A 56,027-nucleotide genomic window follows, 5' to 3' on the forward strand; every position below is an offset into this window, starting at 1 on the left:
GTTCGTCGAATGTGATCGCCGGCAAGCCGGCTCCTACAGGAGAGCGTGTTGGCGCGGGCGCTTGTGCGGGCGCGGGCTTGCTCGCGATTGGCGTGCACGGGGTCCGGTGGAAAACGCTGCGCGGTTTTCCACCCTACGCGGGTGTTGCGTCCGTCGAATGCGATCGCCGGCAAGCCGGCTCCACAGGGGCGCGTGTTGGCGCGGGCGCTTGTGTAGGATCGGGCTTGCTCGCGATTGGCGTGCATGGGGTCCGGTGGAAAACGCTGCGCGGTTTTCCACCCTACGCGGGTGTTGCGTTCGTCGAATGCGATCGCCGGCAAGCCGGCTCCACAGGGGCGCGTGTCGGCGCATGCGCTTGTGTAGGAGCGGGCTTGCCCGCGATTGGCGTGCATGCGGCGTTCTGTTACAGGAGCCACTCGATCGGCAGCCAGGACAGCAGCATTACCGTCGCGCGTTTCCAGAAGCTGACCTCAGGCTCGCTGTCGTAGCGAACTGTAGTGCCGTCCCGCTGCTCCAGCCAGTAGAGCCGGCCCTGTTCGGACAGGCGAACCTCGTAGGAGGCGGCGGGTATCTGCTCGTCGAACATCGATTCGATCCGGGCGGCGAGCTGCGGGCTGTCGATGATGAAGCCCAGTTCGGTGTTCAGGTTCGCCGAGCGCGGGTCGAAGTTGAACGAGCCGACGAAGACCCGCTCGCGGTCCACCGCGAAGGTCTTGGCGTGCAGGCTGGAGCCGGAGCTGCCGAACGGCCCGGCCTTGTCCTTCGGGCCGCTTTCGGCCAGTCGGCGCAACTCGTAGAGCACGATGCCCGCCCGCAGCAGGTCCTTGCGCCGCTTGGCGTAGCCGGCGTGCACCGCGGCGACGTCGGTGGCGTCCAGCGAATTGGTCAGGATGCGGACCGTTACGCCGCTGCCCGCCAGCGCGGCGAACGCGGCGGTGCCGGTGGCGGTGGGTACGAAGTAGGGCGAAACCAGTTCGACGTCGGTGCTCGGCTCGCCGAGGATCTTGCCCAGCTGATGGGTCAGCAGGCCGTCGCCATCGGCAAGACCGAGCCCCTTGGCCGGGTCGTCGCTGACCATTTGCGTGGTCGCCCACTCGAACCTCAGCTCGCCCGCGAGCAGGGCACGGATAAAGGCGGATTCGCGCAGCGCCGCGACGTAGCGGCTGGCGGCCGGGTTGCTCTCGATGATCGATGCCTCGGCCGACAGCTCGTCCAACGCCGCCGGGCTCGCGTCGGGCAGGATTCCGGCCAGCGGGTAGGCGGAGTCGCTGGCCCAGTAGCGATCGAAATCGCGCGAGACATCCTCCACCACCGGGCCCACGGCCAGCACGTCCAGGTCGGCGAAGAGAATGCCCTCGCTGGCGGCGAAATATTCGTCGCCGACGTTGCGCCCACCGATGATGGTGGCCTGGTTGTCGGCGGTGAAGGACTTGTTGTGCATGCGCCGGTTGGCGCGGGAGAAGTCGCTGAGATAGCCGATGGCCTTCGGCCGACGCACCACGAAGGGGTTGAACAGGCGCACTTCGATCAGCGGGTGTGCGTCGAGCGTCGCCAGCTTGCGGTCGAGGCCGGCGGTGCCGTTGTCGTCCAGCAGCAGGCGGACCCTGACGCCGCGATCGGCCGCGTCGTGCAGCGCTTCGAGCAGCAGGGTGCCGGTCAAGTCGTTGCGCCAGATGTAGTACTGCACGTCCAGGCTGCGCTCCGCGGCCTGGGCCAGCAGGGCCCGGGCGGCGAAGGCATCGTGCGGGTCGTCCAGCGGATGGATGCCGCTGTGGCCGGGGTGGGCGGCGACCTGTGGGGCGAGCGCCTGGCCCAGGGCCGTGGCGGCGGTTTCGGCAGGGCTGATGGCGCTGGAGAGGCTGCGCCCGTCCAGCGAGGGTAGGCTGCAGCCGGACAGCAACGCGGCGCAGAGCGCGACGAGCCAGCATGTGATGAAACGATCAGGATTCATCGAGGGCAGATGCACTCAATCGGCTCAGGCCTCCGGGCGTTGCCAGGACCGGGTCACTTCCTGACCCAGTTGCCGTTCAATTGGATGATCTGCCCGGACGGCGTTCTTTCGATGGCCTTCTTGCCGGCGATGGCTTCGACGTCGCCGACGCTGACGCCGTTCTGCTTGGCCACGCGATGGTATTCGGCGCGGCGCGCCTGGTTGATCTGGCTGGCGATTTCCTCGGCGTTGCCGCTGGATCTGACCACGCCGAGATAACCGTCGGGCTTCTCGCCGAGCAGGCCGCTGGCCTTGGCGGCGCCCAGGGCGGACATGGCTTCGTTGAGCGTCATGGCGGCGGCCGGCAGGCTCAGGCACAGCGCCAGCAGCAGGCTTCCCAGTTTCAGGTAGGTTTTCATGGCTTTCCTCAGAACAGTCCGCTGTCTTCGTTGATGATCGAGTCGAGCTGCTTGTCCACCCGGATGTAGATTTCGTGCTCGATCTTCACGTTCAGGTTGATGTTGATCGGCTCGTTCGGCACGGCCAGTTCCACCCGTGGCGTGCATGCGCCGGCGAACAGGGCCAGCAGCGGAATGGTCAGCGATTGGCGCAACCGCATGGCGGTCTCTCCTATGTCAAGTTCTTACTGGAGGCGTTCCTGCACCCGCCGTTGAATGGTCTCGCTCACCCGGTCGCTCAACTGCAGGCTGGTCAGCAGCGCCGGGATGTCCTCTTCGAGGTTGATCGAGAAGTTGATCGGGCGCCCGCCTTCCAGTGCCGGATTGCGGCCGTTCAGGCGCAGGCCGAGGTTCAGCTTGCCGTTCTCATCATAGCGGACGTCGCTGGTCAGCAGGTCGTAGTGAAAATCGTGCAGGGCCTCGGCGACGATTCTCATCGCCGGGTTGGCCTGCCCCAGGGCCTCGATCTTCGGCGAACGGAAGCGCAGCACCCCGCCGGGCGCCCGGGCGCCGAGGTTACCCTGGTCCACGCTCAGCCCCTGTGCGCTGCGGCGTAGTTCGAACTGGCCGTCGAGGATACCGCTGCCGCTCAGGCCTTCGGCTGGGTAGGCGGCGAGCAACTGCGGCAATTGCACGCCTCGCAGGCGAACGTCGAGCCGCTGTTGCGCGGCGGCCAGGTCGAGGCTCGCCGCATCCAGCCAGAGCCTGCCGCCGAGGATGCCGGTTTCGGCGGTCTGCCAGCTCAGTTGGCCTTGCGCGGGGCGGCCGAGATCGGCGCGGTACCGGCCGCGCAACACGAGCGGGCCGAAGGCGAAGCCCGGGTTGAGCTGCGCCAGCCGCAGCTCGGTCATGTCGATTTGCAGGCGGTTGCGTTGCAGGCTGGCGGCCAGGCGCGCATCGAGGCCGGACAGTTCGCTGCGGTCGAAGATGCCGGCCAGGCCCCTGGCCTCCAGGGCCAGGTTCGCCGACGGAGCACCGTTGCCGCTCGGCAGGCTCAGTTGCCCGCTGCCCTGCAGGCGCCCGCTGTCGAGTTCGAGCAGCGCTGGCCAGGCGGTGAACGTGCGGGCGAGCGGGTTGCCGGCGCGCAGGAAGATTTCCTCCAGCCTGCCGCTGACCTGCAGCGGGCCGTCCCATGGCTTGACGAGGTTCGTGGCCAGGGCCAGGCCGGCATCGTTGCGCAAGGGTCCGGCTCCGCTCAATCGGGTGGGCTCGGCCTGCAACTGGCCACTCCAGCGCCAGCCCTGGGGCAGCAGCTGCGGATGTTGCAGGCGTCCGATATGCAGCTCGGCCGGTCCCTGCACGGCCCAGACGGCCGGCTGCCTCTGGCTCGGCTCGGCCTGCAGGCGCAATTGCGCCAGCTCGGCGCGTAGCTGGCTGGCCGAGAAGTCTGCGCTCGTCAGGCTGGCGGCGACGATGTGCGATCCGGGCTGCAGTTGCAGCTGGGCACGATCCAGGTTGGCCTGGCCGGAGACATTCAGGATAGCGTCGAGATCGCGCAGGGTCAGGGCGTCCAGCTGCAGACGGGCGCTGCGCACGCGCAGGCGTGCCTGTTCGATATCCAGGGCATAGGGGGGCGCGGCGGCCAGTTGCAGGCGGGCCTGCAGCTCGCTCGTGCCGACGCCCTGGCTGCTCAGATGGAGCTGCAGGGGCAGGCGTCCGTTGCCCGCGTCGCCGTCGCCGGGCTCGATCTTCAGGTTCAACTGCTCGGGTCGCAGCTGTGGCGGCAGGTCGGCGAGCAGCGCCGGTTCCGGCCGCAACTGGAGATCGGCCTGCAGTTCGGTCGGCAGCCACAGGCCGTCCTGCCCCCGTGCCGCGAGGTCGAGCTGGCCCTGCAACTGGCCGATGCCGACGAGCGGCCAGAACCCCGGCAGGGAGGCGGACAGGCGCAGATCCCCGGTGATGTCGCGCCAGTCGAGGGCGGCATCGAGGCGTTCCGGCAAGGTCAATGCCCAGCCGGCGCCGAGGCGCATCTCTTCCGGCATGTCCGGCAGCGGGCTCGGCGCGTAGCTCAGCCACGCGCCGAGCCAGTCCAGCAGCCAGGGTGCTTCGGGCAGGCTGCCCATGGCCAGGGTGCCGTTCCACTGCTGCGTTTCGCCCGAGCGGAGCAACTGGCTGCGCGATTCCAGGCGCTGCTGCTCGTCGATCATCACGTCCAGCTCGAGCAGGGTGGCCGGGCCGTCGCGTTCGGCGCCAGCGAGAAGGGAAAGCCGATGCTCGTCTCGCTGCAGGTCCAGGCGCACATTCAGCGGCAACAGCGCCTCGCCGGCATGCTGCAGCCGCAACGCGCCCCGTTCGTCGCAACGTCCCCTGGGGCAGGGCAGGCTCAGCTGCAGCGCGGCGATTTCCAGCCGTTGCGGCAGCCAGGCTGCCCAGCGTTGGTATTGCTGCCAGTCTGGCGGTGGGGCAGAGGCGTCTTCAAGCTGCTGCGACGGTGAATGCCAGGTGAGTGAAAATCGATCGATCTGCAGCGATCGTGCGGGCAATGGTTGCAGCAGGCTGTTGAGTTGCAAGGTCAGGCCGCTGACCTGGAGCGCCAGGCGGGCCCCTTCGCCATCTTCCTGGGCATAGTTCAACCGCTGCAGCGATAGGCCGCGCGTGGACAGCCGCAGCCCCTGCCAGTCGAGCAGCACGATGCCCTGTTCACGCTTGAAGGTCTCCCAGCGATACCAGGTGTAACCGCCGGCCGCCATGACCAATGCCAGCAGTACCAGTAGCAGTCGGAGCACGATGCTCGGCCGTTTCGTCATAGCCGCTTCCACAGGGACGAGCCCAACAGCATAACCGCACAGGCGACCTGGGTGATGCGCTCCAGACTGGGGCGACGGGCGACCATGAGGTTGGGCCGAAGTTCCGATTCCGCGGCCCGGAGAAGCGCTGCAGCCCTTGATTCAAGCCGCTTCGAGGGTTGTGCGCCGAACTTGTGCACATTTTCGCAAAGGCCCTGTCAAGGGCTTATGACAAACAGTCGCAAACCCCTTTATTTCATAGATCGTTATTAAGCATTTGAAAAATAAGTATTTTTTTCATTGGTGAAAAAACCGCCAGTTTAAGCGCAGCCCCCATGACATCTGGGATAGGGGGACTTGTATGCAGATTGTCCACTGAGTTATCCACAGGTTCTGTGGATGAATGTTCGCCGCATCCGGATCCAGTTTTTTCGGCTTTGGCAAGACTTTAACTCTCGGAAAAAAGGAGTAGAGTGCGCGACCTTATTCATCCAGCCCCCTGATGTGCATGAGAACGCGTACCCCGGCTTCCGCTTCATTCGTTACCTCCGTTCCCGCTTCGCGGCTGCCGCTGCGCATGGCGCTGTGGCTGCTCGACAGTCAGCACCTGGGCCGCAGCCAGGGCGTCAAGCGGATCGCCGGGCGCATGCTCAAGCAACCGGCGCGCGAAGGTGTAGTCGAGGCGCAGAGCCGGCTGGGACGCCTGCTCTGCAGCGAGTGCGACAGCCAGCGGGACCGCCGCATCGGCCTCGAGCTGCTGCGCCAGGCGGCGCGTGCCGGCGATTGCCAGGCACAGCTGGAGCTCGGCCGGCTGTATTGCCAGCCGCAGCACCACGAGCCGGCCAAGGCGCGCCTGTGGCTGGAGCAGGCCGCCGCGCAGGGCTCCCAGGAGGCCGTCCGCGTCCTGCAGCGGGTCAAGGACTGACCGCCTGACCGTCCCCGCGCCGCTCGCTATACTGCCCGGCAATTTCGCCGGAGCCCCTCATGTCCCTCGATCCTCTTTATCTGCTGGCCGGGCTGGCGATCGCCTGTACCGCCCTGGCTGCGCTGAGCCTTTACCTGCAGCGACGCCTTGCCGCTCGCGAGGCCGAACACTGCCTGCTCGATGAGCGGCTCAGGCAGGCCGGGCTGGCGCAGGAAGGACTGGGTGCGCAGTTGGACGGTTGCCAGGCCGAACTCGCGCAGGTGAACGGCCTGAAGTTCGCGCAGCAGGCCGAGCTTGCGGCGCTGCGCCGCGAGACGGAACTGCTGCGCGTGCAGCGTACGGAAACCCAGGAAACCATCGCCGATCTGCAGGCCGAGCGGGATGCTCAGCAGGCCGAACTGCGCCGTCTGAGTGCCGCCCACGCGGCCATCGATGCCGAGCTGCGTGAGCAGCACAACACGCATCAGCAGCGCCTGGAGGATCTGCAGGCGGCGCGCGACGAGCTGCGCGCGCAGTTCGCCGAACTCGCCGGCAGGATATTCGACGAGCGAGAGCAGCGCTTCAGCGAGTCCAGCCATGAGCGCCTGGGTCAATTGCTCGAGCCCCTGAAGGAGCGCATCCAGTCGTTCGAGAAGCGCGTCGAGGAGAGCTACCAGAGCGAGGCGCGCGAGCGCTTTTCCCTGGCACGCGAGCTGGAACGGCTGCAGCAACTGAACCAGCGCCTCGGCGACGAGGCCACCAACCTCACGCGAGCGCTGCAGGGGCAGAAGACCCAAGGCAACTGGGGCGAGCTGGTGCTCGAACGGGTGCTGGAGCATGCCGGGCTGGAGAAGGGACGCGAGTACCACACCCAGGTCAGCCTGAAGAGTGCCGACGGCGAGCGTTTCCAGCCGGACGTGCTGATCCGCCTGCCCGGTGACAAGCAGGTGGTGGTGGATGCCAAGGTCAGCCTGACCGCCTATCAGGCGTTCACCTGCGCCGAGGACGAAGGCAGCCGCGCGCTGGCGCTCAAGCAGCACGTGCAGTCGCTGCGCGGCCACCTGAAGGGGCTGTCGCTCAAGGACTACCAGCGCCTGGAAGGGCTGCAGAGCCTGGATTTCGTGCTGCTGTTCGTGCCCATCGAGGCCGCGTTCGCGGCGGCGCTGCAGGCCGATCCCGAGTTGTTCCAGGAGGCCTATGGCCGGCATATCGTGATCGTCAGCCCGACCACGCTGCTGGCTACGCTGCGGGTGATCGACAGCCTCTGGCGCCAGGAGCGGCAAAGCCAGAATGCCCGCGAGATCGCCGAGAAGGCCGGGGCGCTGTACGACAAGTTCGTGGCGTTCATCCAGGATCTCGACGAGATCGGCAGTCGCCTGCAGCAGCTGGATCGCGCCTATCTGTCGGCTCGCAACAAGCTCAGCGATGGCCGCGGCAACCTGGTCGGGCGTGCCGAACAACTCAAATCGCTGGGCGCGCGGGCGAGCAAGCGCCTGCCCGGAGACTGGCTGGAGCGGGCAGGCGCGGAGGTGGTGGACGAGGCGGGCGAGTGAGGGTGGCGAAAGCGCTGCCCGGCAAGAGAAACGGGCCAGCGGTGTAGCGTAGGGTGGGCTTCAGCCCACCGGCGTGCCGGTCGCTGGGCAGAACCCACCCCTACGATGATTTACGACGGCCCAACGTAGGGTGCGCTCCGCGCACCGCATGCGGCACCGAGTCGGGTGTGCGCGTAACATCGTAGGGCGGGTGCAACCCGCCGATAGGGCGTTGGCGTCTGATCCGCTCGGCGGGTTGCAACCCGCCCTACGTCTGAGGCCTGAAAATACAATGATTTACGGCGGCCCAACGTAGGGTGCGCTCCGCGCACTGCATGCGGCACCGAGACGGGTGGTGCGCTCGCAGCGCAGCCTACGCCTTGATGATTCCCTTCAGCGCAGCAGTAGAACCGCGAGGCCGGCGAGCAACCCGGCGGCCATGATCGGCAGCGTGCGCAGGACCAGCTCGCGTCCGCCGATCAAGGCGATCAGCCCTCCCTTGACCAGGCTGTTGCTGAATGCGGCGAGGAAAATGCCGCGTACGGCTACCTCGTGACTCAGTTCGCCCTTGGCATTGTTGGCCAGCGATAGCGTGATGGCATCCACGTCAGTCAGCCCCGACAGCAGCGAAACCAGGTAGATACCGACATCGCCGAGCCAGCGCCGTGCGCCCTCCACCAGCAGTAGGATGACTACCAGCAGCGCGGCGAAGCGCAGCGCCGGGACCAGCTCGAAGGGGTTCTTCAGCGGCGGCTCCGCCTGTTCTTCGGGCTCGCGGGCGGCACGCAGATAAAAGAAGAGGGCGCCGGCCGCGTAAATGGCGCCCGCGCACGCGAGCGGCAGCGAGAGGCTGGGCAGCAGCGCCGGGTTGACCAGCCCGACCTCCAGCAGCACCCGCGGGAACATCAGCGCCGAAGTCGCCAACAGACCCGCGGCCAGCGCCGCGCGCAGTTTCGCCGAGTCCAGACGGGCGAGGGTCATGGTCATGGCGGTGGAGGACACGATACCGCCGAGCAGGGCGGTGACCATCAATCCGTGGCGCGTGCCGAGGATGCGGATCGCCACGTAGGCGGCGAAACCGATACCGGCGATCAGCACCACCATCATCCAGGTGGTGTAGGGATTGAGCACTTGCCAGGGGCCGTAGCCCTGGTCCGGCAGCGCCGGCAGCAGAACCACCGAGATGAACAGCATCTTCAGCGCGCCGCCCAGCTCGGCCTCGCTGAGCCGTTGCAGAGCCTGGTGCAGGCGCGCCTTCAGGCTCAGCAGCAGCGCCACGACGATGGCGCAGGCCGCCGCCAGTTGGCGGCTTTCGGCCACCGCCAGGCTGCCGAGGAGGAAGGTCAGCAACAGCGCGACCTCGGTGGTCATGCCGTGGTCGCCGCTGCTGCGGGCATCGATCACGTAGCCGGCGATCACCAGCAGGGCCAGCATGCAGAACATCGCGGCCCAGGCGAAGCCGCCGAGAGGCGCGACGCTGAGGGCGGCGAGGCCGCCGAAGAGCCCGGCGAGGCCGAAGGTGCGGATACCGGCCACCAGTTCCTGGCCGGCACTGTCGCGACCGCTCCAGCTGCGCTCGCTGCCGATCAGCAGGCCGACGCCGAGGGCCGTGGCGAGGTTGAGAAGGAGGTCCAGGGTCATTGGTTACCATGCCGGAGGGTGCAGATGGCCATCAGTGTAACCGGCGCCTGAAACGTATGGTTGTTCGGAGGCAGGAATGGAGCCCGCACGGATATCCGTGCATCTGGCAGTCAGGTATGGGCAGCCGCCACCAACGGCCATTGTCCCGATCAGCCCGACGCCTCTTACCTCAACGTCAGATGACGACTCATCAACGCCCGCAACGCCGCGGGCTTGACCGGCTTGGCGAGGAAATCCAGCCCGCTGGCGTGGATCGCCGCGACCAGCTCCGGCCGCGCATCGGCACTGATCACTACCCCCGGTACCGGCTCGCCCAGACGTGCGCGCAGCCAGGCCATCAGGTCGGTCCCGGTCTGGCCGCCATCGAGGTGATAGTCGACCAGCACCAGCTGCGGCCGAATGTCCTCGGCCAGCAGATTTTCGCAATCCTGGCGGTTGCGCGCCGTCCAGACCTGGCAGCCCCAGCGTGTGAGCAGGCTGTTCATGCCGATCAGGATGCTGTCCTCGTTGTCGATGCACAGCACCTGGGTGCCGGTCAGCGCGGTGTGCTGTGCCTCGCCCGGGCCGCTCGGCTTGCGCGGGAGGCTGGTCTGCCGTGCGATCGGCACGGTCACGCTGAACACGCTGCCCTTGCCGAGCCAGGAGCGGACCTCCAGCGGGTGATCGAGCACGTGGCAGAGGCCGTCGGCGATCGCCAGACCGAGTCCCAGGCCCTTTTCGGCACGGGTCTGGTGGCTGTCCAGGCGCTTGAATTCCTCGAAAATCACTTTCAGCTTGTCCTGCGGGATGCCCGGGCCACGGTCCCAGACTTCCAGGCGCAGGGATTTGCCCTGCCTGCGCACGCCCAGCACGACTCGGCCCTTGGCATAGCGGAAGGCATTGGTGAGGAAGTTCTGCAACACGCGACGCAGCAGACGGATGTCGCTGTCGACCCGCAGCCTGCTGCCGTGCACGCGGAAGTCGACGCCCTGTTCGCGGGCCAGGGCGGTAAATTCCGTACCCAGGGTGTCGAACAGCGTGGCCAGCGGGAAGGCGTTGCGATCCGGCGTGATCCGCCCGCCTTCCAGGCGCGAGATGTCCAGCAGGTCGGTGATCAGGTCTTCGGCCGAGCGCAGCGAGCTGTCCAGGTGCTGCACCAGTTCCCGGGCTTCCCTGGGCAGGGCGTTCTGCTGGTGGGAGAGCGCGGCGGAGAACAGCCGGGCGGCGTTCAGCGGCTGCATCAGGTCGTGGCTGACCGCGGCGAGGAAACGGGTCTTCGACTGGTTGGCGGTTTCGGCGGTGCTCTTGGCCTCGATCAGCGCCTGGTTGAGCTGCGACAGCTCCTGGGTGCGCTCGCTGACGCGCTGCTCCAGGCCTTCGTTGGCATCCTTGAGGGCGCGCTCGGCCTCGCGGTAGGCGGTGATGTCGCTGAAGCTCATGACGAAGCCGCCGCCGGGCATCGGGTTGCCGATCAGTTCGACCACCCGGCCGTTGGGGAACAGTCGCTCGGAGGTGTGCGCGCGGCCCTGGCGCATCCAGTACAGGCGCTTGGCCACGTGGGTATCCGGATCGCCCGGGCCGCACAGCCCGCGCTCGGCGTTGTAGCGGATGATGTCGGCGATCGGCCGGCCGATGTAGACCAGGCCGTCCGGGTACTCGAACAGCTCGAGATAGCGATGGTTCCAGGCCACCAGGCGCAGCGACTGGTCGACCACGCTGATGCCTTGGGTGATGTTCTCGATGGCGCCCTGCAGCAGCGCGCGGTTGAACTGCAGCACCTCCGAGGCTTCGCCGACGATGCGCACCACGTCGTCGACCTGCATGTCGCGGCCTTCCAGCGCGGCCTTGACCACTGCGCGGGTGGAGGAGGCGCCGAGCACGCCGGCGAGCAGCCGCTCGGTATGCGCGATCCATTGGCCGTCGGCCTGGTGCTTGGGCGAGAAGTCCTGGCCGTGACGGCGGGCGAAGCGCTGGAAGCTGAGTTCCGCGCGTTCGGCGCCGACGAAGCGCGAGGCCAGCGTCAGCAGGTCTTCCACCCGCACGGCGAGCAGGCGTCGGCTGTTGCTCTGCGAGGTGATTTCCTGGCCGATGAAACGGCTGGCCTGCCAATGTTCGGCGACCCGGGTCTGGGTCAGGATCGAGACCCAGAAGAACAGCGTGAAGTTGCCGGCCAGCGACAGCGTCACCCCGACGGTCAGGGCGCTGATGCCGAAACCCAGGTTGTTGCCATAGAGCCATTCCAGTCCCGGGAACATTTCCAGGGGCCAGCCGAGCAGCGGCAGGATCAGGGTGTAGAACCAGATGGCGGAGCCTGCGGCCAGGCCGGCGAATACGCCGCGGCGATTGGCCTGTTTCCAGTACAGCGCGCCGACCATCGCCGGTGCCAGCTGGGTGATGGCGGCGAAGGCGATCTGGCCGATGGTCGCCAGGGAAGCGGTGGAGCCGAGCAGCCGGTAGCTGACATAGGCCAGCAGCAGGATCAGCACGATGCTGATGCGGCGTACCGACAGCATCCAGTGACGGAAGGCCTCGAATGGGCGCTCGGTTTCCTGGCGGCGCAGCAGCCAGGGCAGCAGCATGTCGTTGGACACCATGGTCGACAGCGCCACGCTGGCGACGATCACCATGCCGGTCGCCGCCGAAGCGCCACCGATGAAGGCGAGCATCGCCAGCCACGGGTTCTGTTCGGCCAGCGGCAGGCTGATGACGAAGGAGTCCGGGGCCACGCCTTCGGGCAGCAGCATCTGCCCGGCGAGGGCGATTGGCACCACGAACACCGCGGCCAGCACCAGGTAGAGCGGGAACACCCAGCGCGCCAGGCGGAAGTCGCGCGGCTCGATGTTCTCCACCACCGTGACGTGGAATTGCCGCGGCAGGCAGACGATCGCCATCATCGCCACGGTGGTCTGCACCAGCATCGACGACCAGTTGACGGTTTCGCTCCAGTACTCGCCGAGTTCGGCGGAGTCGTGCGCCTGGTTGAACAGATCGCCGAAGCCGTCGTAGAGGCCGTAGGTGATGAAGGCGCCGACGGCGAGAAAGGCCAGCAGCTTGATCAGCGATTCGAAGGCGATGGCCAGCACCATGCCGCGGTGGTGTTCGGTGACGTCCAGGTTGCGGGTGCCGAAGAGGATGGTGAACAGCGCCAGCGCGATGGAGACGATCAGCGCGGTGTCGCGCGTACCGGTGCCCGTGGCTTCGATGTTGGTGCCGATCAGCACGTTCACGCCGAGCACGATGCCCTTGAGTTGCAGGGCGATGTACGGCACCACCGCGACCAGGCAGATCAGCGCCACCACCACGGCCAGTGGCTGCGACTTGCCGTAGCGGGCGGCGATGAAGTCGGCGATGGAGGTGATGTTCTCCTGCTTGCTGATCATGATCATCTTCTGCAGCACGTGCGGCGCGAACAGCAGCAGCAGGATCGGGCCGAGATAGATCGGCAGGAACGCCCAGAGTTGCTCGGCAGCCTGTCCCACCGCACCGAAGAAGGTCCAGCTCGTACACCAGACCGCCAGCGACAGGCTGTAGACCCAGGGGCGCAAGCGCGGCGACATCGAATCGCGATTGCGGTCGCCATAGAAGGCGATGGCGAACAGTATGGCCATGTAGACGAGGGCGATCACAGCGATCAGCCCGCCGGACAGCGTCATGCAAACTCCAGGCAGCAAGGGGAAACGGCAGGTTGGCCTCGGCAAGCTCGTGGCGCAGTGCGCGAATGAAACCAGACCCGGCGACTCGTTAGTATGATGAATTCGCGAAGTTTCGCAGTATTGGTGCGTGCCGTGTTGAGGGCTGCGACCAAGGTCGCATGTGTCTAGCACGGGCCCGCCGGCAGGATCGTCAACCGGCTGCGGAGAGGCTGGGGCACTTCCCGCAGCGCCGCTGATCTGAACACAGTCGCACCCATCGCTCGTCCCACAGTAGGAGGATTTCAATGTTCACGCCGCGACCGGTCACCCTGCAGCGTGGCGCTCTGCGCCTGGACCCGCTGGTGGAGGCCGATATTCCGGAACTGGTCGCCCTGGCCGAGCGGAACCGCGACGAGTTGGTCTACCTGAACGGCCCGCTGCGGCCGGACTGGTATCGCCATGCCCTGGCCGAGCAGCGCGAGGGCCGGGCGGTGGTGTTCAGCCTGCGCGTCGCCGACCGTCTGATCGGCACCACGCGCTTCGCCGACTTCATGCCCAGCCTGCCGGCCGCCGAGCTTGGCTGGACCTGGCTCGATCGCGCCGAACATGGCAGCGGGCTGAACGCCTCGATCAAGTTCCTGCTGCTGCGCCACGCGTTCGAGGATTGGCAACTGGTACGTCTGCAATTGAAGACCGCGGCGAGCAACCGGCGCTCGCAACGAGCGATCGAGAAGCTCGGCGCCCAGCGTGAAGGACTGCTGCGCAATCATCGGCGCCTGGCCGACGGCCGTCTCGACGACACCGTGCTCTACAGCATCACCGACCGGGACTGGCCGGCGATCAAGCAACAACTGGCGGCGGGCTGAGGCAGGGTCTGGAGCTTGAAACCTGAGGCTCGAAGCTCAAACGCATCGCGAGGTCGGGCAATCCACAGGGATGTGGTGAATGCCGCAAGCCCGCCGGGAACGCGCGGCCCCCACAAGAGCAGCGAGCAGCCTGCGGGCCCCGTGGGCGCGCCCTCGTGGCGATAGGGGATTCCGCCTTGTAGGGTGGGCTTTAGCCCACGCTTGGCGCCGTTGGTGGGCTGAAGCCCACCCTACGGGATGCCGAGAGTTGGCAGGGTTTCGCCGGAGTGTCGGATCGAGCGATTGAAAAGCAGAAATGACGAGTTTCCCGCAGAAGCGGCAACCCGCGCTGAATCCTTGTGGGTGCGCCCTCGCGGCGATGCAGGCCGAAGGACTGCCAGAGACCCGAAGTTTGCAGCTTGAAAAGCATCACCCGTCCGCATCGCCTGGCGGGCCGACTTCGGTTAAGGTTCATGGTTTTCGCGGCGGTGGCTCGCCCCGGTTCATCTGCCTGTCCTATCCATCCGTTACGCTCGGGCCATCCGTTACGCCCGGGCATCGTGATGGCGGCGCATGCTCCGTCGCGGTGATGGATCGAGGAGTTTCGATGTCCCGCTCGCAAGAGTTCTTTCATGGTTGTCGCGACATCTTGCCGCTGGTGCTCGGTGCGATTCCGTTCGGCATCATTTTCGGCACCCTGGCGATCGGTGCCGGCCTTTCCAGCTGGCAGGCGATGGGCATGTCGGCCCTGGTGTTCGCCGGTTCGGCGCAGTTCATCGCGATTACGCTGCTCACGGGCGGCGTGGGCGCGCTGGTGGTGCTGTTGACCACCTTCGTGGTGAACCTGCGCCACGCGCTGTACAGCGCGGCGCTGCAGCCTTTCGTCCGTCACCTGCCGGGCGGCTGGCGCGGGCCGCTGGCCTTCTGGCTGACCGACGAGGCGTTCGCGGTGGTGCAGCATCGCTACGCCCGCGAGGATGATTCGCCGAACAAGCACTGGTTCTTCCTCGGCGCGGCGTTGACCATGTACCTCAACTGGCAACTGTCGACGCTGGTCGGCATCGCCTTCGGCCAGGCCGTGCCGGATATCGCCAGCTGGGGCCTGGATTTCGCCATGATCGCGACCTTCATCGGCATCGCCGTGCCGATGATGCGCACCCGCCCGCAGGTGGCTTCGGCCGTGGTGGCCGGCGCCGTGGCGTTGCTGACCTGGGAGCTGCCGTACAAGCTCGGGCTGATCGCCGCGGCGCTGGCCGGTATCGTCGTCGGGGTCTGGCTCGAACGGCGGGCCGAGATCGCCGCCCGAACGCAGGGGGATGCATGAACACCTGGTTGCTCATACTCGGCATGCTGGCGATCACCTTCCTGATTCGCTACAGCTTCTTCGCCTGGCCGGACCTGCGCTTTCCTCGGCTGGTGGAGCAGGGCCTGCATTACGTGCCGGTGGCCGTGCTCACGGCCATCGTGGTGCCGGGCATGTTGATGCCCGGCGGCGAATGGACGCTGCGCTGGGACAACGCCTATCTCCTGGCGGGGATTCTGGCCATCGTCGTCGCCGCGTTCAGCCGCAACCTGCTGGCGACCATCGCCGGCGGCCTGCTGAGTTTCTTTCTGCTGCGCTGGGCGTTCGGGCAGTTGCCGGTGTGAGCGGCCGTCGCTCGCCCAAAATCAGTCACGAACCACGGGGCGTGTTCATCCGATGAGCCAGCACTCGCAATTCCGCCTGCTCGCCAGGCGTCGTTTCCTGCCGTTCTTCTGCACCCAGATGCTGGGCGCCTTCAACGACAACGTGTTCAAGCAGGCGCTGATCCTGGCGATTCTCTTCAAACTCGGCAGCAGTGCCGACACGAGCCTGCTGATCAACCTCTGCGCCTTGCTGTTCATCCTGCCGTTCTTCCTCTTCTCGGCCCTTGGCGGGCAGTTCGGCGAGAAGTTCGAGAAGGCCTGGCTGATCCGCCGGGTCAAGTTCGCCGAAATCCTGATCATGCTCGCCGGAGCGGCGGGGATGCTGCTGGGCAATCTGCCGATGCTGCTGGCGGTGCTCTTCTGCATGGGCACGCAGTCGGCGCTGTTCGGGCCGGTGAAGTACTCGATCCTGCCGCAGCAGCTCGCCGAGGACGAGTTGGTCGGCGGCAATGCCCTGGTGGAGATGGGGACCTTCCTGGCGATCCTCGGCGGCACCATCGGCGCCGGCGTGCTGATGGCCAGCAGCAGCTACGCCGGTCTGGTGGCGATCGGCGTGGTGCTGATCGCGCTGATGGGGTATCTGGCCAGCCTTGCCATCCCGGCAGCGACCGCCGCCTTGCCGACCCTGCGTCTGGATTGGCACGTGCTGCGCCAGTCCTGGCGGATCATGAAGCTCGGTCTCGGCCAGCAGAAGGCGGTTTCCCGGGCGATGCTGGGCAATTCCTGGTTCTGGTTTCTCGGGGCGACCTACCTGACGCAGATCCCGGCATTCTCCCGGGACCTGCTCAATGGCGACGAGAGTGTGGTGACGCTGATCCTCACGCTGTTCTCCGTCGGGATCGCGCTGGGCTCGCTGCTCTGCGAGCGGATGTCGCGGCATCACGTGGAGATTGGTCTGGTGCCCTTCGGTGCCATCGGGCTGAGTCTGTTCGGCGTGCTGTTGTGGTGGCACGCCGGCGGTTTCCCGGCGGCTGCGCTGCCGCTGGACTGGCTGGCATTGCTGGCCGAGCCGCAGGCCTGGTGGATTCTCGCCGACATTCTCGGGCTCGGGGTATTCGGCGGGCTCTATATCGTGCCGCTGTACGCGCTGATCCAGTCGCGCAGCGTGGTGCACGAACGCTCGCGGGTGGTGGCGGCGAACAACATCCTCAACGCGCTGTTCATGGTCGTATCGGCGGTGGTCGCCATCGTGCTGCTGGTGCTGCTGAAACTGACGATCCCGCAGCTGTTCCTGGTCGTTTCGCTGATGACCGTGCTGGTCTGCGGCGCGCTGTTTCTCGACGTGCCGGAGTTCATCGAACGCTTTCTGATCTGGCTGCTGGGCGAGCCGGTGGGGGGAGCGCTGGCGGTGCGCCTGCGGATTCGCTAGGGGCCTGCAGCGCGGCGGGGAAAAATCGGGTTTCGGGCGTAATGCCGTTCAGCTGGTACTTCGTAGGAGCGCGCCATGCGCGCGAATCGCGGGCATGGCCCGCTCCTACTCTGATCCTGCATCCAGCTTGTGGCCTTGGCGCCGTGGGGCGGGTGCAACCCGCCCGTTCTAATAGGCCGCTCAGATACCCTGCGGGATTTCTTCGCCGCCCAGCGCCTCGAACAGTGCCGGCAGGAACTCGCGGAAGGTCATCATCATCAGCAGGAAGCTGGCGTCCTGCTGGGCGAGGGCGTCGTCGCCGCCGTCCTGTTCGGCCTGGTCCTGCAGCAGCTCCTCGAAGCGCAGGCGCTTGATCACCGTCTTGTCGTCCAGCACGAAGGACAGCTTGTCCTGCCAGGCCAGGGAGAGCTGGGTGACCTGCTTGCCGGCTTCCAGATGCTGCTGGATCTCGTCGCTGGTCAGGTCCTGGCGCTTGCAGCGCACCACGCCGCCGTCCTCGTGGGGGTCGCGCAGTTCGCACTCGTCGAGTACGAAGAAGTCATCGGCGGCCTTCTGCGTCTTGACCCAGTCGGTGAGGGTCGCGCTGGGGGCGATCTTCACGGTCAGCGGACGTATCGGCAGCGAGCCGATCGCTTCGCGCAGGGTGGACAGCAGATCTTCGGCCCGCTTGGGGCTGGCCGAGTTGACCAGGATCAGGCCGCGCTCGGCGTCGATCGCGGCGAAGGTGCCGGACTTGCGGATGAAGGCGCGGGGCAGGAAGGCCTGGATGATCTCGTCCTTGATCTGGTCGCGTTCCTTCTTGTAGACCTTGCGCATCTGCTCGGCCTCGATCTCGTCGACCTTCTCCTTGAGCGCATCCTTGACCACGCTGCCAGGCAGGATGCGTTCTTCCTTGCGCGTGGCGATCAGCAGGAAGCCCTGGCTGACGTGCACCAGCGGTGCATCTTCGCCCTTGCCGAAAGGCGCGACGAAACCATAGGTGCTCAGCTCCTGGCTGGCGCAGGGACGGGCAGGTTTGGCGACCAGTGCAGCTTCGAGTGTCTCGGCATCGAAAGGAACATTCTGGGTGAGACGGTAGACGAGCAGGTTGCGAAACCACATGGCGGGGTAAGTCTCCGGAAAGCAAAGCGCGCATTATTCCTCCCCGCGGATCGCAGGCCAACCCTGGCGGTCGGTAATGCGGACGGAAAAGGGAAAAACGTCCATAAACGCAGGGTTTTCCTAAGTCTTTGGAACTTCTGCAATTTTTTTTTCAAAAGGGGGTTGCCAAGGTCCGGAACCCTCTCTAGAATGCGCCCCACTTCGAGAGCAAACGGGTGATTAGCTCAGCTGGGAGAGCATCTGCCTTACAAGCAGAGGGTCGGCGGTTCGATCCCGTCATCACCCACCACTCGAGGTTAAGCGCAGCGGTAGTTCAGTCGGTTAGAATACCGGCCTGTCACGCCGGGGGTCGCGGGTTCGAGTCCCGTCCGCTGCGCCACATTCGCTTCCTGGGTCCACTGAACGCCCGGAAGCATCGAGAAAGCGGCCTATGGCCGCTTTTTTCGTTGTGGCATTCCGCCACCTTCAATCACGCTTCTCGTGGGCTCGGACCAGGCGCTTCTCACTCGGCTGGGCGTCGACGACGGCTGTTGCTTGCCTGGCCTGTCGAAAGCGCATGGTTGGCCGCTCTGAGAGCGGCTCAGTCAACGTAGGGTGCACCCGCACCGCATGCCACTATCTTTTGCTATCGGCCTGTCAGGCAGCGCTTCGGTGTGGGTTTGGCTGCGAATGACATCCAAGCTGTCGCAGCAGCGGCCCTCGGTCAGGCTCTGCTGCAGCGGGTGGGCAGATGCCCATTCGGCTCATCATGCGGGCGGGGCTCGGGCCTTCCGGCGCTCATCCCGGTATCTCCCAGGCGACGAAGGCCCAGCGCATCGGTGCGCCGCCGCGCAGCGCACGCTGCGGATCGGCCTCGAACCAGTCCCGCAGCGCTGCCCGTTCCTCGCTGGAGAGTTCGCCGAACGACCAGGCGACCTTGCTGGCGAAATCTTCGAAGCGGTTGCAGCCGGCCAGTCGGCTGGGTGTCTCGATATAGTCCAGGCGCGGGTGGATGCCGCGCCTGTGCAGCAGGTTGAGGGTATAGATGTAGTCAGGCAGAGCCGGCCGCTGGCGCCCCAGCAGCGCGGCGATTTCGTCATCGACGAAACGGCCGCCGACCAGTTGGGTCAGGTAGGCGCGCAGGCGGGCATGGCGGTTGATCTTCTCCAGCGCCGCGTCCAGGTCGGCGACGATGCCCGAGCGCGAAGCGACCAGGATGTCGCAGACCGGCACGTCGCTCCAGTCGTCTTCCCAGGCGCGCTGGATGGGTTGCACGTTCTCCAGCCCGAGCCGGAGGGCATTGTCCTGCAGCCCGGCCAGCATGGCCGGGCTGTAGTCGAGGCCGTAGACCCGTTCCAGGCGCGGGGCCAGAGGCAGGCAGATGGTGCCGGGACCGCAGCCCACGTCCAGCAGGCTGCGGGCACCATCGAGATCCATGCGGCGGATGAACGCGTCGCTGTAGGCCCCGCCGAGGGCGCTGTGGCTCATGGCGGCGGCGCGCTTGTCCCAGTCGCTGGCCGGCTTTGGTGGGCGCTCGCTGCGTTGCAGATGTTGGCGGTAGCGTTCGGCGAAGTCGATGTCATCGAGGCTCATGGTCATCATCCCCAGATTCGGTCGTCAGCTGCAGTCGGACGGCATCGGCAGGCGAGCCGGCGTCCGGGCCGGCAGGCTGTAGGCCCAGGCGAGCAGGGCGCTTTCCCGCAGCGGTAGAAGGCAATCCGGATGCCCGGTGAAACGCTGCCAGTCGGCCCGATATTGCGGGCTGACCAGGGTCAGGAGCGGGATGCCTTCGCTCATCAGGGCGAGCATTTCGTCGGCGAAGCCCTGGCCACTGGCTTCCAGCGTACCGAAGCGGTTGACCAGCACCAGGTCGGGGCGCTCGGCCAGGGCTTCGCGCAGCACCATGCTGGCCTGGGCCAGGCCGCCGGGATCGAGACTGCAGGCGTGCGAGCCCGGACCGAGGGGTTGGGAGATATCGAAGATGCGCCCCTCGTGCAGATCGGCGATCTGCATCGGTAGCCGGCCGCTCGGGTCCTTGCCGCGTACGCTGACCAGTCCACGTATTCGCCAGCCTTGCCGCTTCAGCGTTCTGGCGAGTCCCCGCAGCAGGGCATCGCCTTCGCCTGCGCCGGCATGCAATACGGCTGCAAAGGGCATATCGTTCATGTCGAGTCCTCCGTTCGGGAGAATGCCGGCAGGCATCAGCGCTATATTTGTTTCGATATAGCGGTTGCACCTTGATCCCGGTCAATCGATGTCGCCTAAGGCGGCGCTTCTGCCTGTCGGTAACGGCTCTGCCGGCGATCGCCCCGGCCATTCCCGGAGCTCCGGTACGCTGGGTGATGCACTTCTTGCCGTAGCGACGGTCATTCCTGTGGATAATGGGCCCGGTAGCCAGCGGTCATGCGCGCCTGCTAAGCTCCGGCACCGATTTGGATGCGTCCTACGACCTGTATATAAGGGAAATAGCATGAAACTGAGACATCATCGTTTGGCATCGGCAGTCGCTCTGGTTGGCCTGGTGCTGGCCGGCTGCGACTCGCAGACGAGTGCCAAGCTGGAAACTCCGGCGCAGAAGGCGTCCTATGGCATCGGCCTGAACATGGGCAAGAGCCTCGCGCAGGAGGGCATGGATGATCTCGATTCCAAGGCTGTGGCGCAGGGCATCGAAGATGCCATCGGCAACCAGGAGCAGAAGCTCACCGACGAGGAGCTGATGGAGGCCTTCGCCTTCCTGCAGACCCGCGCCGAGGAGCGCATGGCCGAGATGAACGCGAAGGCGGTCGAGTCGGGCAAGAAGTTCCTCGAGGAAAACGCCAAGCGTGAAGGCGTGACGACCACCGAATCCGGCCTGCAGTACGAAGTCGTGAAGGCGGCCGAGGGTCGCCAGCCGACCGAGAATGACGTGGTCACCGTGCACTATGAGGGCAGCCTGACCGACGGCACCGTATTCGACAGTTCGATCAAGCGCGGCAGCCCGATCGACCTGCCGGTCGGTGGCGTGATTCCGGGTTGGGTCGAAGGCCTGCAACTGATGCACGTCGGCGAGAAGTTCAAGCTCTACATTCCGAGCGAACTGGCCTATGGCGAGCAGAGCCCGAGCCCGCTGATCCCCGCCAACTCGGTGCTGGTGTTCGACCTCGAACTGCTGGACATCAAGGGTGACGAAGCGCAGCAGCCGGCAGCCGAGGCGGCCGACGAGCAGTAATAAGCGAAGCGATTCATCCGCTGGAAAACGAAAACGCCCCGACTCGATCGGGGCGTTTTCGTTTCATGCCGAGGTTGGGCCGGCTCAGTCGTCCATCTGCGACTGCAGGTAGTTCTCCAGGCCCACCTTGTCGATCAGTCCCAGCTGGGTTTCCAGCCAGTCGATGTGTTCCTCCTCGGACTCGAGGATATCTTCCAGCAGCTCGCGGCTGCCGTAGTCGCCGACGCTCTCGCAATAGGCGATGGCGACCTTCAGGTCCTGCAGTCCGCTTTGTTCCAGCTTGAGGTCGCACTCGAGCATTTCGCGGGTGTTCTCGCCGATCAGCAGCTTGCCGAGGTCCTGCAGGTTCGGCAGGCCTTCGAGAAAGAGGATGCGCTTGATCAGCTCGTCGGCATGCTTCATCTCGTCGATGGATTCTTTGTATTCATGCTTGCCGAGTTTATCCAGGCCCCAGTCTTCATACATGCGCGCATGCAGGAAGTACTGGTTGATGGCCACCAGTTCGTTGCCGAGAATCTTGTTGAGGTGCTGAATGACCAGCTTATCGCCTTTCATGTGTTTCGCCCTGCCGAAGCGCCGATGGTGGGTGAAGTCTGGCCATGCAGGGGCGGGCTGTCAAACCTAAGTCCTTGAATGCAAAAGGGTAAACCCGAATAAGAATGTTTCTGTTCCGCAGGCGGATAGTAAGCTATTGATTACGGGCACAAAAAAGCCGGGCATCGCCCGGCTGCTTGTTCGGTTCTTTCGTATCAGGCGACGGCGAAGCTGGCCGGATAGGCCAGGGCGACCTGGCTGCTCTGTACGCTGCCCAGCGTTTCGCGGACCACTTTCTTGGCGACGCAGGCGCATTTGCCGCACTGGCTGGCAACGCCGGTCGTTTCACGGACTTCACGGTAGCTGCAGCAGCCTTCGTAGATGGCTTCGCGAAGCTGGCCGTCGGTGACACCCTGGCAGAGACAGACGTACATGAGAACTACCCGTTGAGCCTTGTTGATGGGTGGATGCTAAAAGGAATGAGAATGATTGTCAAAGCTCGTTCGTCGAATCGGTGATAGCCCCCCCGTTGGGCGTCGGCGCTGCGTACCCTGATCGCAGCCTGCGCTCAGGCATGCCGGTAAACGTAGGGTGGGCTTCAGCCCACCGGCAGATGGCCCGGCATCCGTTGTTGGTGGCTTAAGCGGAACGTCGTCCGGCCATCCTGCGGCTGCGCCATCGCTTCTCCTTTACGTCCGTCGACGGATGATGGCGCCCTGCCCAGGGCTGCGCGTAAACTGCCGCTCTTGCCTGATCCTGCCCATATCCCCGTGCCGAAACACCGGATGGATAGCTGTCGCCGTGGAGCTACGCCATGCAGTTGAGCATTCCTACCCTGACGCTGGTGGATATCTATGTGCTGATTCTGCTCGGCACGCTGATGTTCTTCGCCTGGCGCAGTGGGCAGCGGGACCCGACGCTCGGCTGCATGACCCTGATGCTGGCGCTCGGTGCCGTTTCGACGGTGCTCGGCTGCCTGCGCGGCATGGGCATCGATGCGGTGCCCATCGTCCTCGGCAATGTCGCGCTGCAGCTCGCCCTGGCCATGAACTGGACGGCGATGCGGGTGTTCGCCGGGCGGCGCGCCCATCTGCCGGGGATTTTCGCCGGTGCGCTGGTATGGAGCGCTCTATGTCTGCTGCCGTGGTTCTATCAGTCGTTGACGGCGCGGCTGCTGCTCGCTTCGGCGCTGACGATCGGCTACACCGCGCTGGCCATTTTCGAACTCTGGCGAAGCCGGCAGCTGATAGCCGTGTCGCTGCGCCCGGCGCTGGCCCTGATGCTGTTCCACGCGGGCTTCTACCTGGTGCGCATGGTGGTGGATCGGGGGCAGCCTTTCGGCGATCCGCAGCAGGTGCACTTCTTCGCATTCCTGATCTTCGAGACGCTGCTCTACGCCATCGGCATTTCCTTCGTGACCCTGGCCATGGTCCGCGAACGCGCCGAGCTGCAGTACCGGCATGCCTCGCTCAGCGACCCGCTCACCGGTATCGGCAACCGGCGTTCGTTCATCGAGGCGGGCCAGGCGCTGCTGCGACGTTCCCGCGCCCTGGGCCGGCCGGCGACCTTGCTGTTGTGCGATCTGGATTTCTTCAAGCGGCTCAACGACACCTTCGGCCACCAGGCGGGCGACCGTGCGCTGATCGACTTCGGTCGGGTGGTCGCGCAGCGGATGCGTCGGCGGGATGTCTACGGGCGGATCGGCGGCGAGGAATTCGCCTGCCTGCTGGCCGATGCCGATGCGCTGGTCGGCCGGGAGGTGGCCGAGCGCATTCGCGGCGAATTCGCTGCCGTGCCTTTCGCCGAGCAGGGGCGGCTGAGCGTCAGCATTGGCGTGGCGACGACCGCGGCGGCGGGCTACGAGCTCGACGATCTGCTGGCACAGGCGGATCGGGCTCTGTATGCCGCCAAGGCGGCAGGGCGCAACTGTACCCGCGTGGCCGTCGACGGTGGCGAACATAGGGTCTGTTGACGTTTCATGGCGCGCAACCCTTCGGGCCGGACCTGTTGAGATTCCGCACGGTCGCGTCCGGGGCTGCGCTTTGCGTTAGACTGCCTGCCTTTTTTCGACCAAGAAGCCCGCCCATGGCCCTGCAAGCCACACCGTACAAAGTCGAGCTCAATCTCACCGACCTGGATCGTGGGGTCTACGACAACCTGCGCTTCACCGTGGCCCGTCACCCCTCCGAGACCGAGGAGCGGCTGGGCGTGCGGTTGATCGCCTATGCGCTCTGGTACAGCGAGCAACTGGCTTTCGGCCGCGGCCTGTCCGATGTCGACGAGCCGGCGCTGTGGGAAAAGAGCCTGGACGGCCGCGTCCTGCACTGGATCGAGGTGGGCCAGCCGGACGCCGAACGCCTGACCTGGTGCTCGCGGCGTGCCGAACGCGTCAGCCTGGTGGCCTACGGCAACCTGCGGGTCTGGCAGGGCAAGGTGGTGGAAGCGGTGAAGGGGCTGAAGAACCTCTCCATCGCCGCCGTCGATTCCGAATCCCTCGCCGCGCTGGTCAAGGACCTGCCGCGCAGCCTGCAATGGGGCGTGATGATCAGCGACGGCACGCTGTTCATCACCGACGAGCGCGGCCAGTTCGAGGTTTCCCTGCAGTGGCTGCTCGGCGAACGCTGAGTTCCATTCCTTCCGATTTGCTGGCTGACCGAACATGCGCATAGAGCCCCGTCCATTGCCCACGAACCTGCCCGACCTGGGCGACCTGCCGCCGCTGCTCACGCGCCTGTACGCCGCGCGTGGCGTGCTCTCGGTGGCCGAACTGGACAAGGGTCTGGCGCGGCTGATCCCCTATGCCCAGCTCAAGGGCATCGAGGCCGCGGTGGCGCTGCTGGTCGAGGCGCTGGAGAAGCGCCAGCGCATTCTCTTCGTCGGCGATTTCGATGCCGACGGGGCGACGGCGAGTACGGTCGGCGTGCTCGGCCTGCGCCAGCTGGGCGCGGCGCATGTCGACTACCTGGTGCCCAACCGCTTCGAGTACGGCTACGGGCTGACCCCGGAAATCGTCGCCGTGGCGCTGCAGCGCGAGCCGGACCTGCTGGTCACGGTGGACAACGGCATTTCCAGTGTCGACGGCGTGGCCGCGGCCAAGGCGGCCGGGCTCCGCGTGCTGGTCACCGACCATCACCTGCCGGGCCACGAGTTGCCGGCGGCCGATGCCATCGTCAACCCGAACCAGCCGGAGTGCGCCTTCCCCAGCAAATGCATCGCCGGGGTCGGCGTCATCTTCTATGTCTTGCTGGCCTTGCGCGCGCGCCTGCGCGAGCTCGGCTGGTTCGCCCGCAATGGCTGGGCCGAGCCGAACCTGGCCGAACTGCTCGACCTGGTGGCGCTGGGCAGCGTCGCCGACGTGGTGCCGCTGGATGCCAACAACCGCATCCTCGTGCATCAGGGCCTGGCGCGGATTCGTGCCGGCCGCGCGCGGCCGGGGCTGCGGGCGATTCTCGAGGTCGCCAAGCGTGACCATCGGCGAATCACCTCCACCGACCTGGGCTTCATCCTCGGGCCGCGATTGAATGCAGCCGGGCGGCTCGACGACATGTCGCTGGGCATCGAGTGCCTGCTCTGCGAGGACGAGGCGCTCGCACGTGACATGGCGACCCAGCTCGACCAGCTCAACCAGGACCGCAAGAGCATCGAGCAGGGCATGCAGCGCGAGGCGCTGGCCCAGCTCAAGGACCTGCCGCTGGAAGACCTGCCGTTCGGCCTCTGCCTGTTCGAGGCGGACTGGCACCAGGGCGTGATCGGCATCCTCGCCTCGCGGCTGAAGGAGCGCTACCACCGGCCGACCATCGCCTTCGCCGATGCCGGCGACGGCCTGCTCAAGGGCTCGGCGCGTTCGGTGCCGGGTTTCCATATCCGCGATGCGCTGGATGCGGTGGCGGCGCGCCATCCGGGACTGATCAGCAAGTTCGGCGGGCACGCCATGGCGGCCGGCCTGTCGCTGCCGCAGGAACACTTCGGCGCCTTCGCCGCGGCGTTCGATGCCGAGGTGCGCCGCCAGCTGTGCGAGGACGACCTCACCGGGCGGCTGCTCACCGACGGCCAGCTCAGCGTCGAGGAATTCCACCTGGAGCTGGCGCGGGCGCTGCGCAACGCCGGGCCCTGGGGCCAGCACTTTCCCGAGCCGATGTTCCATGGCGTCTTTCAACTGGTGCAGCAGCGCATCGTCGGCGAGCGCCATCTCAAGCTCGTGCTCAAAAGCGAGTGCGGCTCGCTGACGCTGGACGGCATCGCCTTCAACATCGATCGCGAGATCTGGCCGAATCCGACGGTGCGCTGGGCGGAGCTGGCCTACAAACTGGACGTCAACGAATACCGCGGCCAGGAAAGCGTGCAACTGATGGTGGCGCATATCGCCCCGCGCTGAGGGCGCTCGCGGTCGCTTGAAGATTGGCAGCGCTGCTGGGCTGTTTTGATCGTTCGTTTATCCATACGTTGGCCTTTCGAGCGTAGGAGCCAGCTTGCTGGCGACTCGGAACAGCATTGCCGATGATCGCCCGCAAGCTGGCTCCTACAGCATAACGTCCAGTGAGTTAATGAACTAACCAGGCAGACCGCTAGTAGGCTTCTAGTTTTTATCCGCTGAGTGAGAAGTTGCCCATGCGGTTGGCCTCATTCGAACAGCTTGTATTTTCCTTATTTCAGCCATCCAGTATATTGCCCATATATGCAAAGACTGAAAAATGGAACGGCAAGGAGAAGTCCATACCCGTAGGTGATCACAGTGAGTCGTCTCAAGTCTTTCGGGAAGCTGTTGAGGTCGCCTCCATCAAGGCCGCCCTTTTTTAAGTAATGCTTGGGAAAGGTAAGCATGGGCAGCACAAGGCTCACCGTGAGCCATCTGCTAATAGGGTCATTTCTCATCATGGCTTTGCGTAGTACAGCATCTGGACTGTTGTTCAGGTGGGAAAATATGATGTCCAGCTTGAAGTAGGCAATATACATGATAAGTGCATTGCACAAGAGTACTTGAGAGAAAGTCATGATTAATAACCATATGTAGATATTCTTGGCTTCCATGGCTATTTGGTTATCTCGTATATGGCTTCGCCGATTGCTTCGCCACCTTTTCCTCCAAAGTAGCCACCCGCTGCTGAGCCTGCGCCTGCCATAACGACGCCACAGGCTAACCCTCCGATGCCAGTTGTAACTCCAAGCCCGACACATAAAGTCGTGCCTATTGCCCCACCGAATGCCCCGCCAGTAAGCCCTCCTGAAAACTTACCTGCTTCGGTAATGCTGACCTGGCGGCATTGACCTTCGCGGCCTTCGCTGCAGGCTTTTTGAACCACGATGGCTGAAGATCCTGCGCTCAAACCTATTCTAATCCATCCACCAATATGAATGTACTTGGCTGCTTTTGCCACATCATCAATGTGGGTGGCGTAACCTGGAATTCCTTTAGCAGTTCCGGCCTTGCTCCAATGATGAACTAGGCTTCGACTGGAAATTCCAAGCGCGGCCTTCAGCTTTGGGTGATCGGGCATGCCAACACCTTTTCGAACTAGCGATGTCAGGCTGCCGTCTAATTGGCGTAATAGTCGCTTTCGTTCGGAAAAGAATTCGGGGGACTGAAGCTTTCCATGCTGCTGCCAAGTGTTCTGGTGAAGATTCTCAAGTTGCTTTAGTGTTTCCTGTAAATTTTGCAAATACTTGCCAAACATGGCTTCGCCGATTCCAAGGGCACCGGAGCCACTGGTCAAGAACATTTCTATTTCATCTCGGTAGCGCACAAGGAATTTAGCTTCTTCGTCGCTCATGGGGTCGAGCGCTGCATTTACCCTTGCTGCCGCCTCCATGAGCAATGCCTCTTCACGGATACATTGCGTGTTGCGTGGGTCACCCAGAATGGCCATTTGGCCTGGTTTGGCGTAATCGGAGAAATGAGGGTTCAGCGAGCGGAACTTGGCCAGGGCCGCTTCGCTAGGTTGCTCGAATAGCAGACTTTCAAGGGTGGATAGAGATATGGGTTTTTGAATGATATAGAAGCCAGGCTCCGCTGGCTGGGGTAATGTCAGGGGATCGGTTATAGGAGTAGGCGATTGCCTTGGCGCTTGCTGGCGAGTGAATCCACTGAATGAAGGATGTGTCAGGTCTTTGTAACGCCCCAGATAGTCATCGCTTAACGGGCTGAACGGATTTGAGCTTACTAGCAGCCAATCGCCTCTTTCGACCTTCTCCAGGATGCGGTCCTGGAAGAACAGGTAGTCGTTGGCGGTGGCTCCGCACTCTTCAATAAGGTCGATAAGCCCCCAAAGTTGCGTTGGGCAAGACAACGCGCTGCGAATGCTTGGTACGGCAAAAAAAGGACTTTCGATGTTGTGAAGGCTGACGCTTCGAATGTGTTTACGGCGGATGAGTCGTTCCATGGCGGTTCTCCTTGTGCTCCTGCGTGTAGAGGAATGGACCCTACAACGCGCATTTCCTTAAAGCTATGAAACAGTCCTCGTCATGAACTCCGATATGAGATCGACGCGGTTATGACGCACGAAGCGTGCTCACATCTCAGTGAACTGGCTTTTGGGGCAGGCTGGCGAAGTGCCGTTCCGGACATAGGACGAAGCTGGGCACGGCCGGGGAAACAGTCTCTACTGAAGACTGTCCAACCCGCATTCACGACAGTAGAGGCCGCCATGTCCCAGCTCTTCCAACCCCTTACCCTGCGCCAGCTGACGCTGCCCAATCGCATCGCCGTGTCGCCCATGTGCCAATACTCGGCGAAGGCCGGCATGGCCAACGATTGGCACCTCGTGCACCTCGGCAGCCGTGCCGTGGGCGGCGCCGGGCTGGTGATCGTCGAAGCGACGGCGGTGAGCCCCGATGGGCGCATCTCGCCCGAGGATCTGGGCATCTGGTCGGATGCGCATGTCGAGCCGCTGCGGCGCATCACCCGCTTCATCGAGGCGCAAGGCGCCGTCGCTGGCGTGCAGCTGGCGCATGCCGGGCGCAAGGCCAGTACCTGGCGGCCCTGGCTCGGCAAGCACGGCAGCGTACCGATCGCCGCCGGCGGCTGGACCCCGGTCGGGCCTTCGAGCATCGCCTTCGATCCTGAGCACGCCGTGCCGACGGCGCTGGACGAGGCCGCCATCGCGGCGATCGTGCGGGCCTTCGTCGAGGCGGCCGAACGTTCGCTGGCGGCCGGCTTCAAGATTGCCGAGATACACGCCGCCCATGGCTATCTGCTGCATCAGTTTCTATCGCCGCTCTCCAATCAGCGCCAGGACCAGTACGGCGGCTCGTTCGACAATCGCATTCGCCTGCTGCTGGAAGTGACGGCGGCGGTGCGCGAGGTCTGGCCACAGGAGCTGCCGCTGTTCGTTCGGCTGTCGGCCACCGACTGGGTCGACGATGGCTGGAACGCCGACGAAACCGTGGAGCTTGCGCGGCGGCTGCGGGACGTCGGCGCGGATCTGATCGATGTTTCATCTGGCGGGACCGCCGCCAACGCCGATATTCCGGTCGGCCCGGGCTACCAGACCCAGTTCGCCGAGCGCGTGCGCAAGGAAGCGGGGATCGCCACCGGCACGGTGGGCATGATCACCGAGGCGGTGCAGGCCGAGCACATCCTGCGCACCGGCCAGGCCGACCTGATCCTGCTGGCCCGCGAGCTGCTGCGCGATCCGTACTGGCCGCTGCACGCCGCCGAGTATCTGCGTGATAATTCGGTGGCCTGGCCGGCGCAATACGTACGTGCGGCGCATCGCGATACACCGATTCGCCAGGTGCCCGAGTCGTTCGACTGAGCATTCAGGACAAATTCCATCCGTATGGGGACTTCGATGAAAACCAGTGGCCTTCTCGATCAACTGCTCAGGTCCGGACAGGACCTGTTGCAGAAGCAGCAATCCGGCGCGAGTGGCAAGCCCGGCAACGGTGGCTTGAGCGATCTGCTCTCCGGCGTCGGCGGCGGTTCGCTCGGCAATGTCCTGTCCGGTGCGGGCGGTGGTGCGCTGGCGGCCGGGGCCATGGGCCTGCTGCTGGGCAATCGCAAGGTGCGCAAGCTGGGCGGCAAGGCGGTGACCTATGGCGGCCTGGCGGCGCTCGGTGTGCTGGCCTACAAGGCCTACAGCAACTGGCAGGCGCAGCAGGGCGTAGCGACCCGGCAGGCGCCGCAGACGCTCGATCGGCGTCCGCCAGCCGAGGTCGAGCTGCACAGCGAGGGTATTCTCAAGGCGCTGGTGGCAGCGGCCAAGGCCGATGGTCACGTCGATGCCCGCGAGCGCCAGTTGATCGAAGCCGAGCTGGCCAAGCTGGCTGGCGATGCCGAGCTGCAGCACTGGCTGGAATCGGAGCTGAACAAGCCGCTCGACCCGGTCGATGTGGCGGCCGCTGCGAAGACGCCGGAAATGGCCGCCGAGATGTATCTGGCCAGCGTGCTGATGGTGGACGAGCAGCATTTCATGGAGCGCGCCTACCTCGACGAGCTGGCGCGCCGGCTCGAGCTCGATCCCCAGCTCAAGGCCGAACTGGAAAGCCAGGTGCGTGGTGTGAGTGCCTGATCAAGCCTTGCGCGCGACGATCGCCTGCCGGGGCGCCCGGCGGGCTGTCAGCGCGGGTCTGCTGCGTTATAATCGTCGGCTTTTCGAAACGTCCGATTGAGAGCTGCCCACCATGGAAATCAACCCGATCCTCAACAGCATCAAGGACCTGTCCGAGCGCACCCAGTCGATTCGGGGGTATCTTTGACTACGATCAGAAGCATGATCGTCTCGTCGAAGTAAACCGCGAACTCGAAGACCCGAACGTCTGGAACAACCCCGAATACGCCCAGAACCTTGGCCGTGAGCGCGCCACCCTGGCGCAGATCGTCGAAACCATCGACGACCTCGACGGCGGTCTGGCCGATTCCCGTGACCTGCTCGACATGGCCGTCGAAGAAGACGACCAGGGCGCCGTGGATGATGTCGCGGCCGAGCTGGATCGCCTGCGCGGCATTCTCGAAGGTCTGGAATTCCGCCGCATGTTCAGCGGCGACATGGACCCCAACAACGCCTATCTCGATATCCAGGCCGGTTCCGGCGGCACCGAGGCTCAGGACTGGGCCAACATGCTGCTGCGCATGTACCTGCGCTGGGCCGACAAGCACGGCTTCGACGCCACCATCATCGAGCTGTCCGAAGGCGAAGTCGCCGGCATCAAGGGTGCGACCCTGCACATCAAGGGTGAGTACGCCTTCGGCTGGCTGCGTACCGAAATCGGCGTGCATCGCCTGGTGCGCAAGAGCCCGTTCGACTCCGGCAACCGTCGCCATACCTCGTTTACCGCGGTATTCGTCTCGCCGGAAATCGATGACAACATCGAGATCGAGATCAACCCGTCCGACCTGCGCATCGACACCTACCGTTCCTCCGGCGCCGGTGGTCAGCACGTAAACACCACCGATTCGGCCGTGCGTATCACCCACGTACCGACCAACACCGTGGTGGCGTGCCAGAACGAGCGTTCCCAGCACGCCAACAAGGACACCGCCATGAAGATGCTGCGGGCCAAGTTGTACGAGCAGGAGATGCAGAAGCGCAACGCCGCCTCGCAGGCACTGGAAGACTCCAAGTCGGATATCGGCTGGGGCCACCAGATCCGCTCCTACGTGCTCGACCAGTCGCGCATCAAGGATCTGCGTACCGGCGTCGAGCGCAGCGACTGCGACAAGGTGCTGGACGGGGATATTGACGAGTACCTCGAAGCCAGTCTCAAGCAAGGGCTGTAAGCCTTGCCGGGCACCCGAACGGAACGACCGTAGAGTGCGGCGGCCCGGCATGACCGGGCACCGCGTTGGTGGGCTGAAATCCACCCTGCTTGAGTTCCGCGTGTCCAGATGTAGGGTGGGCTTCAGCCCACCAAAAGAGGGACAGGGTCCCTGGTGGGCTGAAGCGAAACGCCTTCCGGAAGACTCAACCCAGGATTCATCCATTCGATCCAGGCATTTTGAAACCATGAGCGAACAACCGCTGAACCAGCACGCCATCCACGAGGAAGAGAACAAGCTGATTGCCCTGCGCAAGGAAAAGCTTGCAGCCGTGCGCGAGCAGGGCAACGCCTTCCCCAACGACTTCCGTCGTGACAGCTATGCAGGCGACCTGCAGAAACAGTACGCCGAGAAGACCAAGGAGGAGCTGGAAGCGGCCGCCGTTGCGGTCAAGGTGGCCGGGCGCATCATGCTCAACCGTGGCGCCTTCATGGTCATCCAGGACATGAGCGGGCGCATCCAGGTCTACGTCGATCGCAAGACCCTGCCGGCCGAGCAACTGGAGGCGGTCAAGCACTTCGACCTGGGCGACATCATCGCTGCCGAAGGCACCCTGGCGCGTTCCGGCAAGGGCGACCTGTACGTCTACATGAGCAGCGTGCGCCTGCTGACCAAGTCGCTGCGGCCGCTGCCGGACAAGTTTCACGGCCTGACCGACACCGAGCAGCGCTACCGCCAGCGCTATGTCGACCTGATCGTCAACGAGGACGTCCGCGAGACCTTCCGCGTGCGCTCCCAGGTCATCGCGCACGTCCGCAAGTTTCTCGCCGAGCGCGATTTCCTCGAAGTGGAAACGCCGATGCTGCAGACCATCCCCGGCGGCGCCGCGGCCAAGCCGTTCGAGACCCACCACAACGCACTGGACATGCCGATGTTCCTGCGCATCGCGCCGGAGCTCTATCTCAAGCGGCTGGTGGTCGGTGGCTTCGAGCGGGTGTTCGAGATCAATCGCAACTTCCGCAACGAAGGCGTCTCGACCCGGCACAACCCCGAGTTCACCATGCTCGAGTTCTACCAGGCCTACGCCGACTACGAAGACAACATGGACCTGACCGAGGCGCTGTTCCGCGAGCTGGCCCAGGCCGTGCTCGGCAGCACCGACGTGCCCTACGGCGACAAGGTGTTCCATTTCGGCGAGCCGTTCGCGCGGCTGTCGGTGTTCGACTCGATCCTCGCGTACAACCCGGATATCTCGGCCACCGATCTCAACGACCTGGACAAGGCCCGCGCCATCGCCAAGAAGGCCGGCGCCAAGCTGCTCGGCCACGAGGGCCTGGGCAAGCTGCAGGTGATGATCTTCGAGGAACTGGTCGAGCATAAGCTGGAGCAGCCGACCTTCATCACCGAGTACCCGTTCGAAGTGTCGCCACTGGCGCGGCGCAACGACCGCAATCCGAACGTCACCGATCGTTTCGAGCTGTTCATCGGTGGCCGCGAGATCGCCAACGCCTATTCCGAGCTCAACGACGCCGAGGACCAGGCCGAGCGCTTCCACGCCCAGGTGGCCGACAAGGATGCCGGCGACGACGAGGCCATGCACTTCGACGCCGACTTCGTCCGCGCGCTGGAATACGGCATGCCGCCGACCGCGGGCGAGGGTATCGGCATCGATCGCCTGGTGATGCTGCTGACCAACTCGCCTTCGATCCGCGACGTGATTCTCTTCCCGCATATGCGTCCGGAGCTGTGATCGACGCCATGGGCTGGACGGGGTGTGCGGTGGTTCAATGATCGTTGGGCTTCGCGTTGTTCAACCTGGGCGGTCCCACCCAACCTGCGTGTACCGGTAGGTTGGGTTGAGCGAAGCGAAGCCCGACGCAGGCGTGTCGATCAATGACTGCAGGTAAGCACTCATGAACACCCGTAACAACCTGGACGACTACCAGACCATCGTGCGCGCGCTGTCCGACCGCATCGTCGAGGCGCAGACCCCGGTGCGCGTGCTGGATGCGGTGAAGTGGGACGAGAGCATCCGCCAGGGCTTCTTCGCCGCCAAGGGACGCGAGCTGCCGAAGATCGATCGCGGTTATTACCAGGGCCGCCCGCTGGCGTTCGACTCCAGCGCGAAGAAGCAGGAGTTCCAGGACATCGAGCGCGACATCACCCGTCAGCTCGGCCAGTTCAACCCGGTCGGGCAGATCATGCGGCGCATGTGCAAGGAATACCGCATGGTCATCCGCATGCTCGAGGCGCGCGGCACACCGGACTTCGGCATGATCTCCCAGGAGCTCTACGGCGCGGCGTCCGATGCCTTCCATGCCGGCGACCCGACCCTGGCCGATCTCGGCCTGATGCTTTCCGACTACCTGAACAACATCGCCGATCGCGGCGACCTGCGTGACGAGCCGAAGAATCTCACCGCGCCGCAGGCGGTCGAGCTGCTGCAGAAGCGGCTGGATGTGGTGTTCGGCGAAGGCGAGGGGGTGATCCGCGTCTTCGAGTCCGACGGCATCCTCGCCGATGCGGCGGCCGGTGCCGACTACATCAAGATCCGCAGCGACGCGTTGTTCAACGAGCGCGACGTGCGCGCGCTCGAGGTCCACGAAGGGCTGGTGCACGTCGGCACCACGCTCAACGGACAGAACCAGCCGATCTGCACCTTCCTCGCCAAGGGCCCGCCGTCGTCCACGGTGACCCAGGAAGGCCTGGCGATCCTGATGGAGGTGATCGCCTTCGCCTCCTACCCGACGCGCCTGCGCAAGCTGACCAATCGCACGCGCGCCATCCACATGGCCGAGGAGGGCGCCGATTTCCTCGACGTGTTCGGCTTCTTCCGCGAGCAGGGCTACGCCGAAGACGACAGCTACAGCAACGCCAGTCGCGTGTTCCGCGGCTCGACGCCCGATGGCCTGCCCTTCACCAAGGACCTGTCGTACCTGAAGGGCTTCATCATGATCTACAACTACATCCAGCTCGCCGTGCGCAAGGGCCGCCTCGAGCAGATCCCGCTGCTGTTCTGTGGCAAGACCACCCTGGAGGACATGCGCACCCTGCGCCAACTGGTGGACGAGGGCATGGTGGTGCCGCCCAGGTACCTGCCGCAGCAGTTCCAGGACCTCAACGCACTGTCGGCCTGGATGTGTTTTTCCAACTTCCTCAACCACCTGAGCCTGGATCGCATCGAAGCCGACTACGCGAATATCCTCTGAGCTACGGGCTACGGATTCACGAGGCGTCGGGCGGTGGTAAGCCGTTCGAGCGCCATGCCACGTCATCTCTGCAACAATGCGCTTCTTTACCCAGACGAGATCGTCCATGTCCGAACGCAATCCCATTCCGTTGATCCTCACCGCCATCGGCAGCGTCATCGGTACCGTCGCCGTACTGACCTATTACGGCTACGTGCACATCGCCAAACCCGAGGATGCACTGCTGCTGGCCGACTACACGATGCTCAAGACCATACCCGGCGAGGATTACCGGGTGTCGTTGAAGCCGGCCGCGCAGGTGGCGCAGTGCATCGATGGCGTACTGGTGCTGTTCGACACCGAGCAGAAGGGCCTTACCGGCGTGCTCGTGGACAACAGGAAGCGCGCCGTCCGCTGCATGGAAGAGCGTGCCCCGGCGGGCTTGTTGCAATGACGGCGCGGCGGGACCGGTGCTTGGCACCGATCTCGCTACGATACGCTGCGAAGCAGGGCGCTCCCAGGGCGGCGGCCGCGCTGGGAGCGTCCGGGTACGGCGCCGAATCGATCAGCGCATCGACGAGCGCGGCGCCACCGGCTTGTTATCGTCCGAGATGGTGACTTCCACCCGGCGATTCATGGCGCGCCCCGACGAGGTGCCGTTGCTGGCCACCGGGTATTCCTTGCCATAACCCTGGGCGACGATGCGCGCCGGGTCCACGCCCATCTTGACCAGCGCCATGCGCACGGCATCGGCGCGGCGTTCGGAGAGGCGCTGGTTGTATTCGGCCGAGCCGGTGCTGTCGGTATAGCCCTCGACGATCACCTTGCGCTCGGGGTTCTCGTTGAGGAAGTCGGCGAGCGTCTGCACGCTGCGCATGCCGCCGGGCTTGAGTTCGGCACGGTCGTAATCGAACAGCACGTCGCCGAAGGTCACCAGCGTACCGCGCTCGGTCTGCTTGGCCTGCATGTCTTCCTGCAGCTTGCGGATCTGCGCGTCGCGGGCTTCCAGGCGTGCTTCGGCGCGTTGTGCCGAAGTCTTGCCCAGATCCTGTTCGGCCGTGCGCAGGGCGATGGTCTGCTCGGCCAGTTCGATGCGGCGTTGGGCCAGGTAGGCCAACTGGTCTACCGTCTCTTCATCGGCATCGTCCAGATAGGCCTTGTTGGCCCGGTCCAGCATGTTGCTGGCGTCCTGGGTTTCCAGCGCCGCGAGTTTGCTGGCGCGCGGGTCGCTCTGCAGCGTCGAGAAGCTGCTGCGCGCGTCCTCGAGGTTGGGGTTGGGCTGGGTTGCGCAGGCCACCAGGCCGATGCTCAGGGCCAGCAGGGTCGGTAGGGTTACGAGCTTGTGCATGACGGAATCATCCTTTGGCAGTAGTGGAACGACGGTCTGGACACGGGATCAGCGAACGTTGCGCATGCCTTCTTCGCGCAGTTCGCGGATGCCCTGCTGTGCGTCCTCGACGGCCTTCTGGGCCTTGGCCGCCTCGGCCTTGCGTTCGGCGACGCGGGCGTCCCATTCGGCCTGCTCGGCCAGCTTGCGGGCCTCGTCGTAGTTTTCCTTCTGCATGGCCAGTTCGGCCTGCTTCCACTTTTCCTGCGCGGCGCGCATTTCCACGGCGGCGTATTCCGGCCCACCGGCGCTGACCGCGCTGCGTACCGCCGATTCGGTCACGGCGAACTGTTCCTTCGGCGGGTTGCCGGCGCATGCACTCAGCAGCAGGCCACCGAGCGCAAGGGCTGCCAGCTTGGGTAGCTGAAATCTCGAAGCGGGGGTTTCGACAGCTTTGTTCATGGTCAGTCTCCAGTACGAATTTGCCTGACGGGTACCAATGACGTCCCGAAGTTTCCGGTCCCCACGAGGGGGTATGAAATACCGAGACATAGTTTTGGGAGGCCGGGGGGCGTCAATCGTTCCGTTGAGGTTGCCGCGCCAGAGCCTGCGCTGGTGAAAAACGGGCAGCCGCGAACGGCCTCGAAGCGCAATGAGGGCGGCGGCGGGAATAGCTTGGGAATCGGCGCTTTGGCGGCTGCGAGGGAGGCGCCTACTGTTGCTCGTCGAGCATCCGCTGCAGATGCTGGCGCGACAGTTCGAGGAAGCGCGGGGTCGGGCCGATGTCCTCGTAGACCGGGTCACCTTGTTCGTCGGTGGCGATCACCTGCGTGCCACGGACATAGGGCAGGCTGGTCTCGACGGCCTCGAGCGCGGCGCCGACCAGCTCGCCGAGCAGCGCCTCGGTGCTGCGCTTGGGATACATATCGGCCAGCGCGGCCAGGCGTGCCGCGCTCTCGACGTCCAGTGGGATGCTGTAGCGGGTCTGGCTCATGCGGCCCTTGGCGTCCTGTTCCCAGTGGCTGACAAGCTCGGAAATTCTCATGATCGCTCCTCTGCTCGCGGTAACGAGCGTCGATGGCAGGAAGCCCGCCGCGTTCCGGCGGTGTGCGCCGCCGCCAATGACGCCTTGTCATGGCCGAGCGCGGTGGGCACTCTGGTTGGAGGTAATTTCAGCGTAGCCGTTCAGGGTTCTTTTCCCAGCGGCGCGTTTTGCGTGGGATGGCCGCGAGGTGGTCGTGGAGCGTCGCTCGACCGCTCGCGATGCCTGGCAGCACTGGCGGGAGGAAAAGTCATGGCGAAAATCATCGATGCGCGCCTGCGCGACAACGTACACCTGCTGGGGGAGCTGCTCGGCAATACCATCCGTGCGCAGCACGGCGATCGCTTCTTCGACAAGATCGAGCGTATCCGCAAGGGCGCCAAAGCGGCGCGGCGCGGTTCGGAGGAGGGCGCGCAGCTGCTGGCCGAGACGCTGGACAGCCTCGACGAGAACGAGCTGCTGCCGATGACGCGTGCGTTCAACCAGTTTCTCAACCTGGCCAATATCGCCGAGCAGTACCATCAGGTGCGCCGCCGCGGCAGCGCCGAGGCGGCGCCATTCGAGGCCGGGGTATTTCCCGACCTGCTCGAGCGCCTCAAGGCCGCCGGGCATGACGAAGAGTTCCTGGCGCGGCAGGTCAGCCGGCTGGACATCGAGCTGGTGCTGACAGCCCACCCCACCGAAGTCTCCCGGCGCACGCTGATCCAGAAGTACGACGCCATCGCCGAGCAGTTGGCGGCGCGCGACCACACCGACCTGTCGGCGTCCGAGCGGGCCGGGATCGAGCTGCAGTTGCAGCGGCTGATCGCCGAGGTCTGGCACACCGAGGAAATCCGCCGCAACCGCCCGACGCCGGTGGAGGAGGCCAGATGGGGCTTCGCCGCCATCGAGAACTCGCTGTGGAAGGCCGTGCCCAACGTGTTGCGCCAGGCGGATGCGACGCTCTCGCGCGCGACCGGCCTGCACCTGCCGCTGGAGGCCGCGCCGATCCGCTTCGCTTCCTGGATGGGCGGCGACCGCGACGGTAATCCGAACGTCACCGCCATGGTCTCGCGCGAGGTGCTGCTGACGGCGCGCCAGGTGGCGGCCGAGCTCTATCTCAAGGAGATCGAGGGGTTGATCACCGCCCTGTCGATGAGTGCCGCCAGCGAGGAGCTGCTGCGCCAGACCGGCGAGTCGGCCGAACCCTATCGGATATTGCTCAAGCCCTTGCGCAACCGGCTGCGTGCCACGCGCGACTGGGCGCGGGCGGCCATCGAGCACGGCCGGCCGGCACCGACCGAAGTGCTGCAGGACTGCGAGGAATTGCGCAGGCCGCTGGAGCTCTGCTACCGCTCCCTGCATGCTTGCGGCATGGGCATGATCGCCGATGGCGCGCTGCTCGACTGTCTGCGGCGGCTGGCGGTGTTCGGGCTGTTCCTGGTGCGCCTCGACATCCGCCAGGATGCCGCGCGGCACGCCGCCGCGCTGGCGGAAATCACCGACTACCTCGGCCTCGGCGACTACCAGCAGTGGGACGAGCAGCGCCGGCTGGATTTCCTCCAGCACGAGTTGAACAGCCGCCGGCCCTTGCTGCCCGCGTATTACCAGCCTTCGGCCGACACCGCCGAGGTGCTGGCCACCTGTGTGGTGGTCGCCGAGGCGCCTGCCGCCTCGCTGGGCTCCTATGTCATCTCCATGGCCCATGCCGCATCCGACGTGCTCGCCGTGCAGTTGCTGCTCAAGGAAGCCGGCCTGCAACGGCCGATGCGCGTGGTGCCGCTGTTCGAGACCCTCGACGACCTCAACAACGCGGCACCGACCATCGATCGCCTGCTCGCGCTGCCAGGTTACCGCCAGCGCCTGCACGGCCCGCAGGAAGTGATGATCGGCTACTCCGACTCGGCCAAGGATGCCGGCACCACGGCCGCCGCCTGGGCCCAGTACCGCGCCCAGGAGCAGCTGGTGGAGGTGTGCCACGAGCATGGCGTCGAGCTGCTGCTGTTCCATGGCCGTGGCGGCACCGTCGGGCGCGGCGGCGGTCCGGCCCATGCGGCCATTCTTTCGCAGCCGCCGGGTTCGGTGGCGGGGCGTTTCCGCACCACCGAGCAGGGCGAGATGATTCGCTTCAAGTTCGGCCTGCCGGACATCGCCGAGCAGAATCTCAACCTCTACCTGGCCGCCGTGCTCGAGGCGACGCTGTTGCCGCCGCCGATGCCCGAACCGGACTGGCGCGAGACCATGGAGCGGCTCGCCGCCGATGGCGTGGCGGCCTACCGCGGGGTGGTGCGTGAACATCCGCAATTCGTCGAGTATTTCCGCCAGGCGACTCCGGAACTCGAGCTGGGCCGCCTGCCGCTGGGCAGCCGGCCGGCGAAGCGCCGCGAGGGCGGGGTGGAAAGCCTGCGGGCGATTCCCTGGATCTTCGCCTGGACCCAGACGCGGCTGATGCTCCCAGCCTGGCTGGGCTGGGAGCAGGCGTTGCAGCGGGCGCTGGCGCGCGGCGAGGGCGAACGGCTGGCGGCGATGCGCGCGCACTGGCCGTTCTTCTCCACGCGCATCGACATGCTGGAAATGGTGCTGGCCAAGGCCGATGCCGACATCGCCCGGCGTTACGACGAGCACCTGGTGCAGCCGCAGCTGCTGTCATTGGGTAGTGATCTGCGTGACCGATTGTCGCAGGTGGTCGGCGCCGTGCTGACCCTGACCGGGCAGATCGACCTGCTGGACCACAGCCCGCACACCCAGGAGGCCTTCAGCCTGCGCAACACCTATCTCGACCCGCTGCATCTGATGCAGATCGAACTGCTGGCGCGTTCCAGGCAGCGCCAGAGCCCGCCCGAGAGCCCCCTGGAGCAGGCGTTGCTGGTCAGCGTGGCGGGTATCGCAGCGGGCCTGCGCAACACCGGCTGAGCGCATCCGGCCTGCTCGCCGCGGCTCTTGCGGGTGCCGCGCGCGGCGCCGAATGGCGCGATCCACGAGCGTCGAGGGGCGCGTTCGGGACGGCTTGTGCCGTCCCGGTGCGCTGTGTATCGTGTTCAACCTTTTGTCGCATGGCGGCAAACCAGATTTTTTGATTCGCCAGCGACGAGCCGGAATCGGCCCGCTGGCGGGTCCCTCTATCAAGAAAACTCGAGGACTCATCCATGCGTGTGATTCTGCTGGGAGCGCCCGGTGCCGGCAAAGGTACCCAGGCCGGCTTCATTACCAAAAAATTCGGTATTCCGCAGATTTCCACTGGCGACATGCTGCGCGCAGCGGTCAAGGCCGGCACCGAGCTGGGCCTGAAAGCCAAGAGCGTGATGGATGCAGGCGGCCTGGTTTCCGATGACCTGATCATCAACCTGGTCAAGGAGCGCATCGCCCAGCCCGATTGCGCCAAGGGTTTCCTCTTCGACGGCTTCCCGCGCACCATTCCCCAGGCCGAAGCCTTGAAGGAAGCGGATGTGTGTATCGACCACGTGGTCGAGATCGCCGTCGACGACGAGGAAATCGTCGGCCGCATCGCCGGTCGTCGTGTGCATCCGGCTTCCGGACGCGTCTACCACACCGAGCACAACCCGCCGCGCGTCGCCGGCAAGGACGACGAGACCGGCGAGGAGCTGATCCAGCGCGAGGACGACAAGGAAGAGACCGTGCGCCGCCGCCTGGCCGTCTACCATTCGCAGACCAAGCCGCTGGTGGATTTCTACCAGAACCTCGCGGCTGCGGAGGGTACGCCGAAATACAGTCGTATCGAGGGTATTGGTTCGGTGGAAGAGATCACCGCCAAGGTGCTCGCGGCGTTGAGCTGAGCGATGCGACGTTGCACTGGTTGACAAAAATGCCCGTATCGCAGGATACGGGCATTTTTTGTGTGCGCCCGGCACGGGCGCACTCCTGGAGGTGCAAGCGGTAGGGCGGGTGAAACCCGCGCGGACCATGCCGGGGCCAGTGCCGAACCGGCGGGTTGCAACCGGCCCCGCGCAGCTTTTGTGGGTGGCCTGCCCCCCGAATACGCTAGAATCTGCGCCTTTTGACCAACCCGGAACGACCCGATGACCACTCTGCTGGCCCTGGATACCGCCACCGAAGCCTGCTCCGTCGCCCTGCTGCATGACGGCGAGGTGCTGAGCCACTACGAGGTCATCCCGCGCCTGCATGCCCAGCGTCTGCTGCCGATGATCCAGACCCTGGTCGGCGAGGCGGGTATCGCCCTGTCGGCGGTGGATGCCATCGCCTTCGGGCGCGGGCCGGGTGCCTTCACCGGCGTGCGGATCGCCGTCGGCGTGGTGCAGGGCCTGGCGTTCGCGCTGCAGCGGCCGGTATTGCCGGTTTCCACCCTGGCCACCATCGCCCAGCGCGCCTGGCGCGAACACGGCGCCATGCAGGTGGCAGCCGCCATCGATGCGCGCATGGACGAGGTCTACTGGGGCTGCTATCGCGAGCATATGGGCGAGATGCAGTTGCTTGGCAGCGAGGCGGTACTGTCGCCCGAACAGGCCGGGCTGCCGCGCGATGCCGGCGGTGAATGGTTCGGTGCCGGTACCGGCTGGGGCCATGCCGCGCGGATTCCGCTGGCCGTACGGGCCATGGATGCCGGCCTGCTGCCGCATGCCGAGGATCTGCTGCGGCTGGCGACGTTCGCCTGGCAGCGCGGCGAGGCGCTGGAGGCGGACCAGGCCCAGCCTGTGTACCTGCGCGACAACGTCGCCACGCCGAAAGGGCACCTCTAAAAACTACCTGCATTGTCATCGCTGCGTTAAAAACAGGCTGTGCGCGAGTCCGATCAAAATGCTCATTTACAGCTCGTAAACTCCGCTTTTTCGCCTGTTTGATTCGCTGACGCTCACCCTTCGGCTGTTACTCCCGTTGGTCGTTGCGCCTTGCGCTGACTGCCTCGCCTACGTTTCTAGAGGTGCCCGAAAGGGATCGAATGAGCCGGGCGATTGCCAAAGCTCCTGGCGGCCGTTAGAGTCGCCAGGCTCCTGAACGAGTACCAAGATGCGCGTCGAAGGCTCCTATCCGATTCCCTATACCTCCGATCGTTCTGCCCGTACCGGCAGGGCGGCGGACGGCTATGGCGAAACCCAGCGCGTGGCCCAGGCCCAGCGCGGGGTCGATAGCCACGACGGGCAGGACTACCAACCGCAGGCCGAACGCCCGCAGCAACGGGTCAATCAGAGCGCGCTGGTGGAGCGCTATGCCGCGTTCCGCTACACCGACCCCCAACCCGAGCGCCCGCTTTCCAGCCGCGTCGCCCAGGCGCTGGCCAGCTACACCACCACCGCGGGCTTCAGTGCCGAGCTCGACGCCACCGAGGTGCTCGGCCTCGATCTCTACGCCTGAGGCCGACCGGCCCGGTGAATATCCCGTATTTCCTCGGTTGCCCTTCCTGGAACGAAAGCGCCTGGCTGGGCTCGCTGTACCCGGCGGGAACGCCCGCCCCGCAATTGCTGGCGCAATACTGCTCGGTGTTCAACAGCGTCGAGGGCAACACCACGCTCTATGCCTGGCCGTCCGAGGAAAAGATCCGGCGCTGGGCGAGCCAGATGCCCGAGGACTTTCGCTTCTGCGCCAAGCTGCCGCGGGACATCAGCCAGGCCGATGACCTGCATGCCGCGCTGGAGCTGGCGCTGGCCTTCCGCAAACTGCTGGCGCCGCTGGGGCGGCGGGTCACGCCGTTCTGGCTGCAATTGCCGGCGAGTGTCGGGCCGACGCGCCTCGGCGAACTGGCAGGGCTGATCGATGGTTTCGGCGCGCCGCTGGCAGTGGAGGTGCGGCATCCGGGATTCTTCGACAAGGGTGACGGCGAGCGGGCGCTGAACCGCCTGTTGCTCGCTCGCGGCGTCGAACGTATCTGCCTGGATTCGCGGGCGCTGTTCAGCTGCCGCTCGCGCGACCCGGCGCTGCTGCACGCACAGAGCAAGAAGCCGCGGCTGCCGGTGCGCCCGGCGGCCTTCAGCGACTCGCCACAGCTGCGTTTCATCGGCCATCCGCAGTTGGAGGCGAACGATCCGTTCATGGCCCCCTGGCTGGACAAGGTCGCCGGCTGGATCGAGGCCGGCAAGGCGCCGCACGTCTACCTGCATACACCGGACAACCATCGCGCCCCGGAGCTGGCCCAGCGCTTCCATGCGCAACTGGCCGAGCGCCTGCCGGGGCTGCCGCCCTTGCGCCCGTTGCAGAGCGCGTCGCAGCTCTCGCTGCTGGGTGATTAGCGGGAGCGCTGCAGGAGCGGGCGGGGGCGCCGAGTTCATGTCGACGCTGGCCTGCAGAACCACTGTTCGCGAGCATGGCTCGCTCCTACACCGTCATTCGCCGCAACGCAGCTCGTGATAAGAACCTGAACAGCCTTGGCCCAGCGCTCCCGGGGGCAACCAGTCTTGTAAAAACTTCGCGTCCAACTTCGGCCGCCCGCCGTTGCCCATAGAACATGACCTTTGGCCGATTCATCCTGTTCTTGCTGGTGCTGCTGGCGGGTTTCGTCCTGGCGGTGCGGCAGCAGCTCGTCGAGATCCCGCCGCGCTGGAACCCTTGGGCGCCGCTGGACCTTCGCGAGCCGCCGAACCTGCTCACCTCGTTCAAACTGCGCCAACTGCAGGATGACCGCCAGCTCTGCCAGCAGGTGCTGGCCACCGCACCGCTGCGTTACGTGGTCGTCCCGGACGGCGTGCCCGAGCCCGGTTGCCCGGTCGAGAACAGCGTGCGCGTGCAGGGCTCTGACGTACGCTTCAACGGCGCCTTCCTCGCCACCTGTCCGCTGGCGGCGGCCTATGCGCTGTTCGAGCGCCATGGCCTGCAGCCGGCGGCGCAGGCGGTGTTCGGCCAGCCGGTGGTGCGCATCGACCACTTCGGCAGTTTCGCTTGCCGCAACATCGCCCGCAGCAATCGGCGCAGCCAGCATGCCAGCGCCAATGCGCTGGACCTGGCCGGTTTCCGCCTGCAGGATGGCACCCGCATCACCGTGGCGCGGGACTGGAAGGGCGACGACGACAGGGCACGCTTCCTGCGCCAGGTGCACGAGGCCGCCTGCGCGGCCTTCAATGTCACGCTCGGGCCGGAATACAACGCGGCCCATCATGATCATTTCCACGTCGACATGGGCGGCTTCGGCATGTGCCGCTGAATGTGCCGCCTGCCTGCGGCTCTGGCACAATGCGGCGCTTTCCATCGTTCTCGCCGAGTCGTCCATGTCTGCCAGCAATCCCCAGGTCCGGGTCGAACCGCTCGCCCCGCAATTCGCCGCCACGGCGTCCGAATGGGCCCGGCGCCTGGGTTTGCCGGAGCAGGGCGTCGATGCCGAATTCGCGCTGCAGCTCGGCGAGGGCGGACTACAGCTGCAGTCGCTCGAGGTGCAGGCGCCCGGGCCGGTGCGGGTGGACTTCGTCGAGGGCGCCGCCGCGCATCGGCGGCAGTTCGGCGGCGGCAGCGGGCAGATGATCGCCAAGGCCGTGGGCATCCAGCCCGGCGTCCGCCCGCGGGTGCTGGACGCCACCGCGGGGCTCGGCCGCGACGCCTTCGTGCTGGCCACGCTGGGCTGCGAAGTGCAACTGATCGAGCGCCAGCCGCTGATCGCCGCCTTGCTGGACGACGGCCTGGCCCGGGCGCGCCGGGATGCCGAAGTGGCCGCGATCGCCGGGCGGATGACGCTGCTCGAGGGCAACGCCATCGAGCTGATGGAACATTGGCAGGGCGAGCCGCCGCAGGTCATCTACCTCGACCCGATGTTTCCCCACCGCGACAAGAGCGCGCTGGTGAAGAAGGAGATGCGCCTGTTCCGGCCCTTCGTCGGCGACGACCTGGATGCCCCGGCGCTGCTGGCCGCCGCGCTGCGCCTGGCCAGCCACCGGGTGGTGGTCAAGCGCCCGCGCAAGGCGCCGGCCATCGACGGTGCCAAGCCCGGTTACGTTCTGGAGGGCAAGTCCAGCCGCTACGATATCTATCCGAAGAAGAAGCTGGAAGCTTCAGGCTTTCAGGCATAGGCACGCAGGAACAGGTGTACGGCGTCCTGCACGTGGCGCTCGGCGGCTTCGGCCTGTAGCGGTTCGGCATAGCCGATCAGCAGGCGGAAGTGCTGGACCCCCTTGATCAACGAGCAGAAATGCTCCGCTGCGCGCAGCGGCTCGGCAATGTCGAGCAGGCCGCGTGCGCCGGCCTGGGCGAACAGCTGCTGCAGATCGAACAGCAGCTGCTGCGGCCCGGCCTCGAAGAACATCCGCACCAGCGCCTGGTTCTGCGTGGCCATGGCCACCATCACCCGGTGCAGGCCGATGGATTCAGGGCTGTTGACCAGCTCGTGAAAGGCGCGGCCGATGGTCAGCAGCACTTCATCGATCTTGCAATCGTCCTCGAGCTGGAACAGCCGACGCGGCAGGCGGGTCTCGCAGGTCGCCTTCACCGCGGCGCAGAACAGCGCGTCCTTGTCCTTGAAATGGCTGTACAGCGTGAGCTTGGAGACGCCGGCTTCGGCGGCGATGGCGTCCATGCTGCTGCCCTCGTAGCCGTTGCCGAGGAACAGCACCTGGGCAGCTGCGAGAATCGCCTCTCGCTTGGCCGGATCCTTGGGGCGGCCGGGGCCGGGGGAGATGGAATGCTTCTCTATCATGGGTACTTTTAATAGTGGACTGGCTGGTACGCTATTTTTACTATACCCGGCAGTATAAGTATTCCAACCCGCTCCGCGACAGAGAGACTTTCATCGTGTCCCGACATGCCTTGCCCATCCTCTGTACTTTCGCCTGTGCATTGCTGCTGGCTGGCTGCGGCAATGGCGAACCCGAGCAGTTGCCGCCACGCCCGGTCATGGTGGTGCACCCGCAACCGGCCAGCGAGGCGCGCGAGAGCTACCCGGGCGAGGTGCATGCGCGTTACGAGCCCGAGCTGGCCTTCCGTATCGGCGGCAAGGTCGTCGAGCGCCTGGTGGAGGCCGGCGATCGGGTGCGCAAGGATCAGCCGCTGGCGCGGCTCGATCCGCAGGACGTGCGCCTGCAGCTCGACGGCATGCGCGCCCAGGTCGCTGCCGCCGAGGCCAACCTGCGCGTGGCCAGGGCCGAATACGAGCGCTACCGGACCCTGCTCGGCCGGCAACTGGTCAGCCAGTCGCAGTTCGACAGCGCCGACAATGCCTACCGGGCCGCCAGCGCGCGCCTGCAGCAGGCCCGCGCCGAGTTCGACGTGGCCAGCAACCAGGTCGACTACGCGGTGCTGCGCGCGACCCGCGACGGGCTGATCGCCCAGCGCCGCATCGAGGTCGGGCAGGTGGTCGCCGCCGGGCAGACCGCCTTCGTGCTGGCGGCCGATGGCGAGCGCGAAGTGGCCATCGCGCTGCCCGAGCAGTCGCTGGAGCGCTACCGCATCGGCCAGCCGGTCGAGGTCGAACTCTGGTCGCAACCGGGGCGGCAATACCCCGGCAGGATTCGCGAACTGTCGCCCGCCGCCGATGCGCAATCGCGCACCTATTCCGCGCGGGTGGCCTTCAGCGACCCGCAGGTCGCCGCCGAGCTGGGGCAGAGCGCGTTGGTGAGCATTCGCCACGACGGCGAGGTGCCGCTGGCCGTGCCGCTGTCGGCGCTCAGCGCCGAGCGCGGCCGGGCGCACGTCTGGCGGCTCAAGGCCGATTCCACCGTGGAGCGCGTCGATGTGCGCACCGGGGCGTTCGGCGAGCGGCTGGTGCCGGTGCTCGAAGGGCTCGCCGCCGATGACTGGATCGTCCTCGCCGGGGTGCAGATGCTCACCGAGGACCAGCCGGTACGCCCGGTCGATCGCGACAACCGCCCCGTCGAGCCGGCCGCCCAGGAGTAACTGCGATGCGCTTCAATCTTTCCGCCTGGGCGCTGCACAACCGGCAGATCGTCGTCTACCTGATGTTGCTGCTGGCCGTCGTCGGCGCGCTGTCCTACAGCAAGCTCGGGCAGAGCGAGGACCCGCCGTTCACCTTCAAGGCCATGGTCATCCAGACCCAGTGGCCGGGGGCCACCGCCGAGGAAGTGTCGCGCCAGGTCACCGAGCGCATCGAGAAGAAGCTGATGGAGACTGGCGAGTACGAGCGCATCGTCTCCTTCTCGCGGCCGGGGGAATCCAATATCACCTTCATGGCGCGCGATTCCATGCGCTCGAAGGAGATTCCCGAGCTCTGGTACCAGCTCCGCAAGAAAATCGGCGACATCCGCCACACGCTGCCGCCGGGTGTCCAGGGGCCGTTCTTCAACGACGAATTCGGCACCACCTTCGGCAACATCTACGCACTGACCGGCGAGGGCTTCGACTACGCCGTGCTCAAGGACTACGCCGACCGCATCCAGCTGCAGTTGCAGCGGGTGCAGAGCGTCGGCAAGGTCGAACTGATCGGCCTGCAGGACGAGAAGATCTGGATCGAGCTGTCCAACGTCAAGCTGGCCACGCTCGGCGTGCCGCTGGAGGCGGTGCGCCAGGCGCTGGAAGCGCAGAACGCGGTGACCGCCGCGGGCTTCGTCGAGACCGCCAGCGACCGTGTGCAGCTGCGCGTCAGCGGCAGTTTCGAGACGGTCAGGCAGATCCGCGACTTCCCCGTTCGCGTCGCCGGGCGCACCTTTCGCATCGGCGACGTCGCCGAGGTGCATCGCGGCTTCAACGATCCGCCGGCGCCGCGCATGCGCTTCATGGGCGAACCGGCGCTGGGCCTGGCCGTGTCGATGAAGAGCGGCGGCGACATCCTGCTGCTCGGCGAAGCGCTGGAGAAGGAATTCGCCCGCCTGCAGCAGGACCTGCCGGCCGGCATGCAGCTGCGCAAGGTGTCGGACCAGCCGGCGGCGGTGAAGACCAGCGTCGGCGAGTTCGTCCGGGTGCTGGTCGAGGCGCTGGCGATCGTGTTGCTGGTGAGCTTCTTCTCGCTCGGCGTGCGCACCGGGCTGGTGGTGGCGCTGTCGATTCCGCTGGTGCTGGCGATGACCTTCGCTGCGATGAACTACCTGGACATCGGCCTGCACAAGATTTCCCTCGGCGCGCTGGTGCTGGCGCTGGGACTGATGGTGGACGACGCGATCATCGCCGTGGAGATGATGGCGATCAAGATGGAGCAGGGCTACGACCGGCTCAAGGCCGCCAGTTTCGCCTGGACCAGCACCGCCTTCCCGATGCTCACCGGCACCCTGATCACCGCCGCCGGCTTCCTGCCGATCGCCACCGCCCAATCCAGCACCGGCGAGTACACCCGTTCAATCTTCCAGGTCGTGGCCATCTCGCTGATCGCCTCCTGGATCGCCGCGGTAACCTTCGTGCCGTTGCTGGGCGAGAAGCTGCTGCCGGACCTGGCCAGGCGCGCCGCGCAGAAGCACGGTGGCGGCAGCGACGGCCACGATCCGTATTCCACCGCGTTCTACCAGCGCGTGCGCCGTGTGGTGACGTTCTGCGTGCGCCGACGCAAGACCGTCATCGTGCTGACCCTGGCGGCGTTCGTCGCGGCGGTGATGCTGTTCCGCCTGGTGCCGCAGCAGTTCTTCCCGGCTTCCGGCCGGCTGGAGCTGATGGTGGACCTCAAGCTGGCCGAGGGCGCTTCGCTGAAGGCCACCGAAGCCGAGGTGCGGCGCCTGGAAGAGATGCTCGAGGAGCGCGCCGGCATCGCCAACTACGTCGCCTACGTCGGTACCGGCTCGCCGCGTTTCTACCTGCCGCTGGATCAGCAACTGCCCGCCACCAGCTTCGCCCAGTTCGTCGTGCTGGCCGACAGCATCGAGGCGCGCGACCAATTGCGCGCCTGGCTGATCGAGCGCCTGCGCGACGACTTCACCAGCCTGCGTGGCCGCGTGACCCGCCTGGAGAACGGCCCGCCGGTGGGCTACCCGGTGCAGTTCCGGGTCACCGGCGAGCATATCGACGTGGTGCGCGGGCTGGCCCGCCAGGTGGCTGCCCGGGTGCGCGAGAACCCGCACGTGGCCAACGTGCACCTGGACTGGCAGGAGCCGAGCAAGGTGGTCTGGCTCGACGTCGACCAGGACCGCGCGCGGGCGCTGGGGGTGAGCACGGCCGAGCTGTCGGGTTTCCTGCGGCGCACGTTCACCGGCAGCAGCGTCAGCCAGTTCCGCGAGGACAACGAGCTGATCGAGATTCTCCTGCGCGGTACCGAGCGCGAGCGTCTGGAACTGTCGATGCTGCCGAGCCTGGCGATCCCCACCGAAAGCGGGCGCAGTGTGCCGTTGTCGCAGGTGGCGACGCTCGAGTACGGCTTCGAGGAAGGCGTGATCTGGCACCGCAACCGCCTGCCGACGGTGACCGTGCGTGCGGATGTCTACGGCGACCAGCAACCGGCGTCGCTGGTCCGGCAGATCGAGCCGAGCCTGGACGATATCCGTGCGCAACTGCCCGGCGGCTACCTGCTGGAAGTCGGCGGCACCGTCGAGGATTCCGAGCGCGGGCAGCGCTCGGTGAACGCCGGGCTGCCGCTGTTCGTCATCGTGGTGATGACGCTGCTGATGGTGCAGCTCAAGAGCTTCTCGCGCTCGGCCATGGTGTTCCTCACCGCGCCGCTGGGCATCATCGGCGTCACGCTGTTCCTGCTGATGTTCGGCCAGCCCTTCGGTTTCGTCGCCATGCTCGGCACCATCGCGCTGTCGGGAATGATCATGCGCAACTCGGTGATCCTGGTCGACCAGATCGAACAGGACATCGGCGCCGGCCATGCGCGCTTCACGGCGATCGTCGACGCCACCGTGCGGCGCTTCCGGCCCATCGTGCTCACCGCGCTGGCCTCGGTGCTGGCGATGATCCCGCTGTCGCGCAGCATCTTCTTCGGACCGATGGCGGTGGCGATCATGGGCGGCCTGATCGTCGCCACGGCGTTGACCCTGCTGTTCCTGCCGGCGCTCTATGCCGCCTGGTTCAGGGTCCGGGAAGGGGAGTGAGGCGATGCCCGCGCCGGGCATTGCCGCCATGGCCGGCTGGGCGTGATCCGGCCGTCGACCGGAACCGCTCAGACGCCGGCGGCTTCGAGCAGTACTTCGGCGGCCGCCCTGGCTTCCAGCGCCTGCTCACCGGGGCCATCGATGTGCGCCATGCTCAGCGCGCCTTCGACCAGATACTGCAGCTGCCGCGCCAGCCGTTGCGGGTGCGGGGCTTCCAGGCGCTCCAGTAGCTCGCACAGGTAATCCCGCAGCTCGGCCTTGTAGGCGGCCGAGCGGCGATGGATCGGATGATCGTGCGCGTGGTATTCGGCCGCCGCGTTGATGAACAGGCAGCCGCAGAACGTCCCGCCGCCGATCATGCCGTGCAAGCCGTCGAACATGCCCAGCAGCGCCTCGCGCGGCGGCAGCCTGGCCGCGCGCTGGTGCAGGCGTTCGAGCATCGCCCGCTGGCGCGCCTCCAGCACGGCGAGGATCAGCTCGTCCTTGGACTTGAAATGCTTGTACAGCGTCATTTTGGCCACGCCGGACTCGCTCAGGATCCGATCGATGCCCGTCGCGTGGTAACCCTCGCGGTAGAACAGCTGCTCGGCGGTGTCGATCAGCTGGTCGCGTTTGCTCGATGCCATAGATACCTCCTCGGGGCGGCCATTATGCGGGAGCGATCCGGTCCCTCCAACCGGCGGTCCCCTGGGTCTGTTCGTGCTTGAAGTGTACAGACAGGTCTGTCTATTATCCAGGCATGCGCTCAGTAACCCACGAGGATGATGCGATGAAACCGTATGCCCCGACGCTATCCGCCGATTGCCCGTGCCGTCGTCTCTTCGGCCCGACAGAAGGAGGGTGAGCCATGAAGTTGCTCGGAATCTTCACCTGGCTGTTGCTCGGGTTCGCCGGCAGCGCAGTGGCGGCCGACGAACCGCGTTTCAGCCTGGTCAGGACGGCGCAGACCCTGACGCAGGGCGACTTCGCCTGGCGCAACGGTGGCTGGCAACAACCGCCGCCGATCGACCATATCGCCGTGCTGGTCGAGCATCGGGGCAGCCGGCTGTTGTTCGGCACCGGCCTGGGTCGGCAGATCGATGCGCAACTGGACGCCGAGGTCCCCTGGCGGATCAAGCGCTACGGACCGGTGCACGCGGTGCGCGACCAGTTGCAGCGCGACGGCTTGCACATCGACCGCATCCTGCTCGGCTGTGCGCGCTGGGAGCATGCCTCGGGCCTGGCCGATTTTCCGGATGTGCCGGTATTCGCCAGTGCCGAGAGCCGTCGCTACATCCGCGGCGCCACGCCGCCGGCAGTGCTGCCCAGCCAGTTCCAGCATGCGGTGAACTGGCAGCCGCTGCAGTTCATGGCGAAGCCTTACCTGGGTTACGCCGAGAGTCTCGATTTGTTCGGCGATGGCCGGCTGGTCCTGGTGCCCTTGGCCGGGCACGGCGCGGTCGGCCTGTTCCTGACGCTCGGCGATGGCCGTCGCTTCTTCTTTCGCGGCGATACGCTCGGGCATCCGGCGACCCCGCATGAGCAGGCGGGTGTCGTGCCGTCGAGCGATGCCCGCATGCAGGCGTCGCTCGGTGTCTATCCGGCCTGGGTGCAGTAATCGGCGGAAGGCATCGGCGATGCATCCCACGCGGGCAGGAGGCCGGCGTTCGTCAGCGCTCCAGCCAGGCGATGGCGTCGGCTTCCTGATGCAGATCGAAGGCCTTGACCGCCAGGCCGGGGATGAGCACACCCTCCATCTCGCTGGCCTTGCGCAGCCAGTCCTTGCCGCTGACCACCGCACAGCGGTCGAAGCGGCGCAGGAAGCGGAACAGTTGCGGCAGGCGCGACAGCTCCACGCCCACCGCGCCGAGAGTGGGCAGGTCGAATTCGCCGATGCGATAGAGCATGCGGCCATGCTCGATGCCTTCTGACTTGAACAGCAGGTCGTCCAGCGCGGCGCGCATGGCGTCGCTGTCGAGCTTGCCGGAGAAATCGATGTCGATGCGGTTTTCGCCTCTTCGCGCTACCTGGAACATGACGCTCTCCTTCAGGGATTCCATTCAAGGATAGGCGTGATGCGGCCAAGCGCGAATGCGCAGCGCAGGCATCCCCGCGCGGTTGCGCGGGGATGAGGGGGCGGTCAGTCTTCGCGGCTGGTGACTTCCAGCAGGTGGTAGCCGAACTGGGTCTTCACCGGGCCCTGCACGACATTGATCGGCGCGCTGAACACCACGGTGTCGAATTCCCTGACCATCTGGCCGGGGCCGAAGGAGCCGAGGTTGCCGCCGTCGCGGCTGGACGGGCAGCTGGAATTTTCCTTGGCGACCTGGGCGAAGTCGGCACCACCTTCGATGGCGGCTTTCAGTTCGTTGCACTTGGCTTCGGTGGAAACCAGGATGTGGCGGGCAGTGGCTCGAGCCATGGGAATGCTCCTGTATGAGAAGACGCGAGCCTACCGTAAAAGCGGGGTAGGGAATACTTCGCGTTGTGCGCACCGTTGGGCTTGGCGAGCTCAACCCGCCTACGAACTGGATGAGTGGGTTAAAGCACGCTCCCGGATCGCCGATAAAGCCTGGGCAAGCACCATGCGCCTGCCTCACAAGGGCGGCGACATGGCCCGCTATCTCACCCATAAGGCATCTTCATGACGGCATCACTGGCATACGGCATTCAGCTCATCCTGCGTGGCCTCGGTCTGCGAACCATCAACCTGCAGTTCTTCTTCTCCTACAGCCTGATCTTTCTCTGCGCGGCCATCACCGCCGGCGTGCTGTTCTTCTCGAACAAGGACGCCGGGCAGATCGACATGGCCGGTGCGCAGCGCATGCTCAGCCAGAAGATGATGAAGGAGGCGCTGCTGGGCGCGCAGGGCATGGTGCCGGCCAGCGCCGTCGAGGCGACCATCGCCAGTTTCGAGCGCTCCCATCGCCTGCTGATCCAGGGGGACCGGGCAAAGGGCGTGGCGCCGGCCGAGCTGGCCAGCGCGCAGCAGTCTCTGCGCCGCGTCGACCAGATCTGGCAGCGTTACCGTCCGGCGATCCTCGCCCTGGCCGGTGGCGACACCAGCGTCCTGCAGGGCGCCGCGGCGGATGCCGATGCCCTGCTGTCGGCCAGCAACGAGGTGGTCGGTCTGCTTTCCGCCGAGGCCAACCGCGCCAGCGCGCAACAGCTGTGGGTGGCGCTGGGCTCGACGATCGCCATCCTGCTGCTGGTGATCCTCGGCCGCGTCGCCGGCATGAACTGGCTGATGCTGCAGATCGACGAACTGCGCGGCCGTCTGGAAAGGGTCAGCCAGGGCGATTTTTCCCAGCCGCTCGCCGTGCGCCATGCCGACGACGAGATGGGCATGATCACCACCGCCTACAACCGTCTGCTCGACCAGGTCGGCGAGATGATCCGCGGGGTGCGCCAGGCTGCCGATACGGCCGATGCCCAGTGCGTGCGCATGGCCAGCCTGGCGGGCGACAGCGCGCGCAACGTCGAGGGCCAGCAGGCGGAAATCGATCAGGTCGCCACGGCGATGAACGAGATGCTCGCGACCTCCCAGGAAGTGGCCCGCAGTACCGTCGAGGCGGCCAGTGCCGCGGATCTCGCCGAACAGCAAACCAGCACCGGCAGCGAGGTGATGAGCGGCTCGGTGCATGCCATCCGCTCGCTGTCGGGGCACGTGGACGGGCTGGCAGGCGTCATGCAGCAACTGGTGCAGGACAGCCAGGAAATCGGCAAGGTGCTGGAGGTGATCAGCGGCATCGCCGAGCAGACCAACCTGCTGGCGCTCAACGCGGCGATCGAGGCGGCGCGGGCCGGCGAGCAGGGCCGTGGTTTCGCCGTGGTCGCCGACGAGGTGCGCAACCTGGCCGGGCGCACCCAGAGTTCGGCCAAGGAAGTCGGTGTGCTCATCGAGCGCCTGCAGAGCCAGGCCATGCGGGCCGGCGAGGCGATGGACGCATCGCGGCAGAGCAGTACGGCGACCCTCGAGCGGATCGAAGCCGCGCAGCAGGCGCTGGCGAAGATCGTCGGCGCGGTGCAGACCATTCGCGGGATGACCAACCAGATCGCCACGGCGGCCGAAGAACAGTCCCAGGTGGCCGAGGACATGAACTGCTCACTGACGCGCATCGCCACCGTTGCCGACCAGGCGGCCGTGGTCAGCCAGGACACCGCCAGCTCCGGCCAGAGCATCATGCAGAGCATGAACGGGCTGAAGACCCTGACCGGCCGTTTCCGCCTGCAGGCCTGACTGGAAGCCGGAGCCGGAAGCTTGAAGCTTGAGGCTTGAGGCTTGAAAGCTAATCCTCCGCCCAGTCGCGGGTGCGCTCGACGGCTTTCTTCCAGCCTTTGTAGAGCGCTTCGCGTCTTGCGTCGTCGCAGGCCGGCTGGAATACCCGCTCGATCCGGCTCTTGCAGCGCAGTTCGTCGAGGTCGTTCCAGAATCCGCTCGCCAGCCCCGCCAGATAGGCCGCGCCGAGGGCGGTGGTTTCCCGCATTTGCGGCCGCTCCACCGGCGTGCCCAGCAGGTCGGCCTGGAACTGCATGAGGAAGTTGTTGGCCACCGCGCCGCCGTCCACGCGCAGGCCACGCAGACGCTCGCCGGCGTCCCGTTGCATGGCGTCGAGCACGTCGCGGGTCTGGTAGGCGATGGACTCGAGGGCCGCGCGGATCAGGTGATCGACCGTCACCCCGCGGGTCAGGCCGAACAGCGCACCGCGGGCGCGCGGGTCCCAATAGGGCGCGCCGAGCCCGGTGAACGCCGGCACCAGGTAGACGCCGTTGCTGTCGGGCACCTTGCCGGCGAAATACTCCGAGTCGAACGCATCGTTGATCACCTTCAGCTCGTCACGCAGCCATTGCACCGTCGAGCCGCCGTTGAAGATGGCGCCTTCCAGGGCGTAGTTGACTTCGCCCCGGGGGCCGCAGGCGAGGGTGGTCAGCAGGCCGTGCTCGGACTGCACGGCCTGGCGGCCGGTGTTCATCAGCAGGAAGCAGCCGGTGCCGTAGGTGTTCTTGGCCTGCCCGGGCTCGACGCACATCTGCCCGAACAGTGCCGCCTGCTGGTCGCCGGCGATACCGGCGATGGGAATGCCGTCGCTCGGGCCGGTGCCGATGAACGCATGGCCGTAGACCTCCGACGATGGGCGCACCTCGGGCAGCATCGCCCGTGGAATGTCCAGGGCCTCGAGCAGCAGCGGGTCCCAGTCCAGGGTGTGGATGTCGAACAGCAGGGTGCGCGAGGCGTTGGTGTAGTCGGTCGCGTGGACCTTGCCCTGGGTCATCTTCCAGACCAGCCAGGAGTCGACGGTGCCGAACAGCAGTTCCCCGCGCCGGGCGCGTTCGCGGCTGCCTTCGACGTGGTCGAGGATCCACTTGATCTTGGTGCCGGAAAAGTACGGGTCGATGACCAGGCCGGTGGTCTTGCGAATGTGCGCCTGCATGCCGTCGCGCGCTAGCTGGTCGCAGATCGGCGTGCTCTGCCGGCTCTGCCAGACGATGGCGTTGTAGATCGGGCGTCCGCTGGCCTTGTCCCAGACGATCGTCGTCTCGCGCTGGTTGGTGATGCCGATGGCCGCGACCTGGTCGTTGCCGATGCCGGCCTGGGCCAGCGCCTCGACGAAGACGGCGCTCTGGGTCGCCCAGATCTCCATCGGGTCGTGCTCGACCCAGCCGGGGTTGGGGTAGAGCTGGGTGAACTCGCGCTGGGCGGTGCTCACCAGGTTGGCGTCGTGGTCGAGCACGATGGCGCGCGAACTGGTGGTGCCCTGGTCGAGGGCGACGACGAACGGCTTGTCCCGGGTGCTCATGGTGGCCTTCCTCGATGAGCCATGTGGTTTCAGATCGGCGGATTCGGCGGCAAGTTCATCCCGAGCCTCAGTGCCGCTTGTGCCACAGCATCCAGCCCAGGCGCAGGTCGTCCCACATCGGCACGAGGGCGAGCACCAGCAGCAGCGCCGCCAGCGGCACGGTGGAGAGAAACCCGAAATGCTTGAAGCCCAGGGCGCCGCTGATGCCGCCGACGAAGAAGCTGCAGACCAGCAGGGCGTTGATGCGCAGGCGTTCGCGGTCGGCGCGCACCTGCGGGTGGCCCGTGCGGGGCTGGCGGTTGAGGTAGAACAGCTTGCCCAGTTCGATGCCGATATCGGTGACCATGCCGGTGATGTGCGTGGTGCGTACTTCGGCGTTGGAAAGCTTGGTGATGATCGCGTTCTGCAAGCCCATGATGAAGCACAGCAGCATCACCGTCAGCGGCACGAAGAAGCCCGGTACGTCCATCAGCTTCGCCCCCAGCACGCCGAAGAACAGCAGCAAAGCCGCTTCCAGCGCCAGCGGCAGTGCGTACTGGCTGTGCAGGCGACGGCGTCGCGAGAAGTTGATCATGATGGTCGAGCACATCGCGCCGAGGATGAAGGAAAGCAGCGCGCCGAGCCCGCCCAGGGCCAGGT

49 protein-coding genes, 2 tRNA genes and 2 pseudogenes (1 of these 53 running past the window's edge) are annotated in these 56,027 nt (G+C 65.8%); 30 read left to right on the top strand and 23 right to left on the bottom strand.

Annotation, left to right across the window (positions count from 1 at the left end):
• From IN820_RS22410 to IN820_RS04515, 5 genes are all read right to left on the bottom strand, one after another.
• The coding region (locus IN820_RS22410) for a hypothetical protein (RefSeq protein ID WP_207793493.1) at positions 1–320 on the bottom strand (320 nt) is incomplete at its 3' end.
• Positions 321–403: 83 nt separating this feature from the next.
• Positions 404–1,951 carry a phospholipase D family protein gene (locus tag IN820_RS04500; protein ID WP_193679832.1) on the bottom strand — a complete coding sequence of 516 codons (1,548 nt, stop codon included), beginning with the start codon at positions 1,949–1,951 and terminating at the stop codon, positions 404–406.
• Positions 1,952–2,004: 53 nt separating this feature from the next.
• Positions 2,005–2,349, bottom strand: a complete 345-nt coding sequence (locus IN820_RS04505; RefSeq protein ID WP_193679833.1) for a YdbL family protein — start codon at positions 2,347–2,349, stop codon at positions 2,005–2,007.
• A gap of 8 nt (positions 2,350–2,357) precedes the next feature.
• Complete coding sequence (locus IN820_RS04510; protein ID WP_193679834.1) at positions 2,358–2,549, bottom strand: YnbE family lipoprotein; 192 nt, start codon at positions 2,547–2,549, stop codon at positions 2,358–2,360.
• A gap of 24 nt (positions 2,550–2,573) precedes the next feature.
• Positions 2,574–5,135 carry a YdbH domain-containing protein gene (locus IN820_RS04515; protein ID WP_193679835.1) on the bottom strand — a complete coding sequence of 854 codons (2,562 nt, stop codon included), beginning with the start codon at positions 5,133–5,135 and terminating at the stop codon, positions 2,574–2,576.
• 556 nt (positions 5,136–5,691) lie between these two features.
• Here IN820_RS04515 and IN820_RS04520 point away from each other — a divergent pair.
• Together IN820_RS04520 and rmuC are read left to right on the top strand one after the other, a co-directional pair.
• Positions 5,692–6,039 carry a sel1 repeat family protein gene (locus tag IN820_RS04520; protein WP_193679894.1) on the top strand — a complete coding sequence of 116 codons (348 nt, stop codon included), beginning with the start codon at positions 5,692–5,694 and terminating at the stop codon, positions 6,037–6,039.
• Between the two features lie 59 nt (positions 6,040–6,098).
• Positions 6,099–7,571 carry a DNA recombination protein RmuC gene (gene rmuC / locus IN820_RS04525; RefSeq protein WP_193679836.1) on the top strand — a complete coding sequence of 491 codons (1,473 nt, stop codon included), beginning with the start codon at positions 6,099–6,101 and terminating at the stop codon, positions 7,569–7,571.
• Between the two features lie 372 nt (positions 7,572–7,943).
• Here the strand turns inward: rmuC and IN820_RS04530 are convergent, their stop codons facing one another.
• Positions 7,944–9,191 (bottom strand): MgtC/SapB family protein, encoded by a 1,248-nt coding sequence (locus tag IN820_RS04530; protein ID WP_193679837.1) that lies wholly within the window; start codon positions 9,189–9,191, stop codon positions 7,944–7,946.
• Positions 9,192–9,355: 164 nt separating this feature from the next.
• Entirely contained in the window at positions 9,356–12,823 is a 3,468-nt protein-coding gene (locus IN820_RS04535) for a hybrid sensor histidine kinase/response regulator (protein WP_193679838.1), read from the bottom strand.
• Positions 12,824–13,107: 284 nt separating this feature from the next.
• Here IN820_RS04535 and IN820_RS04540 point away from each other — a divergent pair, with 284 nt between their 5' ends.
• The 4 genes from IN820_RS04540 (at position 13,108) to IN820_RS04555 (ending at position 16,702) form a co-directional block, all read left to right on the top strand.
• Entirely contained in the window at positions 13,108–13,668 is a 561-nt protein-coding gene (locus IN820_RS04540; RefSeq protein WP_193679839.1) for a GNAT family N-acetyltransferase, read from the top strand.
• Positions 13,669–14,254: 586 nt separating this feature from the next.
• Entirely contained in the window at positions 14,255–14,971 is a 717-nt protein-coding gene (locus tag IN820_RS04545) for an AzlC family ABC transporter permease (protein WP_193679840.1), read from the top strand.
• Complete coding sequence (locus IN820_RS04550; RefSeq protein ID WP_193679841.1) at positions 14,968–15,294, top strand: AzlD domain-containing protein; 327 nt, start codon at positions 14,968–14,970, stop codon at positions 15,292–15,294. Before IN820_RS04545 ends, IN820_RS04550 begins: the two co-directional genes overlap by 4 nt.
• 52 nt (positions 15,295–15,346) lie before the next feature.
• Positions 15,347–16,702 carry an acyl-[ACP]--phospholipid O-acyltransferase gene (locus tag IN820_RS04555; RefSeq protein WP_193679842.1) on the top strand — a complete coding sequence of 452 codons (1,356 nt, stop codon included), beginning with the start codon at positions 15,347–15,349 and terminating at the stop codon, positions 16,700–16,702.
• A 180-nt stretch (positions 16,703–16,882) separates the two neighbouring features.
• Here the strand turns inward: IN820_RS04555 and rdgC are convergent, their stop codons facing one another.
• A complete protein-coding gene (gene rdgC / locus IN820_RS04560) occupies positions 16,883–17,803 on the bottom strand; it encodes a recombination-associated protein RdgC (protein WP_193679843.1) in 921 nt (306 codons plus the stop codon).
• Between the two features lie 213 nt (positions 17,804–18,016).
• Here rdgC and IN820_RS04565 point away from each other — a divergent pair.
• Together IN820_RS04565 and IN820_RS04570 are read left to right on the top strand one after the other, a co-directional pair.
• Positions 18,017–18,092 (top strand) — tRNA-Val (locus IN820_RS04565).
• A gap of 13 nt (positions 18,093–18,105) precedes the next feature.
• Positions 18,106–18,182, top strand: a tRNA-Asp gene (locus tag IN820_RS04570).
• 398 nt (positions 18,183–18,580) lie between these two features.
• Here IN820_RS04570 and IN820_RS04575 read toward each other — a convergent pair.
• The gene (locus tag IN820_RS04575; protein WP_193679844.1) at positions 18,581–19,375 is read right to left on the bottom strand and encodes a class I SAM-dependent methyltransferase; all 795 of its coding nucleotides are present in this window, start codon (positions 19,373–19,375) and stop codon (positions 18,581–18,583) included.
• 24 nt (positions 19,376–19,399) lie between these two features.
• Positions 19,400–19,948, bottom strand: a complete 549-nt coding sequence (locus IN820_RS04580) for a DUF2478 domain-containing protein (protein WP_193679845.1) — start codon at positions 19,946–19,948, stop codon at positions 19,400–19,402.
• Positions 19,949–20,258: 310 nt separating this feature from the next.
• On the opposite strand from IN820_RS04580, the gene IN820_RS04585 reads away from it, so the two are divergent.
• Positions 20,259–20,990, top strand: coding sequence for an FKBP-type peptidyl-prolyl cis-trans isomerase (locus tag IN820_RS04585; RefSeq protein ID WP_193679895.1), 732 nt, complete (start codon positions 20,259–20,261; stop codon positions 20,988–20,990).
• Between the two features lie 84 nt (positions 20,991–21,074).
• On the opposite strand, the gene bfr is transcribed toward IN820_RS04585, so the two are convergent.
• Complete coding sequence (gene bfr, locus IN820_RS04590) at positions 21,075–21,545, bottom strand: bacterioferritin (protein WP_193679846.1); 471 nt, start codon at positions 21,543–21,545, stop codon at positions 21,075–21,077.
• 194 nt (positions 21,546–21,739) lie between these two features.
• Positions 21,740–21,958: a bacterioferritin-associated ferredoxin gene (locus IN820_RS04595; protein WP_193679847.1), complete on the bottom strand. Its 219-nt coding sequence runs from the start codon at positions 21,956–21,958 to the stop codon at positions 21,740–21,742.
• 380 nt (positions 21,959–22,338) lie between these two features.
• On the opposite strand from IN820_RS04595, the gene IN820_RS04600 reads away from it, so the two are divergent.
• The 3 genes from IN820_RS04600 (at position 22,339) to recJ (ending at position 25,899) form a co-directional block, all read left to right on the top strand.
• Positions 22,339–23,496, top strand: a complete 1,158-nt coding sequence (locus IN820_RS04600; RefSeq protein WP_193679848.1) for a GGDEF domain-containing protein — start codon at positions 22,339–22,341, stop codon at positions 23,494–23,496.
• A 113-nt stretch (positions 23,497–23,609) separates the two neighbouring features.
• Complete coding sequence (locus IN820_RS04605) at positions 23,610–24,149, top strand: YaeQ family protein (protein ID WP_193679849.1); 540 nt, start codon at positions 23,610–23,612, stop codon at positions 24,147–24,149.
• 34 nt (positions 24,150–24,183) lie between these two features.
• Positions 24,184–25,899: a single-stranded-DNA-specific exonuclease RecJ gene (gene recJ, locus IN820_RS04610; protein ID WP_193679850.1), complete on the top strand. Its 1,716-nt coding sequence runs from the start codon at positions 24,184–24,186 to the stop codon at positions 25,897–25,899.
• 269 nt (positions 25,900–26,168) lie between these two features.
• On the opposite strand, the gene IN820_RS04615 is transcribed toward recJ, so the two are convergent.
• The gene (locus IN820_RS04615; protein ID WP_193679851.1) at positions 26,169–26,552 is read right to left on the bottom strand and encodes a hypothetical protein; all 384 of its coding nucleotides are present in this window, start codon (positions 26,550–26,552) and stop codon (positions 26,169–26,171) included.
• Positions 26,553–26,554: 2 nt separating this feature from the next.
• Entirely contained in the window at positions 26,555–27,901 is a 1,347-nt protein-coding gene (locus tag IN820_RS04620) for a hypothetical protein (RefSeq protein ID WP_193679852.1), read from the bottom strand.
• Positions 27,902–28,165: 264 nt separating this feature from the next.
• On the opposite strand from IN820_RS04620, the gene IN820_RS04625 reads away from it, so the two are divergent.
• The 6 genes from IN820_RS04625 to IN820_RS04650 all read left to right on the top strand — a co-directional run bounded on the left by IN820_RS04625 (position 28,166) and on the right by IN820_RS04650 (position 34,860).
• On the top strand, positions 28,166–29,275 hold the full coding sequence (locus tag IN820_RS04625; RefSeq protein WP_193679853.1) for an NADH:flavin oxidoreductase/NADH oxidase: 1,110 nt from the start codon (positions 28,166–28,168) through the stop codon (positions 29,273–29,275).
• A 36-nt stretch (positions 29,276–29,311) separates the two neighbouring features.
• A complete protein-coding gene (locus tag IN820_RS04630) occupies positions 29,312–30,031 on the top strand; it encodes a tellurite resistance TerB family protein (protein WP_193679854.1) in 720 nt (239 codons plus the stop codon).
• Positions 30,032–30,143: 112 nt separating this feature from the next.
• A protein-coding gene (gene prfB / locus IN820_RS04635) for a peptide chain release factor 2 (protein ID WP_193679855.1) occupies positions 30,144–31,239 on the top strand; the annotation gives its coding sequence in 2 pieces (ribosomal slippage) (positions 30,144–30,215 and positions 30,217–31,239; 1,095 coding nt in all).
• Positions 31,240–31,465: 226 nt separating this feature from the next.
• A complete protein-coding gene (gene lysS, locus IN820_RS04640; RefSeq protein WP_193679856.1) occupies positions 31,466–32,968 on the top strand; it encodes a lysine--tRNA ligase in 1,503 nt (500 codons plus the stop codon).
• 163 nt (positions 32,969–33,131) lie between these two features.
• On the top strand, positions 33,132–34,427 hold the full coding sequence (locus tag IN820_RS04645) for a flavohemoglobin expression-modulating QEGLA motif protein (RefSeq protein ID WP_193679857.1): 1,296 nt from the start codon (positions 33,132–33,134) through the stop codon (positions 34,425–34,427).
• Positions 34,428–34,533: 106 nt separating this feature from the next.
• Positions 34,534–34,860 (top strand): hypothetical protein, encoded by a 327-nt coding sequence (locus IN820_RS04650; RefSeq protein WP_193679858.1) that lies wholly within the window; start codon positions 34,534–34,536, stop codon positions 34,858–34,860.
• A gap of 111 nt (positions 34,861–34,971) precedes the next feature.
• On the opposite strand, the gene IN820_RS04655 is transcribed toward IN820_RS04650, so the two are convergent.
• The 3 genes from IN820_RS04655 to IN820_RS04665 all read right to left on the bottom strand — a co-directional run bounded on the left by IN820_RS04655 (position 34,972) and on the right by IN820_RS04665 (position 36,778).
• Positions 34,972–35,754, bottom strand: a complete 783-nt coding sequence (locus IN820_RS04655; protein WP_193679859.1) for an OmpA family protein — start codon at positions 35,752–35,754, stop codon at positions 34,972–34,974.
• Positions 35,755–35,802: 48 nt separating this feature from the next.
• Positions 35,803–36,195, bottom strand: coding sequence for a DUF4398 domain-containing protein (locus IN820_RS04660; RefSeq protein WP_193679860.1), 393 nt, complete (start codon positions 36,193–36,195; stop codon positions 35,803–35,805).
• A gap of 250 nt (positions 36,196–36,445) precedes the next feature.
• On the bottom strand, positions 36,446–36,778 hold the full coding sequence (locus IN820_RS04665) for a pilin assembly protein (RefSeq protein ID WP_193679861.1): 333 nt from the start codon (positions 36,776–36,778) through the stop codon (positions 36,446–36,448).
• Positions 36,779–37,027: 249 nt separating this feature from the next.
• Here IN820_RS04665 and ppc point away from each other — a divergent pair, with 249 nt between their 5' ends.
• The 7 genes from ppc to IN820_RS04700 all read left to right on the top strand — a co-directional run bounded on the left by ppc (position 37,028) and on the right by IN820_RS04700 (position 44,718).
• Positions 37,028–39,667, top strand: coding sequence for a phosphoenolpyruvate carboxylase (gene ppc / locus IN820_RS04670; protein WP_193679862.1), 2,640 nt, complete (start codon positions 37,028–37,030; stop codon positions 39,665–39,667).
• 233 nt (positions 39,668–39,900) lie between these two features.
• A complete protein-coding gene (gene adk / locus IN820_RS04675; protein ID WP_193679863.1) occupies positions 39,901–40,548 on the top strand; it encodes an adenylate kinase in 648 nt (215 codons plus the stop codon).
• A gap of 243 nt (positions 40,549–40,791) precedes the next feature.
• The gene (tsaB, locus tag IN820_RS04680; RefSeq protein ID WP_193679864.1) at positions 40,792–41,469 is read left to right on the top strand and encodes a tRNA (adenosine(37)-N6)-threonylcarbamoyltransferase complex dimerization subunit type 1 TsaB; all 678 of its coding nucleotides are present in this window, start codon (positions 40,792–40,794) and stop codon (positions 41,467–41,469) included.
• 268 nt (positions 41,470–41,737) lie between these two features.
• On the top strand, positions 41,738–42,082 hold the full coding sequence (locus tag IN820_RS04685) for a hypothetical protein (protein WP_193679865.1): 345 nt from the start codon (positions 41,738–41,740) through the stop codon (positions 42,080–42,082).
• 65 nt (positions 42,083–42,147) lie between these two features.
• The gene (locus IN820_RS04690) at positions 42,148–42,954 is read left to right on the top strand and encodes a DUF72 domain-containing protein (RefSeq protein WP_408005190.1); all 807 of its coding nucleotides are present in this window, start codon (positions 42,148–42,150) and stop codon (positions 42,952–42,954) included.
• A gap of 215 nt (positions 42,955–43,169) precedes the next feature.
• The gene (locus IN820_RS04695) at positions 43,170–43,862 is read left to right on the top strand and encodes an extensin-like domain-containing protein (protein ID WP_193679866.1); all 693 of its coding nucleotides are present in this window, start codon (positions 43,170–43,172) and stop codon (positions 43,860–43,862) included.
• Positions 43,863–43,926: 64 nt separating this feature from the next.
• Positions 43,927–44,718 carry a class I SAM-dependent methyltransferase gene (locus IN820_RS04700; RefSeq protein ID WP_193679867.1) on the top strand — a complete coding sequence of 264 codons (792 nt, stop codon included), beginning with the start codon at positions 43,927–43,929 and terminating at the stop codon, positions 44,716–44,718.
• On the opposite strand, the gene IN820_RS04705 is transcribed toward IN820_RS04700, so the two are convergent.
• A complete protein-coding gene (locus IN820_RS04705; protein ID WP_193679868.1) occupies positions 44,709–45,341 on the bottom strand; it encodes a TetR/AcrR family transcriptional regulator in 633 nt (210 codons plus the stop codon). The two genes, IN820_RS04700 and IN820_RS04705, sit on opposite strands and share 10 nt — an antisense overlap.
• 95 nt (positions 45,342–45,436) lie before the next feature.
• Here IN820_RS04705 and IN820_RS04710 point away from each other — a divergent pair, with 95 nt between their 5' ends.
• Positions 45,437–46,537 (top strand): efflux RND transporter periplasmic adaptor subunit, encoded by a 1,101-nt coding sequence (locus tag IN820_RS04710; RefSeq protein WP_328822071.1) that lies wholly within the window; start codon positions 45,437–45,439, stop codon positions 46,535–46,537.
• Between the two features lie 5 nt (positions 46,538–46,542).
• A complete protein-coding gene (locus tag IN820_RS04715; RefSeq protein ID WP_193679869.1) occupies positions 46,543–49,611 on the top strand; it encodes an efflux RND transporter permease subunit in 3,069 nt (1,022 codons plus the stop codon).
• 68 nt (positions 49,612–49,679) lie between these two features.
• Here the strand turns inward: IN820_RS04715 and IN820_RS04720 are convergent, their stop codons facing one another.
• Entirely contained in the window at positions 49,680–50,237 is a 558-nt protein-coding gene (locus IN820_RS04720) for a TetR/AcrR family transcriptional regulator (RefSeq protein ID WP_193679870.1), read from the bottom strand.
• A gap of 221 nt (positions 50,238–50,458) precedes the next feature.
• On the opposite strand from IN820_RS04720, the gene IN820_RS04725 reads away from it, so the two are divergent.
• A complete protein-coding gene (locus tag IN820_RS04725) occupies positions 50,459–51,208 on the top strand; it encodes an MBL fold metallo-hydrolase (RefSeq protein ID WP_193679871.1) in 750 nt (249 codons plus the stop codon).
• 52 nt (positions 51,209–51,260) lie between these two features.
• On the opposite strand, the gene IN820_RS04730 is transcribed toward IN820_RS04725, so the two are convergent.
• Both IN820_RS04730 and IN820_RS04735 read right to left on the bottom strand, forming a co-directional pair.
• Complete coding sequence (locus IN820_RS04730) at positions 51,261–51,626, bottom strand: SpoIIAA family protein (RefSeq protein WP_193679872.1); 366 nt, start codon at positions 51,624–51,626, stop codon at positions 51,261–51,263.
• Between the two features lie 104 nt (positions 51,627–51,730).
• On the bottom strand, positions 51,731–52,012 hold the full coding sequence (locus IN820_RS04735) for a peptidylprolyl isomerase (protein WP_193679873.1): 282 nt from the start codon (positions 52,010–52,012) through the stop codon (positions 51,731–51,733).
• A gap of 222 nt (positions 52,013–52,234) precedes the next feature.
• On the opposite strand from IN820_RS04735, the pseudogene IN820_RS22920 reads away from it, so the two are divergent.
• Together IN820_RS22920 and IN820_RS22925 are read left to right on the top strand one after the other, a co-directional pair.
• Positions 52,235–52,963 (top strand): annotated as a pseudogene (locus IN820_RS22920) (type IV pili methyl-accepting chemotaxis transducer N-terminal domain-containing protein); the annotation flags it as partial.
• Between the two features lie 351 nt (positions 52,964–53,314).
• Positions 53,315–53,830, top strand: a pseudogene (locus IN820_RS22925) (methyl-accepting chemotaxis protein); the annotation flags it as partial.
• Positions 53,831–53,879: 49 nt separating this feature from the next.
• Here the strand turns inward: IN820_RS22925 and glpK are convergent.
• Positions 53,880–55,388, bottom strand: a complete 1,509-nt coding sequence (glpK, locus tag IN820_RS04745; protein ID WP_193679875.1) for a glycerol kinase GlpK — start codon at positions 55,386–55,388, stop codon at positions 53,880–53,882.
• A gap of 67 nt (positions 55,389–55,455) precedes the next feature.
• Positions 55,456–56,027, bottom strand: partial view of a YoaK family protein gene (locus IN820_RS04750; RefSeq protein ID WP_193679876.1) — the 3' portion only. 193 nt of this gene lie beyond the right edge of the window; 572 of the gene's 765 nt are visible here — the last part of the coding sequence; the start codon falls outside the window, past its right edge; it ends in the stop codon at positions 55,456–55,458.

Source organism: Pseudomonas lopnurensis (assembly GCF_015070855.1).
Taxonomy (GTDB): Bacteria; Pseudomonadota; Gammaproteobacteria; order Pseudomonadales; family Pseudomonadaceae; genus Stutzerimonas; species Stutzerimonas lopnurensis.

What these genes read in the sequence shown, in the direction of transcription:
- IN820_RS04630 (WP_193679854.1), top strand. Translation starts at nt 29,312, where the DNA reads ATGAAAACCAGTGGCCTTCTCGATCAACTGCTCAGGTCCGGACAGGAC.
- IN820_RS04725 (WP_193679871.1), top strand. Translation starts at nt 50,459, where the DNA reads ATGAAGTTGCTCGGAATCTTCACCTGGCTGTTGCTCGGGTTCGCCGGC.
- IN820_RS04620 (WP_193679852.1), bottom strand. Translation starts at nt 27,901, where the DNA reads ATGGAACGACTCATCCGCCGTAAACACATTCGAAGCGTCAGCCTTCAC.
- IN820_RS04655 (WP_193679859.1), bottom strand. Translation starts at nt 35,754, where the DNA reads ATGCACAAGCTCGTAACCCTACCGACCCTGCTGGCCCTGAGCATCGGC.
- IN820_RS04715 (WP_193679869.1), top strand. Translation starts at nt 46,543, where the DNA reads ATGCGCTTCAATCTTTCCGCCTGGGCGCTGCACAACCGGCAGATCGTC.
- IN820_RS04735 (WP_193679873.1), bottom strand. Translation starts at nt 52,012, where the DNA reads ATGGCTCGAGCCACTGCCCGCCACATCCTGGTTTCCACCGAAGCCAAG.
- IN820_RS04615 (WP_193679851.1), bottom strand. Translation starts at nt 26,552, where the DNA reads ATGGAAGCCAAGAATATCTACATATGGTTATTAATCATGACTTTCTCT.
- IN820_RS04720 (WP_193679870.1), bottom strand. Translation starts at nt 50,237, where the DNA reads ATGGCATCGAGCAAACGCGACCAGCTGATCGACACCGCCGAGCAGCTG.
- tsaB (WP_193679864.1), top strand. Translation starts at nt 40,792, where the DNA reads ATGACCACTCTGCTGGCCCTGGATACCGCCACCGAAGCCTGCTCCGTC.
- IN820_RS04660 (WP_193679860.1), bottom strand. Translation starts at nt 36,195, where the DNA reads ATGAACAAAGCTGTCGAAACCCCCGCTTCGAGATTTCAGCTACCCAAG.
- IN820_RS04730 (WP_193679872.1), bottom strand. Translation starts at nt 51,626, where the DNA reads ATGTTCCAGGTAGCGCGAAGAGGCGAAAACCGCATCGACATCGATTTC.
- IN820_RS04605 (WP_193679849.1), top strand. Translation starts at nt 23,610, where the DNA reads ATGGCCCTGCAAGCCACACCGTACAAAGTCGAGCTCAATCTCACCGAC.
- bfr (WP_193679846.1), bottom strand. Translation starts at nt 21,545, where the DNA reads ATGAAAGGCGATAAGCTGGTCATTCAGCACCTCAACAAGATTCTCGGC.
- rmuC (WP_193679836.1), top strand. Translation starts at nt 6,099, where the DNA reads ATGTCCCTCGATCCTCTTTATCTGCTGGCCGGGCTGGCGATCGCCTGT.
- IN820_RS04550 (WP_193679841.1), top strand. Translation starts at nt 14,968, where the DNA reads ATGAACACCTGGTTGCTCATACTCGGCATGCTGGCGATCACCTTCCTG.
- IN820_RS04540 (WP_193679839.1), top strand. Translation starts at nt 13,108, where the DNA reads ATGTTCACGCCGCGACCGGTCACCCTGCAGCGTGGCGCTCTGCGCCTG.
- IN820_RS04705 (WP_193679868.1), bottom strand. Translation starts at nt 45,341, where the DNA reads ATGATAGAGAAGCATTCCATCTCCCCCGGCCCCGGCCGCCCCAAGGAT.
- IN820_RS04625 (WP_193679853.1), top strand. Translation starts at nt 28,166, where the DNA reads ATGTCCCAGCTCTTCCAACCCCTTACCCTGCGCCAGCTGACGCTGCCC.
- IN820_RS04645 (WP_193679857.1), top strand. Translation starts at nt 33,132, where the DNA reads ATGAACACCCGTAACAACCTGGACGACTACCAGACCATCGTGCGCGCG.
- IN820_RS04510 (WP_193679834.1), bottom strand. Translation starts at nt 2,549, where the DNA reads ATGCGGTTGCGCCAATCGCTGACCATTCCGCTGCTGGCCCTGTTCGCC.
- IN820_RS04685 (WP_193679865.1), top strand. Translation starts at nt 41,738, where the DNA reads ATGCGCGTCGAAGGCTCCTATCCGATTCCCTATACCTCCGATCGTTCT.
- IN820_RS04595 (WP_193679847.1), bottom strand. Translation starts at nt 21,958, where the DNA reads ATGTACGTCTGTCTCTGCCAGGGTGTCACCGACGGCCAGCTTCGCGAA.
- rdgC (WP_193679843.1), bottom strand. Translation starts at nt 17,803, where the DNA reads ATGTGGTTTCGCAACCTGCTCGTCTACCGTCTCACCCAGAATGTTCCT.
- IN820_RS04520 (WP_193679894.1), top strand. Translation starts at nt 5,692, where the DNA reads ATGGCGCTGTGGCTGCTCGACAGTCAGCACCTGGGCCGCAGCCAGGGC.
- IN820_RS04650 (WP_193679858.1), top strand. Translation starts at nt 34,534, where the DNA reads ATGTCCGAACGCAATCCCATTCCGTTGATCCTCACCGCCATCGGCAGC.
- IN820_RS04665 (WP_193679861.1), bottom strand. Translation starts at nt 36,778, where the DNA reads ATGAGAATTTCCGAGCTTGTCAGCCACTGGGAACAGGACGCCAAGGGC.
- IN820_RS04700 (WP_193679867.1), top strand. Translation starts at nt 43,927, where the DNA reads ATGTCTGCCAGCAATCCCCAGGTCCGGGTCGAACCGCTCGCCCCGCAA.
- IN820_RS04535 (WP_193679838.1), bottom strand. Translation starts at nt 12,823, where the DNA reads ATGACGCTGTCCGGCGGGCTGATCGCTGTGATCGCCCTCGTCTACATG.
- IN820_RS04555 (WP_193679842.1), top strand. Translation starts at nt 15,347, where the DNA reads ATGAGCCAGCACTCGCAATTCCGCCTGCTCGCCAGGCGTCGTTTCCTG.
- IN820_RS04530 (WP_193679837.1), bottom strand. Translation starts at nt 9,191, where the DNA reads ATGACCCTGGACCTCCTTCTCAACCTCGCCACGGCCCTCGGCGTCGGC.
- lysS (WP_193679856.1), top strand. Translation starts at nt 31,466, where the DNA reads ATGAGCGAACAACCGCTGAACCAGCACGCCATCCACGAGGAAGAGAAC.
- IN820_RS04695 (WP_193679866.1), top strand. Translation starts at nt 43,170, where the DNA reads ATGACCTTTGGCCGATTCATCCTGTTCTTGCTGGTGCTGCTGGCGGGT.
- ppc (WP_193679862.1), top strand. Translation starts at nt 37,028, where the DNA reads ATGGCGAAAATCATCGATGCGCGCCTGCGCGACAACGTACACCTGCTG.
- recJ (WP_193679850.1), top strand. Translation starts at nt 24,184, where the DNA reads ATGCGCATAGAGCCCCGTCCATTGCCCACGAACCTGCCCGACCTGGGC.
- adk (WP_193679863.1), top strand. Translation starts at nt 39,901, where the DNA reads ATGCGTGTGATTCTGCTGGGAGCGCCCGGTGCCGGCAAAGGTACCCAG.
- IN820_RS04580 (WP_193679845.1), bottom strand. Translation starts at nt 19,948, where the DNA reads ATGAACGATATGCCCTTTGCAGCCGTATTGCATGCCGGCGCAGGCGAA.
- IN820_RS04600 (WP_193679848.1), top strand. Translation starts at nt 22,339, where the DNA reads ATGCAGTTGAGCATTCCTACCCTGACGCTGGTGGATATCTATGTGCTG.
- IN820_RS04575 (WP_193679844.1), bottom strand. Translation starts at nt 19,375, where the DNA reads ATGAGCCTCGATGACATCGACTTCGCCGAACGCTACCGCCAACATCTG.
- IN820_RS04515 (WP_193679835.1), bottom strand. Translation starts at nt 5,135, where the DNA reads ATGACGAAACGGCCGAGCATCGTGCTCCGACTGCTACTGGTACTGCTG.
- IN820_RS04545 (WP_193679840.1), top strand. Translation starts at nt 14,255, where the DNA reads ATGTCCCGCTCGCAAGAGTTCTTTCATGGTTGTCGCGACATCTTGCCG.
- IN820_RS04500 (WP_193679832.1), bottom strand. Translation starts at nt 1,951, where the DNA reads ATGAATCCTGATCGTTTCATCACATGCTGGCTCGTCGCGCTCTGCGCC.
- IN820_RS04505 (WP_193679833.1), bottom strand. Translation starts at nt 2,349, where the DNA reads ATGAAAACCTACCTGAAACTGGGAAGCCTGCTGCTGGCGCTGTGCCTG.
- glpK (WP_193679875.1), bottom strand. Translation starts at nt 55,388, where the DNA reads ATGAGCACCCGGGACAAGCCGTTCGTCGTCGCCCTCGACCAGGGCACC.